A 57671-nucleotide genomic window follows, 5' to 3' on the forward strand; every position below is an offset into this window, starting at 1 on the left:
GCGTAATGTGTTCGGCCGACGGAGGTTTCGACTCGACGTGTCGCTGCGCTCCGCGTCGGCTCAACCATCGTGTGCTACGTGTCTTCTGGTGTTCGGTGATTGAGGCGGGACCGAGCCGGAATCTTTGTAGCGTGCGTCGGCTCGGTGTTTGTGTGGTTGATCCCGCCGACGGTGTGCAGGGCCTGTCCTTGCCGCAATTAATCTAACGACGTAAGATAAATTCTATTCAGAGCACCCGACCGACAGTGAGCACGGACCCCGCATGTTGCAGCAGATGACCGACCGCAGGATGATGCGGGTGATCGGCAAGGAATCAGTGGCCGACGGTGTCGTTGCGCTCACCCTCGCCGACACCGACGGGGGACAGGTGCCCCGGTGGGAGCCGGGGGCGCACATCGATCTCGTCCTCGACGACGACACCGTTCGGCAGTACTCGTTGTGTGGCGACGAGTCCGACCCGGACACCTTGCGTGTGGCGGTGCTCCGGGAGCAGGACGGGCGTGGTGGATCACGCCAGGTGCACGACCGGCTCGAAGAAGGCGATGTGCTGCCGGTTGCCGGACCGCGCAACAATTTTCCCCTCGTCGACGGATCTGAGTACCTGTTCATCGCCGGGGGGATCGGGATCACACCCCTGGTTCCGATGATGGCCCGTGCCGCTGCCGGCGGTGCGCGATGGTCACTGCTCTTCGGAGGCCGGACCCGTACGGCGATGGCCTTCGTCGACGAGCTCGAGGATCGGTATCCGGGGATGGTGGCCGCCCGGCCCCAGGACGTCCACGGACTCCTCGATCTCGATGCCGCACTCGATCGGGTATCGCCCGGTACCCACGTCTACTGCTGTGGTCCGGGCCCGTTGCTCCGCGCCGTCGAGGACCGGTGTCGCGACCGTGACGTGACACTCCACGTGGAACACTTCACGCCCAAACAGATCGACGATGCTCGGCCGGACGCCGCGTTCGAGGTGGTGCTCGATCGCAGCGGCACCGCCGTGGCCGTCGGCGCCGACGAGAGTGTGCTCGACGCGCTCGAGCGCAGCGGGGTCGACGTCGAGTTCTCGTGCCGGGAGGGCACGTGCGGGACATGCGAGACCGCGGTGCTCGACGGGACGCCAGAACATCGTGACTCGGTGCTCGACGACGACGAACGTGCCGCGAACGACTGCATGATGGTCTGCGTATCCCGCAGCCGCTCACCGCGACTGGTCCTGGACCTCTGATGGTCCGTTTCCACGGCGAACCGCATACCGAACCCGTCGTCGTGCTCGAACGCGACGCCGAGATCGCCGTCCTCCGGCTCGACCGCCCCGACCGGCTGAACGCCTGCACGGTCGAGATGATCGACACGCTGATCGGGCTGTTCGACACCTGCGACGCCGACGACACCATCCGGGCGGTGGTCGTGACCGGGACCGGCCGTGCCTTCTGCGCCGGCGCCGACCTCGAATCCGGTGGCGACACCTTCGCCGCGACGGCCGACGCCGACACCGGTGCGGTCCCACCCGACAGCGGTGGCCGGTTGGCCCTGCGTATCTTCCGGTCCACCAAGCCGGTGATCATGGCCATCAACGGTCCGGCGGCCGGTGTGGGGGTCACGATGACGCTGCCCGCTGACGTGCGGATCGCCTCGGACACAGCGAAGTTCGGCTTCGTCTTCACGAGGCGGGGATTGGTCCCCGAGGCCTGCTCGTCGTGGTTCCTACCCCGGGTCGTCGGGATCGCGACCGCGGTGGAGTGGACCATCGGCGCACGTATGGTCACCGCGGACGAGGCCCTCTCGGCCGGTCTCGTCCGAGAAGTGGTTCCGGCGGGCAGGGTTCGGGAGCGCGCGATCGCGATCGCGCGGGAGATGACCGCCGGTACGTCGGCGGTATCGGTCGCCCTCACCCGCGCGATGATGTGGCGGATGCTCGGTGCACCCGATCCGCAGACGGCCCATCATGCTGAATCCATCGCGATCTTCGACCGGGGTTCGTCCGCCGACGTCATCGAGGGCGTCGAGGCCTTCCTGGAGAAGCGCGAGCCGTCGTTCCCCGGCCAGGTGTCCGACGGGCTGCCCGAGATCTTCGGCTGACCGCCGCCGACCGGTCAGACGGCCATCGACGGTGTGGCGTCGAGGTCGTTGTCGGCGATGATCCCGTGCAGAAAGCTGCGGACCATGGCCTCGAACAACTGCTTCTGGGTCAGTTCGTTGGCGGCGAGGGCCGCGGCGAGCTGGGGCTGGGAATCCTCGGTGACGTTCGGGAAGATCGTCGATCGCGAGCTCGCCGGCCGGGTCGCCTCGATCAGCGCCGCCCCGAGCGCGATCTTCTCCATCCCGTCGAGGATCTGCACGTGCAGCCGACTCGGCACGCCGGAGTCGGTCAGGAATCGTGACGTCTCTTCGTAGGTCGAGGAGAACAATTCGCGCGGAAGATGTTCCAACAGAACGGGGGCGGCGTTGCGATGCCGCAGGATCGACTGACGGAAGTTCACCGCGAGGGTCACGAAGAACTCGGGCCAGTCGCGTCCGGGCCGACGACGCGGGCTGCGCACCGCGGTACCGCCGATGTGGCGGGCCACCTCGGTGAGGATCTCGTTCTTGTCGGCGAAGTGGTGATACAGCGACGGTGCACGAACACCGAGGTGCTTGGCCAGTCGGGGGAGGCTGAACGCCTCGAGTCCCTCGGAGTCGATGATCTCGATCGACGCCTCGACCGCCGCCGCACGACTGATCAGTGGTTTGGACGGGCGCGCCATCGATACACCTTTCCTGCGGCGACGGTTGATCTAACCAGGATAGGTTCTCGCCGCGCGGGGGGAGAACCGGACACACCCCGGCCGACATGGGAAAACGAGAGAGTGCATCATGGAACGATGGCTGTTCGCTCGACCGACGAGACCGCGGGTGCCCCGACACCACCCCGGGAGAACGTGATCCTGGTGCACTGGCACGATCTCGGACGTCACCTCGCCTGTTATGGCGCGACCGGCGTCGCGAGCCCGAATCTCGACGCGCTGGCCGCCGCCGGCATCCGTTTCGCCGACGCCCACGCCACTGCGCCGCTGTGTTCGCCGGCCCGCGGATCGCTGTTCACCGGGCAGTATCCGCACCACAACGGTCTGGTCGGCCTCGCCCATCACGGGTTCGCCTACCGGGCCGGTACCCGTACGCTGCCCGCGATCCTGTCCGACGCGGGGTATCGATCGGTGCTGTTCGGGATGCAGCACGAGAGCACCGACCCCACGAGTATCGGATTCGATGCGATCGACGTCTCCGACTCCCGGTGCGACCACGTCGTCGCCGAATCCCAGGAGTGGTTGCGGCGTCACGTCGCGGGCGGGTCGGGCCAACCGTTCCTGCTGACCGCCGGATTCTTCGAGACCCATCGGCCCTATCCGGCCGACGAGTACGATCCTGCCGATCCCCACACCGTCGACGTCCCGGAGTTCCTGCCCGACACCCCCGATGTTCGTGACGATCTGGCGGGCCTGCACGGCAGCATCACCAAGGCGGATGCCGCCGTCGGCCGGCTCCTCGACACCGTCGAGGCCCTGGGGCTGGTCGAGTCCACCTGGATCGTGTTCGTCACCGACCACGGACTCGCCTTCCCCCGCGCCAAGTCGACGCTGTACGCCGAGGGTACGGGCGTGGCCCTGATCATCCGCCCGCCCGCGGCCCGGGGGATCGCGCCGCGTGTCTACGACGACCTGTTCTCCGGCGTCGACCTCACCCCGACGATCCTCGACTGGCTCGGTGTCGCCGTCCCCGACGACGTCGACGGCGATTCCCACGCAGCGGAAATCGATGTGCCTCAGTCGGAGTCGCCGGTGCGTGCGGAAGTCTTCACCGAGAAGAACTACCACGACGCCTACGACCCGATCCGCGCCGTCCGGACCAGGGAACACAGCTACATCGAGAACTACGCGCACCGGCCGGAACTGCTGTTGCCGCTCGACATCGCCGACAGTCCGTCGGCCCGGTCGATCGACGCGTCGAGCACAACCCGCGAACGCGCGCACGTCGAGCTCTACGATCTGACTTCTGATCCTCGTGAGCGAAACAACCTGGCGGACGATCCGGCGTACGCCGCCGTCCGTGCCGATCTCGCCGATCGCCTCGCGCGGTGGCGGCGACGCACCGGGGACACCCTGCCCACCGAAGACGAGGGGACCGCGGTCGCGGAGCGGTTCATGGCGGTCTTCCATGCGAAATCGCAAGAGGCGCAACCGGATGAAGAGGCGTTGCCGTCCCGTCGTCCGCTCGGTGCGCGCCGCGAGCTCGACGGCGACATCACCACCGGTGACGGCGCGTCGGTGGGCACCTCGGTGGCGGGGTCCCCGCGGCGCTGACCGAACTGCACGTTCGGTTCGCGATGTCAATACTTGACCGCTCGCTGACCGTAAAAACCCAGGTTGCAGGTGGTTTCGGGCTGGCTACACTGTGCCGATGCCAACCAGTGAGAGCTATCTCGTCTGCGCGAGCCAGCGGAGTGGGAGCACCCTGCTCGTCGAGTCCCTCGCAGCGACCGGTGTGGCCGGGACCCCGGAGGAGTTCTTCCAATACTTCACCTCGTCGTCACAGGCGCCGCAACCACGGGAGTGGTTCGCCGGCATCGACGATCCGACCATCCTGAACCTGCTCGACGCCGTCGACCCGGGTGAGGTGGACACCCGTGATTTCGCGAGCTGGCGTACCGACATCCTCGCCGCCGGCCGGACCCCGAACGGTGTGTGGGGCGGAAAGCTGATGTGGAATCAGACGCCGTTGCTCGTCGCGCGCACCCGCACCGGTACCGGATCCTTGCGGACCGCGATCCGCGCGCTCCTCGGCGCCGACCCCCTCTACATTCACGTCTACCGTGAAGATGTTGTGCCCCAAGCGGTATCGATGTGGCGGGCCGTGCAGACCCGGGTGTGGCGGGACGGCCACGGCCCACACGCCGACGCCGACCGTGATGCCCGCGCCGAGTACAACGCGGACGGCATCGCGCACCTTGCCGGAATCCTCCTCGAACAGGAACGACAGTGGCGGCGGTGGTTCTCCGACGAGGGAATCGAACCGTTCGACGTCGAGTTCGGGCAGCTCGTCAAGGACCCGCAGGGCACCACCGCGCGGGTGCTGACCGCGTTGGGACTCGATCCCGTGCTCGCACCACCACCGCCGCTGAAACCGCAGTCCAATGCCCGCTCCAAGGAATGGGCCCAGCGCTATCGCCGCGATGCGGAAAGGAACGGATATCCCCAATGACCACCGAACTCACCGCGTCGACCGAGCCGGCCACCGCCGCCGACCGGTCGACCACCGACGGGCCCGCCGACGTCGACCACGTCGCGGCGCTGCGTATCCTCGAGGCCGAATCGGTGCACATCATCCGAGAGGTGGCCGCCGAACTCGAACGGCCGGTGCTGCTGTTCTCCGGAGGTAAGGACTCCATCGTCCTGCTCCGATTGGCGGAGAAGGCATTTCGACCCAGCCCACTGCCGTTCCCGATCCTGCATGTCGACACCGGCCACAACTTCGACGAGGTGATCGAGTTCCGTGATCGGCGCGTCGCGCCGACCGCCGACAACCCCGACGGGATCAAGCTGATCGTTGCATCGGTACCCGATGCCATCGAGGCCGGGCGGATCGCCGAGACCACCGATCCGTCCGGGTCGCGCAACAGGCTCCAGACACCGGTACTGCTGGAGGCCCTCGAGGCGGGCGGATTCGACGCCGCCTTCGGTGGTGCCCGGCGCGACGAGGACCGTGCCCGCGCCAAAGAACGCGTGTTCAGTTTCCGCGACGAGTTCGGCCAGTGGGATCCGCGTGCCCAGCGTCCCGAACCGTGGTCGCTGTACAACGGCCGGATACGCCGGGGTGAGTCGGTCCGTGTGTTCCCGCTGAGCAACTGGACCGAGCTCGACATCTGGCGCTACATCCAACTCGAGGACCTCGAACTCCCCTCGATCTACTATGCGGCGCAACGTGAGGTGTTCGACCGCGACGGGATTCTGCTTGCGGTGTCGGAGTATTCGCAACCGGACTCACCGTCGGAGGTGTCCACCGAGTGGGTGCGGTACCGGACCGTCGGCGACCTCACCATCACCGGTGCGGTCCGGTCGCAGGCCACCACCCTCGACGAGATCATCGGCGAGATCAGCGTGGCGACGGTCAGCGAACGGGGCGAGACGCGGGCCGACGACCGGACGTCGTCGGCCGCGATGGAGGATCGCAAGCGAGAGGGCTACTTCTGATGACACAGGAAACGATCTCACCGGCGACCGCACCGGCGGGCGCCGTGGCGCCGCGGCGTCAGATCCTGCGACTGGCGACGGCCGGCAGCGTCGACGACGGGAAGTCCACCCTGATCGGCCGTCTCCTCCACGACACCGGCAGCCTGCCCACCGATCACCTGGCCGGGGTGACCTCCGACGACGGCGACGTCGATCTCGCCGCCCTCTCCGACGGACTGCGTGCCGAGCGGGAGCAGGGCATCACCATCGACGTCGCCTACCGCTTCTTCGCCAGTGACACCCGCAACTACGTCCTCGCCGACACCCCGGGCCACGAGCGCTACACCCGCAACACCTTCACCGGGGCGTCCAACGCCCACGTCGCGGTGCTGCTGGTGGATGCGCGGAAAGGGCTGCAGCGCCAGACCCGTCGGCACGCCCGGATCGCCACCCTGGTGGGGGTGCCGCATGTGATCGCGGCGGTCAACAAGATCGACCTGGTGGACTTCTCCGCCGAGCGGTTCGCCGAGTTGCAGGCCGAGCTGAACGAACTGGCCGTCCAGCTGGGTATCGGGGACATCCTCGCCATCCCGGTCGCCGCGAAGCACGGCGACAACGTGGTGCACCGGTCGGCGAACACCCCGTGGTACGTCGGGCCGACGCTGCTGGAATACCTGGAATCGGTGGAACTGCAGGCACCCTCGCCGCAGGCCCGCGAACTGCGTCTACCGGTGCAGTGGGTGTCGCGGCCGGGACCGGACGGCAAACGCAACTACACCGGCCGGGTCGCCGCGGGCACGGTGCGTGTCGGCGATCCGGTGCAGGTGCTGCCGTCGGGGTCGCGCAGTGTGGTGACCGCCCTCGACGCGCTCGACGACACCCGGGACGTGGCGGTGGCCGGACTGTCGATCTCGGTGCAGCTGGCCGACGAGATCGACATCGGCCGCGGCGACGTGATCATCAGCGGCGCCGACGACGCACACCGGCCCGTCCCGGCCCGGGAACTGTCGGCGACGGTGTGCTGGCTGGCGCAGGCGCCGCTGCACGCGGGCGACCGGGTGGCGCTCAAGCAGGGGACACGCACGGTGCGGGCCACCGTGCAGTCCCTGGAACGCCGGCTCGATCCGGAGTCGCTGCTCGAGGTGGTCGGCCCGACGGAGTTGGGACTCAACGACATCGGCACCATCACGCTGCGGACATCGTCGGTCGTGGTGGCCGATCGCTATACCGAGAACCGGGACACCGGCGCGTTCATCCTGATCGACGAGTCCTCCAACGACACCGTCGGTGCGGGGACGATTCTCGAACCGCGCGAGGTGATCCCGGGCAAGGCCACGCGCAACGACATCAAGTGGCATCCGAGTTCGCTGAACCGCACCGAACGCTGGGCCAAGACCGGGCAGCGCGGTGCGACGGTGTGGCTCACCGGTCTTCCCGCCTCGGGTAAGTCGACGGTGGCCGTCGCCCTGGAACGAGAGCTGGTCAATCGGACTCGGGTGGCCTACCTGGTGGACGGGGACAACATCCGCCACGGCATCTCCGACGATCTCGGGTTCTCGCCGGGCGACCGGGCCGAGAACATCCGTCGTGTCGGCCATCTGGCGCGACTGTTCGCCGACGCCGGGGTGATCGCCATCGCCTCGATGGTGTCGCCGCTCCACTCCGACCGGGCGATCGCCCGCGAACTGCATGAGGCGGCCGACCTCGACTTCATCGAGGTCCACGTGTCCACCCCGGTCTCCGAGTGTGAACGTCGTGACCCCAAAGGCCTCTACGCGCGGGCGCGTCGCGGGGAGCTGAAGGGATTGACCGGGATCGACGCACCGTATGAGAAGCCCACGGCACCGGATCTCCGGTTCGACACCACCGGAGCCGACATCGGCGACCTGGCCGGGCGGGTGCTCGCGCTGCTGGCCGAACGGGGCATCATCGAGGGGTGAACTGTTGCCATCCGGAGCGTGATCCCGCGGGCGGTCCCGCCGCGGCCGATCGGTCCCGGGCCGGCACCCACGCCGGCTCGCACCCGATCGCCTCGGTGAGGATTCCCGCGGGACGGTTCCGCATGGGGGACGCCTTCGACGAGGGGTACCGCACCGACGGCGAGGTCCCTGTCCACGAGGTCACGGTGTCGGGTTTCGACATCGACGTCACGACGGTGACCAATGCCGCGTTCGCCGCATTCGTCGCCGCTACGGGCCACATCACCGACGCCGAGCGCTTCGGGTCGTCCGCGGTGTTCGCCGCCGCACTCGAGGCCGATCGCCCCGACGTGCAATCGATCCGCGTCCCGGGTACCCCGTGGTGGGCCGAGGTGCCCGGCGCACGATGGGATCGGCCGTTCGGGCCGGCGAGCGTACTCGACGGCCTCGACGATCACCCGGTCGTCCATGTCTCCCATCACGATGCGCAGGCCTACTGTGCGTGGGCGGGCCGGCGGCTGCCCACCGAGGCGGAATGGGAGTACGCGGCTCGCGGTGGGCTCGACGGTGCCCGCTACCCGTGGGGCGACGAGCACCCGAACGCAGCAGCCGATCCGCGGTGCAACATCTTTCGCGGGACCTTTCCGGACGCCCCGGACGATGTGGTGGGGACGCTGCCGGTGAGGTCGTTCACCCCCAACGGGTATGGCCTGTTCCAGGCGGTCGGCAACGTCTGGGAATGGTGCGCCGACCGGTTCGGCGTGCGCACGTACCGGACCGACTCCGAGGCCGGGCCGGTGGCGAATCCGATCGGTCCGCGGCGGGGTGGTGCGCGGGTGCTGCGCGGGGGCAGCCACCTGTGCCACGACTCCTACTGTTTCCGCTACCGGGTGGCCGCACGCTCCCACAACGGTCCGGATGCCTCGGCGGGCAACATCGGATTCCGCACGGCCGCAGCGATCTCCGGTCCGTGAGTGCTAGCCGGTGTTCCCCAGCATCGACTTGCCGTACCAGTCGCCGATCTTCGACAGCCCCGGGCCGATCGCCCACAGGGAGCTCGAGATCGGGGAGACGTACTCGTTCATCGCGTCCTGCGCGAGGTTGTTCTGGATTCGGACGAACTGTTCGTGCGCATTCTTCTGGTACGCCATGAAGAACAGGCCGGCCGCGAGAGTTCCGGTACGGGTGTCGATTCCGTCGGTGTAGTTGTAGCCGCGGCGCAGGATCTGGGCCCCGCCGTTGTTGTCGGGGTGTGCGAGCCGTACATGCGAGAACGGGTGGATGTCGGGTTCGCCATCGGTCCTGGCGCCGAAGTCGAGGGTGGCGAACTCGTCGCCCCCCGACAGCGGTGCGCCGGAATCCTTGACCCGGCCGAAGATCCGTTCCTGGTCGGTGATGTCGTCAGAGTCCCAGGCCTCGATGTGCATCCGGATCTTGCGGGTGACGAGGTAGCTGCCGCCCCGCATCCAGTCTTGGTCGGTCTCGTCGCCGACCCACACCCACTCGTCGGCGACGGCCGGCTCCTCGGCCTTGATGTTGGCGGTTCCGTCCTTGAATCCGAACAGGTTTCGCGGTGTGACCTGAGAGGTGCTGGTCGCCGAGGCGCGTCCGAATCCCTCCTGCATCCACCGAAGCGTCACCACGTTGCGGCCGATCCGGGCGAGGTTGCGAACCGCGTGGAAGGCGACCTGCGGATCCTCGGAGCAGGCCTGCACACACAGGTCGCCGCCGCTGATCGACGGGTCGATGGTGGTGTCGGTGGCCAGCTGTCCCAATGGCTGCAGGGCGGCGGGACGCTTGTCCTGCAGGCCGAGTCGGTCGTCGAAGAACGTCGGACCGAATCCGACGGTGACGGTGAGCCGGTGCGCGCCGAGATCGAAGGCCTCGCCGGTGTCGGCGGGCGGGGTCATCGGACGGCTCTCGACGGGACCGACCGGCTTGCCCTGTGTGAGGAGGCTGGCCGCCGCCGCCCACCGCGCGAGCATCGTCTGGACCGACTGCACGGTGGCCGAGTCCTTCAGGTCGAAGGAGGCGAACACCAGTGAATTCTGTTGGCGGGTGATGATTCCGGCCTGATGGTCGCCGTAGAACGGCTCCACCTCGGAGTCGGGGTCGGTGCCGCCGGAGGCTGCGGCATATCCGATCCCGGCCCCCGCGGCACCACCGACGGCCAGACCCGCCCCGGCGAGGCCGGCGCCGGTGAGGAACCGGCGACGATTGACCCGTGGGCCGTCCGGGTCGGGGTGGGTTTCGGGCGTGTCGGTGGTGCTCATGGGAGTTCTCTCGGCGAAGGGGTGTGTGTCGGTCAGCTCGCGGCCGCGATCTTGCCGCCGGCCTGCGAGAGCGGGTCCTTGACGGCGATGATGGCCGCGGCCATCTCACGCTTCTGTTCCGGCGACACCTGATCGAAGGTCTTGAATCCGCCGGGGCCGTTGGGATCCCGGAAGGAGTCGATGAGCTCGGTGACCTTGTCGAAGGCCTGCTGGATGGTGGTGGTCAGCTGCGGATCGATCTGGTTGAGCGCGGGCTTGACGATCGCGAACGCCTGCTGGCTGCCCTCGATGTTGGCGTACATGTCGACGAAGTCGATGTGCGAGTACGCCTCCTCCTCGCCGGTGAGCTTGCTGGTGGACACCTCGTCGAGGAGATCACCTGCACCGTTGATGATGTCGGCGGGCTTGACCTCGAAGGCCGGCTCGTTGACCAGCTGCTGCAGTTCCTTGACATTGGTCAGGACCTGCTCGGCGACCGGGGTCATCCCGTCCAGGTTGCCCGCCTCCCAGAGCTGCTTCTCGAGCACGTGGAAGCCGGTCCACTTGTCTGTGGGCCCGAGGGCGTCGGGGCGGGCGTCGAGCGCGACGTCGAGGTTGACGGCGTTGTTCTCCGAGCAGTCCTCGGCGCCGTTGGCGCAGAAGGCGCCGGCGATCGGCTCGATGCGCTCGTAGAACGGGCGGGTCTTGATGTAGGCGGCCTTGGCGGCCTCGACGTCGCCCGCCCTGACCGCGTCGACGAGCGTGGTGGTCGCGTCGGTCAGGCCGTTGACCTGGGTGATGACGTACTGCTTGTACTCCTCGGCCGCGGCGTTGAGCTGGTCTGCGACGGTGCCGGTGGCCTGAACGGCCTGGCCGGACACGGTGAACGTGGTCTTCTCGTTGGTCGCGCCGGGGCAGTAGATCTGGTATTCGCCACCGTCGAGCTTGTGGGAGAAGGAGGTGGCGGTCATGCCGGGGGCGATGTTCTCACGTTCGGCGAGGATCTTGCCGTCCTTGAGCAACTCCACTTCGCTGACGGCGGCGGCGTCGGTGTTGGAGATCTCGAAGGTGATGGCTCCGGCGTCGATCTTGTCCGGGGTCACCTTGCAGCCGTCGTTGGTCATCTCGACCTTGACGGTCTTGGTGTCGCCGGACGACGAGCTGTCGTCGTCACTGCCACACGCGGCGATACCTACGATGGCCACTGCGGTCGCCCCTACGGCGACAACTCGGCGTGCCCTCATCGGGTGTTCTCCTTCTTCTCCAACGGCCGTTCGGTGACGGCGGGTTCTGGTTCGGGGACCGGTGTCCCCGGATCGACCGGTACGTCCGGACGACGTCGCGGCCACAGCAGGATCGCTGCGGCCACAGCGAGCAGGGCGGCAAGCGCCAGGAGCGTGACCGGGATGGTCACGGTCCGGGAGTCGTGGGCCTGCTGTTGGTCTTTGGCATCCTCGACGGTTGCGAGGTCGGCGGCGGTGGCCTGATGTGCGGCGGTGAACGTGGCGACCTTGCCGAGCACGGCGGCCGCCCCGCTGGCCGGGGTGACCGTTGCGGTCACCGCATACGACACCTCGGTGGCCAGGGGGGTGGCGAAGTCCGGGTCCACCGACACGGTGACGGTGGCGGTGACCGCATAGTTCACCGGCGCGGTGTCGCCGAACTTGCGGGGATCGAGCCCCACCGGGATCCGGCCGCCGTTGGCGGCGGTGATCTGCGGCAGTGTCACGCGGTGGGGGGCCCCGGGGATGATCTGCCCGATCGGCAGGTCGGGGCTGACCACCTGCTGATAGGTGGGCGCGGCGATGTCGCCGACGGTGACGGTGGCACCACCGGTCATCGAGGGCAGCGCGGTGGTCGCGCCGTCGGTGGTCAGCGCCCCGGTCGCGGTGTTCGCGGTGGTCGAGTCGACGGTCACGGTCACGTCGCCGGGGGTGTGGACGGTCTGACCGGTGAGGATGCCGCTGGTCTGCGGGGCCGGGGTGATCGCCGCGTCGGCGGTCCGGCTGCCGGCGGTGGGGGCCGCGGGTGCGGTCAGGACGGTGATGAGGGCGGCGATCGCCGACAGCCCGGCCAGCGCGGCGGTGCCGAGACCCACCGCGCGTCGCGGAAACGTCCGGCTCGCAGGCCAGAGCACCACGGTGCCGACCACGACGAGGTAGACCGCCCACCCCAGGACCTCGATCAGGACGGGCTTGGTGGGAATGCCCAGGACACCGGTGATCAGCGATGCCTGCACGGTGCCGGGGCGGATCAGCCAGGTGAGGTCGACGACCTGCTGCTGGCCCACGTTGAGCCAACCCGCCTCGTGCGCGGTGCGCAACGCGGTCATCACGAGTCCGGCGGCGACCAGGGCGAGCAGCGCGCCGGTCACGGTGAAGAAGCGCGACAGGTTGATCCGTACGCCGCCGCGGTAGATGCCGTAGCCGAGGGCCACCGACACCGCGATGCCGAGGACCGCGCCCGCCGCCGAGGGCAGCGCGTTCTGCGACGAGTTGAAGGCGGCCACCAGGAACACCGAGGTCTCCAGGCCCTCGCGCAGGACCGCCAGGAACGCCATCACGGCGAACGCGATGGCGGACCCGTCATCCATCGCCTCCGACGCCGCGGATTCGAGTTCGCCCTTGAGATCGCGTGCGTGCCTGCGCATCCAGACGATCATGTACGTGACCATCGCGACGGCCACCACGCCTATCACCGTCTCCAGCATCTCCTGCTGGCGTTGGGGGAGGTCCTTGGACAGGACCTCGAGTCCGATCGCGACGGCGACACAGATCGTGATCGCGGCACCCACGCCGATCCACATCCAGCGCAGCGCGTCGGTGCGGTTCTGGCGGCGGAGGAAGGCGGCGATGATGCCGACGATCAGCGCGGCCTCGAGACCTTCGCGCAGTCCGATGATGAAGGTGGCCAGCATCAGGCGTTCACCGCTTCTCCTGCAGATGGGTGGCGGATCGGCGGCCAGGAGACGGCCTGTCCGAATTGACGGGAATTTCCGAATGGACCGGGGTGTGGAGCATCGCTGGTTCCGCGGTCTCGGTCGCGGACACCGGGGGCGTGACGCCCGTTTCGGCCGTGTCCATGTGCGCTCTCTCGGTTGTGGGCCTGCATCCACATCCGGCGCTGCGGCCGGTAAGTGTGGTGAGGCTAACCGATCACGATAGTCCCGCGCATCGGGAACCGTGAGGTGGGGTCGGGGAGTTGTCTGTGCGCCGAGCCGTGCGAAATGGGATCCGGCACCTCGGATGTGCGAAGGTATGTCGCTGTGCCGGTCCACGGACGGACCGGCGGATACTCCGAGGACGGGTGGCGCGTTCCGGGTGTCCGGGTCGCGGAGTGGAAAGGTGATACGGGGTGCGTTCGGGCAGGGGAGAGCGTCGGGTCCGACGGGTGGTCCTGGGAGTGGTGACCGCGGTGGTCGCATCGATCGCCCTGACCAGCTGCCTGGACCTGCCGTCCAACGACCGGCCCGCCATCCCCGACGGCATCCCACCCGCGATGGGTACCCCGCAGCCCTACATCGACATCAACGCCCCGGGCCGCACCTCGGAACTGATGCGGGCCTGGGCCGAACCGATCTCCGAGGGCACCGGCATTCCGCTGGTGTCCCTGGAGGCCTACGGCAACGCCGCCGAGATCCAACGCCAGCAGCACCCCGAATGTGGGATCGGCTGGACCACCCTCGCCGGGATCGCCGGGGTGGAGAGCAAACACGGGACATATCGCGGTGCCAAGGTCGCCGACAACGGTGACGTGGCGCCGTCGATCCGCGGCGTCCCCCTCGACGGGACCCGCGGCAACCTGGAGATCCCCGACACCGACCGCGGCAAGCTCGACGGGGACACCACCCATGACCGGGCGATGGGTCCATTCCAGTTCATTCCGGAGACCTGGCAGCGGTACGGCGTCGACGCCAACGGTGACGGCAGGGCCGATCCCGACAACATCGACGACGCCGCCCTCTCGGCGGCCCGCTACCTGTGCGTCTCCTCCGGCGGGGACATGACCACCGCGCAAGGGTGGGAGAAGGCCGTCATGGTCTACAACAACTCGATGTCCTACGTTCTCGACGTGCGTGATCACGCCAACGCATACTCGGTGAACGTCCGATTCTGAACTGCCCCGACGGCCGGTCGGCGCACCGGACGGCGTGTCGGCGGCGGGCGGTGACCATCGGGTCACATGCCGACGGGACCGTCGCGCCGTCATGCCCTAGGCTTTGACCCGTACCTGTCGGCGCGCAGATACGCCGACCCGTCCATCGAAGGGGCTTCATCGTGGCAATCATCGAACAGGTTGGCGCACGCGAGATCCTCGACTCGCGGGGCAACCCGACGGTCGAGGTGGAGGTCGTGCTCGACGACGGTACGTTCACCCGGGCCGCAGTGCCGTCGGGTGCCTCCACCGGTGAGCACGAGGCCGTGGAGCTGCGCGACGGTGGCGAGCGGTACCTCGGCAAGGGCGTCACCAACGCCGTCGAGGGTGTCCTCGGTGAGCTGGCTCCCGCGGTGATCGGTCTCGACGCCGAAGAGCAGCGACTCGTCGACCAGGCCCTGCTGGACTGCGACGGTACCTCGGACAAGAGCCGGATCGGCGCCAACGCCATCCTCGGCGTCTCCCTGGCCGTCGCCAAGGGTGCTGCGGAGGCGGCCAATCTCCCGCTGTTCCGCTACATCGGCGGACCCAATGCGCACATCCTGCCGGTGCCGATGATGAACATCATCAACGGTGGCGAGCACGCCGACAACGGGATCGACTTCCAGGAGTTCATGATCGCCCCGGTCGGCGCCCCCACCTTCAAGGAAGCCCTGCGCTGCGGCGCCGAGGTCTACCACAACCTGAAGTCCGTGCTGCACAAGCAGGGCCTGAACACCGCGCTGGGCGACGAGGGCGGCTTCGCCCCCGACCTGCCGCACACCGAAGCCGCCATCTCGGTGATCGGTGAGGCCGTCGAGAAGGCGGGCTACACCTTCGGCCGCGACGTCGTCATCGCGCTCGACGCCGCGTCCACCGAGTTCTTCTCCAACGGTGTCTACAAGCTCGAGGGCAAGGAGTTCAGCTCCGACGAGATGGTGCCGTTCTACGAGAAGCTGATCGCCGACTTCCCCATCGTCTCGATCGAGGACGGTCTGTCCGAGGACGACTGGGCCGGGTGGGCAAAGCTGACCGAAGCCATCGGAGACAAGGTGCAGCTCGTCGGCGACGACCTGTTCGTCACCAACCCGGAGCGGCTCGAAGAGGGCATCTCCAAGGGCATCGCCAATGCACTGCTGGTGAAGGTGAACCAGATCGGCACCCTCACCGAAACCCTGGACGCCGTGGCCCTGGCACACAACAACAGCTACAAGACGATGATGAGCCACCGGTCCGGCGAGACCGAGGACACCACCATCGCCGACCTGGCCGTCGCCTGTGGTTGCGGTCAGATCAAGACCGGTGCCCCCGCCCGCAGCGAGCGCGTCGCCAAGTACAACCAGCTGCTGCGCATCGAGGAAGGCCTCGGCGATGCGGCACGCTACGCCGGTGACCTCGCCTTCCCGCGCTTCTCGTTTGGTTCGTGATTAGCTAGAACCCATGGCACAACGCGAGGGGCGACGACGGGCAGGCGGGTCGGTTCGTGACACACGATCCACCGAGCGTGCCCGCCGCGCCCCTCGTCGTCATACCGAACCCGCCCGCCGCCCCACCGTCTCGGTGATCGAGACCGGCGAGCAGGAGATCCACGAGTCCGACCTCGACGTCGTCGACGGCATCGACCCGGACGAGGTCGTCGAACCGCGGCCGCCGCGGACACGCACCGCCGCATCGCGTGCCCGCCGCCGACGCCCCTCGCTGGTCGACCGGGTCCGCGGACTCGACAGCAAACGACCATTGGTCCTGGTCCTCGTCGTGACCGTCGTGGTGGTGGCCTTCGTCGCGGTCACCCTCGCGGTGCCGCTGCGCAATTACTATGCGGGCCACTCGGAGGCCGAGCAGCTCGCCGCGTCGAATGCGAAGCTGCGCGAGCAGGTCGCCCACTACCAGCAGAAGGTCAACGAGCAGGGCGATCCCGCCTACGTCGAGGCCCAGGCCCGCGAACGGCTGCAGTTCGTCCGGCCGGGGGAGACCCCGCTGGTGATGATGTACCCCGGCGATGCCGAGCGGGTGGCCGCGCAGAAGCGCGCCGAGGAGCATGCGCACAACCCCTGGTACACCAATCTGTGGGAGACCGTCGCCACCCCGCCCGAGTGAGGGGCGGACCGACGTGACCGCGATGACGGCACCGACTAGTGTTGTGCACCCGTGAGCATCTCCGACGACGATCTGGCAGTGGTGACCGCCCAGCTCGGGCGTGAGCCCCGCGGTGTGATCGAGGTCAGCTACCGCACCCCCGACGGGCTTCCCGCGGTCATCAAGACCCGCCCCCGGCTGCCGGACGGCACCCCGTTCCCCACGCTGTACTACCTCACCGACCCGCGGTTGACCGCCGAGGCGAGCCGGCAGGAATCCGCCGGGGTGATGAAGGAGATGACTGCGCGCCTGGCCGACAACCCGGAACTGGCCGCCGACTACCGCCGCGCGCACGAGGACTACCTCGCCGAGCGCAACGCGATCGAATCCCTGGACACCGACTTCACCGGTGGGGGCATGCCCGACCGGGTGAAGTGCCTGCACGTGCTGATCGCGCACTCGCTGGCCAAGGGGCCGGGACTCAACCCGTTCGGTGACGAGGCCGTCGCGCTGGCCGCGGCGTCGGGCCTGCGCGGCATCGCGGTGCCGGCCGACTGGCCAGACCGGCTCCCCCCGAGCGCCGATCAGGGCGGCCGGGACGTCACCGGCGAGGCCGGGCAGTGAGCGTGGTCGCCGCGGTCGACTGCGGCACCAACTCGATCCGGCTGCTCATCGCCCGTGGGATCGACGCTGAGCACGGACCGCTCGCCGAGATCCACCGCGAGATGCGGATCGTGCGGCTCGGACAGGGCGTCGACGCGACCGGGCGTTTCGCCGACGAGGCGATCGAGCGCACCCGCGCCGCCCTCGCCGACTATGTCGACGTGATGGTCGACGCCGGGGTGGAACGAGTCCGGATGGTCGCCACCTCGGCCACCCGCGATGCCTCCAACCGTGACGAGTTCTTCGAGATGACGGCGACCCTGCTCGGCAAGGTGGTGACCGGTGCCGTGGCCGAGGTGATCACCGGCGACGAGGAGGCGCGACTGTCGTTCCGTGGCGCCGTCGGTGAGCTCGACGCGGACGCCGGACCGTTCGTGGTGACCGACCTCGGCGGTGGCTCCACCGAGGTCGTCGTCGGAGATACGACGGGGGTGTCGGCGGCGTACTCCGCCGACGTCGGCTGTGTGCGGGTCACCGAACGTGCCCTGCCGTCCGACCCGCCCACCGATGCCGAGATCGCCGACGCGCAGGACTTCATCCGGGGACGGCTGGCGCAGGCGTTCGCGGTGGTGCCGGTGTCCGGGGCACGAACCTGGGTGGGGGTGGCGGGCACCCTGACCACGTTGTCGGCGCTGGCCGCAGGGCTCGACGAGTACCGCTCGGAGGTGATCCACCTGTCGCGGATCTCGCATTCCGATCTCGACGACATCGGGTGGCGTCTGGTGCGGATGACCCGCGCCGAGCGCGCCGGCCTCGGCCCGATGCACCCGGGCCGGGTGGACGTGATCGGCGGCGGATCGCTGGTCGCGATGGAACTGGCCCGGGAGTTCGCCGAGCGGTCGGGCATCACCGAACTCGTGGTCAGTGAGCACGACATCCTGGACGGGATCGCGCTGGGCCTGCTCGACTGACTCAGGCGGTGGGTGCGGGGCTGCGCAGCGAGATGTTGTTGCAGGCCTCACACACCGTGTCGGGGATGACGCCCCGGCGCTGCAGGAACCCGAAGATGGTGCAGCCCAGGCAGAATCCGAGCGCGAACTCGAGGGTTGCGGCGACGACGAGTACGCCGAGGACGATCTGCGCGGCCAGCCCGAAGCCGAGCACGCTGAGGACCAGCGCGGTGCTGGAGACCACCAGCCCGATGCCTTGTGCGAATCGCTTCGGCGGCCCGGGCACCAGCTTCGTCTTCCGCCAGATCCTCGGTGCGATCACCCGCACCGACAGCTGACCGAACGGCGAGAACCGGGGCCCGGCCAGGACGCGCAGCAGAAACCCGATCGCAACCAGGGCGTACAGCGCCCAGTGGTTCACCACGATGGTGACGATCGCCAACGCCACGACCAGGCCTGCCGTCGAACGGGCGGCGTAGTCGTTCACGGGATTGGGAAAGGTGAACAGTGAGTTCGCCGACACGTGAGTCCTCCTGCAGTCGTGTCCAGATCAGGACGAACCTACGCGCCGATCCTGGGTACGGCAAAGATTGGGCTCACCGCGGGTGAAAGTCTGGCTACGCCGCGTGCCCGGTGCGCACCGTCCCCCAGGTCACTCGGTGTCGGCGGGCGTGACCGGGGCCTCCATCATGGCCTCGAGGTTGATCTCCGAGAGCGCCTCGGCCTCGGTGTCGGCGAGCTCGTCGAGGTCGGGTTCATCGACCTCCGGCTCGATCTCGTCGACGTCGTCGGGCACCAGTTCGGCGTCGATCACGGTGGGGGTGTCGGCACCGGCGCGTCGGGCCGCCTCACGCATCTCGAAACCGTCGGTGATGATCTCACCGATCTCGCGGGCGACGTCGCCGACCGCCGTCGTGATGATCGAGGCGATCTGACCCACGTGGGTGGCCGTCGACTCCACGAGCTCCTGGATGATGTCCTTGTTGCGTTCGATGCGATCGACCATGTCCGATCAGCTTCCTTGTCCTGCGAGAAGGGGACAGTGCGGGCGGTACCCAGGATAGGGCCTCGGCCCGGGTGGTGTCGGTTGGCGGTACTTGCGGACATTCTCGCTGTGCTGGGTCTCGACTCGGGTCCTCGCGGTGCTCGGTCTCGGCTCGACCGTCGATGGTGGATGGGGCGCTGTACGTGAACGGCGACTGCGGCATGGTGGTTGAGCCGTGGAGGAGCGGCGAGGCGTGTCGAAACCTCTGTCGGCCGAGTTCGTCGACGTGACCACCTCAGAGGTGATTGCCACTCGATGTTGGTTGCGGAGATTTCGACTCGGGTCCTCGCTTCGCTCGGTCCCGGCTCAATCAGCGTTCGGGGGGTCCTCGCTTCGCTCGGTCCCGGCTCAATCAGCGTTCGGGGGTCCTCGCGGTGCTCGGTCTCGGCTCGACCATCGGTGGTGGATGGGGCGCTGTACGTGAACGGCGCCTGCGGCATGGTGGTTGAGCCGTGGAGGAGCGGAGCGACGAGGCGTGTCGAAACCTCTGTCGGCCGAGGTCGGGTGGTGACCACATCGGAGGTGGTTGCCTTCCGACGTAACCCGACGAAGGCTTCGACACCCCTCGCGCGGTCATCGGTTCACGCCGTGCGGGCCGACGGGCTGCGTTCGACGATGACGGTGAGGTCGTCGTCGTCGCGGGTCATCGAATTGGGTAGGGAGAGTTTGGCGATCTTGGTCCAGGTGGAGGCCAGCTGGGTGTGCAGCGGCCCGGTGTTGTAAGGCAGTCCGTAGCGGTCGCACACCTGCCGGACCTCCTCGGCCATCTCGGGATAGCGGGCGGCCGGGATGTCGGGGAACAGGTGGTGTTCGATCTGGTGTGACAGGTTGCCGCTCATGATGTGGAACAAGCGGCTGCCGGTGATGTTGGCCGAACCCAGCATCTGCCGCAGGTACCACTGGCCGCGGGTTTCGTCGGCACATTCCTCGGACGTGAATGTCTGTGCACCGGTGGGGAAGTGGCCGCAGAAGATGATCGAGTACGCCCACACGTTGCGGACCAGGTTGGCGGTGGCGTTGCCCAGCAGGGTGGGCAGGAACATCGGTCCGCTCAGCGCGGGGAAGACGATGTAGTCCTTGAGGACCTGCCGACTGGCCTTGCGCCACATGCCCTTCACGAGTCCCTTGATGTCGGTCCAGCGTCGCTTGCCGGCGACGATGTTCTCGGCCTCCAGGTCGTGCAGCATCACACCCCACTCGAACAGCAGCATCAGACCGGTCGCATAGGCGAGGTTCCCGAGGTAGTAGGGGTTCCATTTCTGGTCGCGGGCCATGCGCAGGATGCCGTAGCCGATGTCGCGGTCTTCGCCGATGATGTTGGTGAAGGTGTGGTGGAGATAGTTGTGGGAGTGCTTCCACTGATCGGCGGGACAGACCGTGTCCCACTCGAATTCGCGCGAGTTGTAGGTGTCCTCGCGCATCCAGTCGTACTGGCCGTGCATGACGTTGTGGCCGATCTCCATGTTGTCGAGGATCTTCGACACCGACAGCGCGCCGACACCGGCGAGCCATGCGGGCGGGAAGAACCCGACGAACAGCAGCGCGCGGCCGGCCACCTCGAGTCCGCGCTGGGCGCGGATCACCGAATAGAGGTATTCGCGGTCGCGGGTGCCGAGATCGGCGACGACGCGCGCCCGGATCTCGTCGAGGTCGCGGCCGAGCTGTTCGACCTGCTCGTAGGAGAGGACGACGGTGTTGGGATCGGCGTTGTCGGTGCCCGACGTCAGCGCGGCCGGGGTCAGGGGGCTCAGGGTCTTCGTGGTCATGTCATACCTCGATGTCGATGTCGCCGACCGGTGCGTTGATGCACAACTGGATTCGGCAGTCGGGTTCGGAATGGGTCTCGCCGGTCAGGATGTTGCGGGTGATACCGGACTTCTTGACGGCGGTGCAGGAGAAGCAGATCCCCATGCGGCAGCCCGATTCCGGGTGCAGCCCGGCCGACTCGGCCTGGTCGAGGATCGTGCGGCCGTCGTTGGCGACGGTGCGCCCGGACCGGGTGAACGCCATCTCGCCGGACACCGGCAGGTCGGGATCGATCGGTGCCGCGGTGGCGAGGGTGAACGCCTCGGTGTGGATGCGGGCCTGCGGACGGGTGGATTCGATGTGGGCGCCGATGGCGTCCATCAGTGTCTGCGGTCCGCAGATGAACACGTCCGCGTCGGCGGCGGCGGTGATGCCGTCGAGGTGCTCGGGGGTGAAGTGCCCGCCGATGGTGGACGCCCCTCCGATCCCACGGGCGGTGCTGCGGGTGTAGTGGATCCGTAGGTCGATTCCCGGGTTCCTCGCGGCGAGGTCGGTCAGTTCGGCCCGATAGGCCACGTCGGCGGGCGTCCGTGCGTAGTGGATGAATGTGATCGGCTCGCCGTACCGACTCGATACAAGTGTTCTCACCATTGCCAGTGCAGGTGTGATCCCACTACCGCCGCTGACGAACACGGGGGTACGGACACCGTCGTCGGGCAGGACGAACTCGCCGGTGGCCTGGGACAGTCCGTAGACGTCGCCGACCCGGGCATGGTTGCGCAGGTGGTCGGACACCCCGCCGCCCTGATTGGCGGTGACGGTGAGTTCGATGGTGCCGTCGGCGCCGGCGGTCGCGTTGGCGGGAGAGAAGCAGCGGGTCTGACGAACTCCGTCGACCACGATGCTGAGCTGCACGAATTGTCCGGCCTCGTGACCGCGCCACCGTCGGGTGGGGGTCAGGGTGAGGCGGATGGTGCGGGGGGTGGGGTGTTCGACGCGGGTGACGGTGGCACGCAGTTCGCGCCAGGTGAGCCGCGGGTCGATCAGCTCGAGGTAGCGGTCGACCGGATGCGGCGACATGGTCGCCTCGACCAAGGACGTCACGACGTCCGGCAGGCGGATGCTCATGGGCTGGCTCCGTTCGTTGGGCGTGATTCGGTGTACAGGTGTACTCCGACAGTGTGCCACGGGGTCGTGGACTGCTGTCAAGGGTGCGGACGACGCCAGGCGTGTCACGCAGGAGGTCGGGTGTGAGGGGGGCCACGTTGAGATCGGGGTCGCCGCCGGGCTCGGTATGGAGCTGAACTCATGTTCAAGTTCGTGTGTAAGGTGGCTCACGAATACGGCCCGGCCGTGACGCGAGATGGGCGTTGCGGATCTGTGGGAACCGAAAGGGATGGGAGCAGATGACAACCGACGCGGCGCTGCAGCGACTCGAGGACGCACTGGTGGAGGTCCGTGAGGTGCAGCAACGGAACTGGCCGTCTCAGGTGCCGAAGGACGTGCAGTACCCGATCGAGACGATGGGCCTGGTCGATCACCTGCGGCACTGGGCCGCACTCGCGGCCGATCGCACCGCGATCGCCTTCTACGGGCGCGAGATCAGCTATGCGGAGTTCGACGAGTACTCCGACCGTTTCGCCGGGTGGTTGCAGGACAACGGTGTCGGCGCGGGTGACCGGGTGGGTGTCCATCTCGGCAACTGCCCGCAGTTCTCCATCGCCATGCTCGGCATCCTGAAGGTCGGTGCCGTCCACGTCCCGGTGAATCCGATGCTGCGCGAACACGAGCTGATCCACGAACTCACCGATGGCGACGTCACCGTGATCCTCACGATGCCCGCGCTCGCACCGCTCATCTCGGCGGTGCGCGAGCGCACGCCGCTGCGGGTGGTGGCCACCACCGACATGTCCGACATGCTCGCCCCGGATGCGGCCGGCGCGCCGTTCCCGATCGCCGATCCGACGGCCAGTGACTGGCACACCATCCTGTCCGCGCCGCGCGCGGCTGCCGTGGTGACCGATCCCGACGCACTCGCCGCGCTGAACTACACCGGTGGCACCACGGGAATGCCCAAGGGGTGCGAGCACACCCAGCGCCACATGGTCTACACCGCCGCCACCGCCACCGTCGCGATGGGCCACCAGGTGGGCCAGGACCCGCTCACGGTCCTGGTGTTCCTGCCGGTGTTCTGGATCGCCGGCGAGGACTTCGGGATCCTGATCCCGCTGATCAACGGGGGCACCGCAGTGCTGCTGACCCGCTGGGACGCCGACGTGGTGCTCGATGCGGTGCCCCGGCATCGGGTCGGCGCCATGATCGGCACCGTCGACAACTACGTCGAACTGATGGACCGCGACGACTTCGCCGACCATGATCTCGGTTCGCTCACCTCGCCGTTGGCCGTGTCCTTCGTCCTCAAGCTGGACAAGGGGATTCGCGCACGATGGCGAGAGGCGACCGGCGCGACGCTGCGCGAGGGCGCCTACGGCATGACCGAGACGCACACCGCCGACACCATCACCCTCGGCTTCGCCGACGACGACCGCGACCTCGACAAGGAACCCGTCTTCTGCGGACTGCCCGTCCCCGGCACCGACATCCTCGTCGTCGACGCCGACGGTGCGCCGGTCCCGCTGGGTGAGGAGGGCGAGATCATCCTGCGCAGCCCGTCGGTGATGACCGGATATCACCGCAATCCCGAGGCGACCGCCGAGACCCTCCGTGGCGGATGGCTGTACACCGGTGACGTGGGGAAGTTCAGCGAGGAGGGGGCGGTGCACTACCTCGCGCGCAACAAGGAGATGATCAAGACCAACGGCATGAGCGTGTTCCCGTCCGAGGTCGAGGCGCTGCTGATGCTGCACCCGGCGGTGGAGCGGGCCGCGGTGGTGCCGAAGCCCGATCCCGGCCGCGGCCAGGTGGCCTTCGCCTTCGTCGAACTGACCGCCGACTCGGCCGCCACCGCCGACGAGATCGTCGCATGGGCACGGGACAACATGGCCGGCTACAAGGTCCCCGAGATCGAGATCCTGGACACGCTGCCGATGACGGCGACCGGCAAGGTCCGCAAGGGTGACCTGTTCGGCAAGGTCGACGCCCCGGCGGCAACGGCGGAGGTGTGACAGTGACGACCCAGCAGACCGTTCTGGTGGCCAACCGTGGCGAGATCGCGCTCCGGATCATCCGCACCGCAACCGAACTCGGCCACCGTACGGTCGCCGTCCACGCCACCGACGACGCCGACGCGCCGCATGTGTCCGCGGCCACCACCGCGGTGGCACTCGGGTCGGCCGGGGCCGGTGCCTATCTCGATCGAGGCGCGATCGTCGCCGCCGCCCTCGATGCGGGGGCCACGCTCGTCCATCCCGGATACGGATTCCTCAGTGAGGACCCACAGTTCGCCCGGGCATGCGCCGACGCCGGATTACGCTTCGTCGGGCCGACGGCCGGGGTCCTCGAGACCTTCGGCGACAAGGCCGCGGCACGCAAGGCCGCCGAGTCGTCCGGGGTGCCGGTACTGGCCGCGACCGCGGGTGGGATCGACGCGACGGCGGCCGGACGGTTCCTGGATGCGCATCCGTCGGGCATCATGCTCAAGGCCGTCGCCGGCGGTGGCGGACGCGGGATGCGCGTGGTCCGCGCCGGTGACGACCTCGCCGAGGCATTCCGGGCGTGTACGTCGGAAGCCGAACTGGGCTTCGGCAATCCGGCGTTGTTCGCCGAGCAGCTGTGTGCCGGGGCCCGCCACATCGAGGTGCAGGTGGTCGCCGCCGACGACGAGGGCAGTACCCGTTCCGTGGCCCTCGGTGATCGTGACTGCAGTGTGCAACGGCGACACCAGAAGATGATCGAGATCGCTCCCGCACCGCATCTCGACGACGCCACGCGGACCGCGCTGCATCGGGCAGCCGTCACCCTGATCGCCGACCAGCCCTACCGTGGCCTGGCCACGGTGGAGTTCCTGGTGGCCGACGGCGGGTTCTTCTTCCTCGAGGTCAATCCACGGATCCAGGTGGAGCACACCATCACCGAGGAGGTGACCGGCGTGGACCTGGTGGCCGTCGGGCTGGCGGTGGCCTGCGGCGCGCGGTGTGCCGAACTCGGCCTCCCGCGGGGGGTCAGCGCCCACGCCGGGATCACCGACGGTATCCCCGTCCGCGCCGACGGCGTCGCCATCGAGGCGCGGGTCAACACCGAATCCGTCACCGCTGACGGTCAGACCGTCCCGGATTCCGGTGTGCTGTCGGTGTTCTCGGCACCGACCGGGCCGGGTATCAGGGTGGACACCCACGGTCGTCCCGGTCTGACGATCAGTCCCCGTTACGATTCGCTCCTCGCCAAGGTGATCGGACACACCCGTGGCGGGGACCTCGCCGTGGCCGCGGCGAAGACCGCTGCGGCGCTCGGCGAGTTCGTCGTCGAGGGTGTGTCGACCAACATCGGGCTGCTGCGCGCGATCCTCACCGACGGCGACTTCGTGGGGGGAGCGGTCACCACCGACTACCTCACCACCCGGATCGGCGAGTTGTCGGTTGCGGCAGTGGAACCCGGTCGACCGTCCGTCGCGGACCGGTCCGCGGACATCGCCGGTGCCGGACCCGGGAGCGTCGCGGTGGCCGACGGTGAGCAGCTCGTGACGGCGCCGATGGCCGGTGTGGTGGTCCAGGTCGCCGACGCCGGAACCGAACTCGGCGCCGACCGAGGACTCGCCGTGCTCGAGGCCATGAAGATGGAACACGTGGTGCCCGCACCGTTCTCGTGTCGGGTGATGCGGGTACTCGTCGAGGGCGGTCAGGCCGTCGCCGCGGGGACGCCGCTGGCGGTGATCGCGTCCGCGGAGACCGCCGACCGCGGCTCGGAGGACTCCGTCATCGATCCCGACCACATCCGTGCGGATCTCGCCGAGGTGTTCGCCCGGCATGACGTCACCCTCGACGCCGCCCGGCCGGACGCGGTGGCCAAGCGGCATCGGATCGGCCGGCGCACCGCCCGGGAGAACATCGAGGACCTGATCGACCCGGGCAGTCTCACCGAGTACGGCGGGCTCGCGCTCGCCGCGCAACGCACCCGGCGCAGCGAAGCGGACCTGATCGCCAACACCCCCGCCGACGGGCTCGTCATGGGCCTGGCCACCGTCGGTGCCGACCGTTTCGGTGCCGCCGCGGCGGAGGTCGCGGTGGTGTCCTATGACTACACCGTGCTCGCCGGTACCCAGGGCATGCGCAACCACGTCAAGACCGACCGGATCATGGAAGTGGCTCGGCGCAAACGGGTTCCGTTCATCCTGTTCGCCGAGGGCGGCGGTGGTCGTCCCGGCGACACCGATGCGCTGGGCGCGTCGGGGCTCGAACTGGGCACCTTCCGCGCGATGGCGGCGCTGCGGGGCGTGGTTCCGACCGTCGCGGTGGTCTCGGGTCGGTGCTTCGCCGGCAACGCGGCCCTCGCGGGCGCCTGCGACGTCCTGATCGCGACGCCGGACGCCAGCATCGGGATGGGCGGCCCGGCGATGGTCGAGGGCGGCGGACTCGGGGTGTTCCGGCCCGAACAGATCGGGCCGATCGACGTCCAGGAACGCAACGGGGTGGTCCACGTGACCGCCCGCGACGAGGCAGACGCGGTGGACACCGCACGGCGTTTCCTCGCGTACTTCCAGGGCGACGTCGACGACTGGGAGGCGCCCGACGAGCGGATGGCCCGGCACGTCGTCCCGGAGAACCGGCTGCGTGCCTACGACGTCCGGGCTGCCGTCGAGAGCATCGCCGATGTCGACTCGGTCCTCGAACTGCAGCCCCGATACGGGGCAGGGATCGTCACCGCACTCATCCGGGTCGAGGGCGTCGCCTACGGCGTGATCGCCAATTCGAGTGCCCATCTCGGTGGTGCGATCGATGCCGAGGCGGCCGACAAGGCCACCGAGTTCCTGACACTGTGCCAGGCGCATGGTCTTCCGGTGGTCAGTCTCTGCGATACCCCCGGGTTCATGGTCGGCCCGGATTCGGAGACCGAGGCGACGGTGCGTCGGTTCGGGCGGTTCTTCGTCGCCGGGGCTCGGCTCACGGTGCCGTTCGGAACGATCATCCTGCGTAAGGGATACGGCCTGGGTGCGATGGCGATGGCCGGTGGCTCGTTCCACGCCCCCGAGTTCACCGTCGCCTGGCCGACCGGCGAGATCGGTCCGATGGGTCTCGAGGGATCGGTGCGGCTGGGTTTCCGCAAGGAGCTGGAGGCCCAGACCGATCCGGCGGCCCGCGAGGCACTGTTCACCGACCTCGTGGCCAAGGCCTATGAGCAGGGTCGTGCACTGCGTGCGGCCACCACGTTCGAACTCGACGACGTGATCGACCCGGCGACGTCACGATCCTGGATCCGGCGGTTGGCACGGCGACGATCTTGAACATGACGCCGGATTCAACTAGAAATACCCGGAGACCTGAATCACGTACCGGACACACCGTCCGACGAAAGGTGGAAACCCATGGCAGCTCCCGACCTGGCCGGTAAGACCGCCATCGTCACCGGTGCCTCCCGCGGAATCGGCCTCGCCGCCGCGCAGGCCCTGGCCGACGCCGGTGCCACCGTGGTGGTGACCTCCCGCAAGCAGGAGGCCGCCGATGCCGCGGCCGCCCAGATCGGCGAGCGGGCCCTGGGGATCGCCGCGCATGCCGCCGAGGAGGACCAGGCCCGCGCCTGCGTCGAGCAGACCGTGGAGCGGTTCGGCGGCATCGACATCCTGGTCAACAACGCCGGGACCAACCCGGCCTTCGGTCCGCTGATCACCCAGGACCACGCCCGGTTCGCCAAGGTGATGGACGTCAACCTGTGGGCGCCGCTGATGTGGACCTCGCTCGCCGTCGAGGCCGGCCTCGGGGCGAACGGCGGGGGATCGGTGATCAACACCGCCTCGATCGGCGGACTCGCACACGAGGCCAACATCGGCCTCTACAACGCGTCCAAGGCCGCCCTGATCTACCTGACCGGACAGCTCGCGCTGGAACTGTCGCCACAGGTGCGGGTCAACGCCGTCGCCCCGGGCGTGGTGCGGACCAAGCTCGCCGAGGCGCTCTGGCGTGAGCACGAGGAACTCGTCGCCGGGACGACCGCACTCGGCCGGATCGGTGAGCCTTCCGACATCGCCTCGGCGATCACCTTCCTCGCCTCCGACCAGTCGTCCTGGATGACCGGAGAGGTCATGGTGATCGACGGCGGCATGCATCTCGGGGACGCCCGCGGCTACCGCCCCGGGAACTGACGCGCTCCGCGAACCGACGGCATCACCCACCCATCGCATCGAAGGAGCATCAGATGAAGGCATGGCGCGTCCACGAACTCGGACAGCCCCGGGAGGCCCTGCGCTACGAGGAGGTCGCCGACCCCACCCCCGGCGACAATCAGGTCCTCGTGAAAGTGCTTGCCGCACCGGCCAACTTCCCCGACGTCCTGCTGTGTCGCGGGGAGTACCAGGTCAAGCCGCCGCTACCGTTCACCCCCGGAGTCGAACTGTGCGGCGAGGTCGAGGCGGTCGGCTCCGCGGTCACCCGGGCCGCGGTCGGTGACCGCGTCGTCGGTACCCCGACCCTGCCGGGCGGCGCCTTCGCCGAGTACGCGCTGATGGAGCAGCAGGCGGTCTTCGCCGCTCCGCCGGCACTCGACGACGCCGAGGCCGCGGCCCTGACGATCGGTTACCAGACGGCGTGGTTCGCGCTGCATCGGCGCACGCAGATCACCGCAGGCGACGTGCTGTTGGTGCACGCCGCAGCAGGCGGTGTCGGCAGTGCGGCGGTGCAGCTCGGCAAGGCGGCCGGAGCGACGGTGATCGGCGTCGTCGGTGGGCCCGACAAGGTGCGGTACGCCACCGAACTCGGTGCCGATCTCGTCGTCGACCGGTACACCGACGACTTCGTCGCCGCGGTCAAGGAGTTCACCGGTGGCCACGGCGCCGACATCGTCTTCGACCCGGTGGGTGGCGACGCCTACGCCGGATCGACCAAGTGCATCGCCTTCGAGGGGCGCATCGTGGTGATCGGCTTCGCCGGCGGCACCATCCCGCAGCCGGCGCTCAACCACGCGCTGATCAAGAACTACTCGATCGTCGGATTGCACTGGGGTCTCTACCAGCTCAAGAACCCGGCGGTCATCGACGAGTGCCACACCGCGCTCACCGAACTCGCCGAGGAGGGCCGCCTGCGGCCGCTGATCTCCGAGCGGCTCGCGCTGACCGACGTCGCCGACGGCGTGGCCCGCCTCGGCGAGGGCAGCACCGTCGGCCGTGTGGTGTTCGTGCCCTGATCGGCGGCACATCGGCCCGCGATAGACTCGAACGGTGACCCGGACCCGCCGCCCCGCCTCGCGTACCGCGGGGGCGGCGGAGCCGGAATCGCGGGCCGACAAGAAGAACCGCACCCGGCAGGCGCTGCTCGACACCACCCTGGAGCTGGTGGGTGACCGCAGTTTCGCGAGCATCTCCCTACGCGAGGTCGCCCGCGGTGCGGGCATCGTGCCCACTGCGTTCTACCGGCATTTCGCCTCGATGGAAGACCTCGGCGTCACCCTGGTCGAGGACTCGATGCGCATCCTGCGCCGCACGCTGCGCGACGGCCGGCGCGACCTCGCGGCCCGCCAGGCCCTTCCCACCGCCAAGGCATCGCTGGACATCCTGCTGACCCACGTCGACGAGCATCGCGCCGCCTTCCGGTTCCTGGTCCGCGAGCAGCACGGCGGTGTCGCCGAGATCCGGCGGGCCATCGACACCGAACTGCGGCTGTTCTCCCGTGAGCTCGCCATCGATCTGTCGCGGCTGCCGGCACTCGCGGACTGGCGTGCCGAGGATCTCGAACTCGCCGCCGACCTGATCGTGACGATCATGCTGACCGCCGTGGCCGACCTGCTCGACGGTGAGTACCGCGGCCGACAAGCCGAGCAGGAGATCGTCGAGCGCACGCAGCGGCAGCTGGTGATGCTCTTCCTCGGCATGGGTCGGTGGCGCCCGTCCGGCGACTGACCCTCCGCTCGTCGTGCGGGGTTTGCCTCACTCCGATTTCAAGGGTGGGCCGCACGCGCTTCCCGGGTGACACTGACCCGCGTTGTCGCGTCGTCGATCGCCCACGTGGGCACCGACGTGACGGACCGAGCAGTTCACCGATGTCAGGAGTCCCGTGTCCACCGAGAAGATCGCCGATCAGATCAAGTTCGCCTACTGGGTGCCCAACGTGTCGGGTGGCCTGGTCACCAGTGACATCGAGCAGCGCACCAGCTGGGACTACGAGTACAACGTCAAGCTCGCGCAGACCGCCGAGAACAACGGATTCGAGTACGCGCTTTCCCAGGTTCGGTACGAGGCCAGCTACGGCGCCGAATTCCAGCATGAATCAACGAGTTTCAGCCTCGCGCTGCTTCTGGCCACACAGAAGCTGAAGCTGATCGCGGCGGTGCACCCGGGGCTGTGGCATCCGGCCGTGCTCGCCAAGTTCGGCGCCACCGCCGACATCCTGTCCGGCGGACGGTTCAGCATCAACGTGGTGAGCGGCTGGTTCAAGGACGAGTTCATCCACCTCGGAGAGCAGTGGCTCGAACACGACGAACGGTACCGGCGCAGTGGCGAGTTCCTCGAGGTGATCCGCAAGATCTGGACCGAGGACAACGTCGACTACCGCGGCGACTTCTACCGCATCCACGACTTCACCCTCAAGCCCAAGCCCTTGAACACCCCCGACCGCCCCAATCCGGAACTGTTCCAGGGCGGCAACTCGACAGCGGCCCGCAGCAACGGTGGCCGCTTCGCCGACTGGTACTTCTCCAACGGCAAGGACTTCGACGGCGTCACCGAGCAGCTCGACGATCTGCGGTCGGTGGCCCGGGCCCACGAGCGCGAGGTCAAGTTCGGGCTCAACGGGTTCATCATCGCCCGCGACACCGAGGCCGAGGCCCGCGACACCCTCCGCGAGATCATCGAGAAGGCCAATCGTCCTGCGGTGGAGGGATTCCGTGGCGCGGTGCAGCAGGCGGGCAGTGCCACCGGTGACAAGAAGGGGATGTGGGCGGACTCCAGCTTCGAGGACCTGGTGCAGTACAACGACGGATTCCGCACCCAGCTGATCGGCACCCCCGAACAGGTGGCCGAGCGGATCGTCGCCTACAAACGACTCGGCGTCGACCTCGTCCTCGGTGGCTTCCTGCACTTCCAGGAGGAGATCGAGTACTTCGGTGAGAAGGTGCTGCCGCTGGTCCGTGAACTCGAGGCCGCCGAGCAGGTCGCCGCGGTCTAGTCTGATGAGCGTGACCTCCACACCCGAGAACAGTTCGAGACCGACTGCGGCACAGATCGAGTCGGCTGCCCAGGCGCGTCTGGTCGCGCAGGGGCTGGCCGAGCGGTTCGCGGCCGAGGCTGCCGCCCGTGACCTCGACCGGCGACTGCCGTTCGCCGAGATCGATGCGCTGTCGGCCAGTGGCCTGCTGGCGATCTCGGTGCCGGGGTCGTTCGGCGGTGCCGATCTGGCCCCCAGCGTGATCGCGGACGTCATCGCGATCCTCGCCGCAGCCGACCCGAACATCGCCCAGATCCCGCACAGTCACTTCGTGTACCTCAACCTGCTGCGACTTGCCGCTCCGGAAGAGCTGGCGCGCAAGCAGTTCGAGGCCGTCCTCGCCGGTGGGCGGGTTGCCAACGCGCAATCCGAGCGGGGTGGTGCCACCATCGCCGACATCTCCACCACCCTGACCACGGTGGGACCGGGGCGGTTCCGGATCGACGGCGAGAAGTTCTATGCCACCGGGTCGTTGTACGCCGACACCCTCGCGATCCTGGCCCGCCACGCCGGTGACGACGAGCTCGCCGCGGGCGAGTACATCGCGTTCATTGCCGCCGACACCCCCGGCGTGGAGGTGATCGACGACTGGGATGCGTTGGGGCAGCGGACAACCGGCTCGGGAACGGTGAAGCTGACCGGCGCCTCGGTGCTGATCGGCGATCTCGTCGAGCGTGCGGCGGCGGTGTCGCAGCCGACCGGCTACGGCGCGTTCGCGCAGTTGCTGCATGTGGCGATCGACGTGGGTATCGCACGGGGTGCCCTCGACGCCGCGGTCGAGTTCGTCCGCACCAGGTCGCGGGCCTGGTTCGAGGCCGGGGTGAGCCGCGCCGTCGACGACGAGCTGCTGGTGCAGCGGTTCGGTGAACTCGGGGTGGAACTGGTCACCGCCGAGGCCACCCTCGATGCCGCCGGGCGGGCCGTCGACCGGGCGACCGGATACGGTGGCGCCCCCGCCGACACCGTGCAGGCGGCCGTGGCGGAGGCATCGCTGGCGGTGGCCGCGGCGAAGGTCGTGGCCGATCGGGTGGCCAACTCGATCACCGCGGCGGTGTTCGAGGTCGGCGGTACGCGCAGTGCCGCCGCGGGCACGGGTCTCGACCGGTTCTGGCGCAACGCCCGTACGCACACCCTGCACGATCCGGTGCGGTGGAAGGTGCAGCACATCGGCCGCCACGTGCTGCGCGGTGAGAACCCGCCGATCCACGGCGTCATCTGACACCCGGTGCGGTGACGTGACGTCGGTCGCGGTGTCATCCGAACCGATGAACGACGCAGGCCGCGTCGGTTCCCCGGACGACCGCACCCGGACATCGCGGCCGGGGAGGTCCGGTGCGCCGGTTATGCTCCCAGCATGTCGGGAAGCCGGGTGAACACACGATTCGGGCCATACCGCCTGGACGAGTTGTTGGGTCGCGGTGGAATGGGCGAGGTCTATCGCGCCTATGACACGGTCAAGGACCGGGTGGTCGCGGTCAAGCTCCTCCACCCGGGCCTGGCCGGCGATGCGACATATCAGGAACGGTTCAGACGCGAGTCGCATGCGGCGGCGCGCCTCGGCGAACCCCATGTCATCCCGATCCACGACTGGGGCGAGATCGACGGCGTGCTGTTCATCGACATGCGGCTCGTCGACGGCGAGGATCTCCGCGCGCTGCTGCGTCGTGAGCGGTCGCTGGAAGCCGGTCGCGCTGTGGCCATCATCGCGCAGGTGGCGGCCGCACTCGACGCCGCGCACGCCGACGGGTTGGTGCATCGCGACATCAAGCCCGAGAACATCCTGATCGGGCAGAACGACTTCGCCTACCTGGTGGACTTCGGTATCGCGCACGGCGCCGACGACACCCATCTCACCCAGGCCGGCTCGGCGATCGGATCGATCGCCTACATGGCGCCGGAACTGTTCGACGCGATCCCGGTGAGCACGTCCAGCGACATCTACGCGCTGGCGTGTGTGCTGTTCGAATGCCTCACCGGGCGCGTGCCGCATCCGGCCGACACGATCAGTTCCGCGATCAAGGCCGCGGTGATGTCCGCTCCGCCGGCGCCGAGCGCGGTCAACACCGCGGTGCCGTCGGCGATGGATTCGGTGATCGCCCGGGGACTCGATCCCGACCCCGACCGCCGCTATGCCACGGCCACGGAGCTCGCCGCTGCGGCCCGTGCGGCGTTGCACGGCGAGGCCGAGCCGGACGCCGGGCCCGCGGCACCGCCCACGGTGACCCCGGGCGGACCGGTGCGGATCGACCTGATCAAGTCCGAGGGCGCCGAGTCGCCGGCACCCCCGACGGTGATCGGCTCGCCGCCCGGTGATGAGGCCGCCCGCGCCACCCAACTGCGGCCGGTCGGCGATTCGGGACCGCAATATCCTTCTGGGCCCCAGTATCCTTCTGGTCCCCAGTACCATTCGGGCCCGCAGCAGTATCCGGGGACACCCGCCTACGGTGCCGCGGCCTACCCGGCCCCGGGATATCAGCCGCCGCCCGAGCGTGACCGTTCGGTGGCCTACGTCCTGATCGGTGTGATCGCGGTCGCGGTGCTCGGACTGCTGGCCGTCGGTGCGTACTGGTTGTTCAGCAAGGACTCCGGCGGTACCACGGCGTCGCCGACGACGACGGTGACCCAGGCACCCCCGATCACCGAACGGACCACCGAGACCGTGACGCCGGCGTTCCCGGCCGGCGCGGTGCCCTGTGACGCGACCTCGGCAATCGGGACCACGGTGACGAGTTGTCCTTTCGCGCAGGCGGTTCGGGACGCCTACCGGGGATCCGGCACCTATGGTGAGGCGCGTACGGTCCAGGCGTACAGTCCGGTCACCGGGTTGCCCTATCAGATGGCCTGTACGCCTGAGGGGTCGGCGGTGACGTGTCGCGGGGGCAACGACGCCGTCGTCTACGTTCTGCCGTGAGAAGGGGAGTGGCACACGTGCGTAGGTTCTGGGCTGCCGGTGTGACGACGATCGTGGCGGCCACGATGGGGTTGTCCGGTTGTGCGAGTGGGGATTCCGCGTCTGGTCCCACGTCCACGGTGACCGTGTACGCCTCGCTGTCGAGTTCCTCGCCGTCGGGATCGCCGTCCGCTCCGCCGGGATCCGGTGCCGTGGTGTCGTCGGCGACGACACCGAGTCCGGCATTGGCGGCGAGCTTCCAGAAGGTGGCGTCCGCGACAGGCCTACGAGTCGGGATCGCGGTGGCGCCGGTCGGGGAGAAGGCGACGGCCACCCTGATGTTCGGTGATCGTGACCCGGGTGTCGCCTGGTCGACGATCAAGGTGCCCCTCGCGGTGGCCGCCGAACGCGAGAACGGTCGGTCGGCGGCCGAGACCGCTGCGATCATCGACTCCGACAATGCTTCCGCCGAAGAGTTGTGGGCCTCGCTCGGGACCTCCCAGGAGGCCTCGGCCAAAGTGACCGCGGTGCTGCGTGAGGGCGGCAATCCGGACGTGAGGGTGCCGTCGCAGCAGTTGCGGGCAGGCTTCACCGTCTTCGGGCAGACCGTGTGGTCGTTGCCGGATGCGGCGACGTTCACCGGTCACCTGCCCTGCATGCCGGGAACCGGGCACGTGGTGTCGCTGATGGGTCAGGTCGCCGGAAATCAGCAGTGGGGGGTCGAGATCATGCGGCTGCCCAGGTCGACTGCGGTCAAGGGCGGATGGGGTCCCGGGGCGGCCGGCGACTACCTGGTCCGGCAGATCGGTCTGATCACCTACCGCGACGGTGCTCGGAGCGCGGTGGCGATGAGCGCGGTCGGCGGATCGATGTCCGGTGGGATCGCCGCGCTCAACGCAATGGCCAACTGGCTCAACCAGAACATCACCGGATTGCCTCGCGGTACCTGCGGATAGCGGCATTCCGGGCACACGATCACGACTCGTGCACGGCCAGGTCTCGGTTGTATGGCCGAACGACTGTCGGTTCGCGGTCACCGCAGAGGCCCACCTAAGGTTCTCCTGGTACGGACGTGATCCAGGAGGCGTGTGTGACCAATGTGAAGCGGCTGATGGTGGGGATGGTGCTCGCTCTCGTGGTCATGGTTGTCACACCGACGGCACTGGCGTCGGCGGGGCCCACCCTGCCACCCCTCCCCGAACCACTGCGTACGTGGCTCACGCCCCCGGAGCCCCCGCAGAAGGTGCTGGCGAAGTCGTTCGAGCCGTTCCAGAAGTCGCTGTCCACGACCCATCCGGGGTCGGTCGGCATCGCGATCGTCCCGGTGGGTTCGGACTCCGCGATCACCCTCGGCAAGGTGTCGACCGGACGTGCCTGGTCGACGTTGAAGGTGCCGGTGTCGCTGGCCGCCGAACGGCGTCTCGGTTCCGCCGTCGTCTCGCGTGAGGTCGAGGCGATCACCTTCTCCGACAACGATGCCGCCGAGGACCTCTGGGCGTCGCTGGGCAGCACCCGACAGTCGGTGGATGCGGTCACCGCGGTCCTACGTGAGGGCCACGACGTGAAGACCCGGGTCAGTTCGGAACTCGACACACCGTCGTCGTTCCCCGGATACAGCATGTGGTCGCTGGCCGATCAGGCGAGGTTCGGCGCACACCTGCCGTGTATGCCGGGTTCGGCCCGGGTGCTCGACCTGATGGGGGCGGTGGGCCCCAACCAGCGGTGGGGTGTCGCCGATCTCGCCCGCTCCAGCCGGACGGTGACGGGTACGGCCGTCAAGGGCGGCTGGGGACCCGGGACCGGCCTGTCGTCGGCGTTCTTCGTCCGCCAGATCGGCGTGATCAGCACGCCGCGGGGCCAGTTCGCCGTGTCACTGGCCGCCGTTCCCGCGAGCAACAGCTTCGCCGACGGCGCCGCCATGCTGACCGCGATGGGAGAGTGGTTGGGCCGCAACATCACCAGAGTGCCGGTCGGCCGCTGCTCATGGTGAGGGGGAGTCCGGCATCGAATGACGGCCGGTGCGCGGCTGCGGTCGTGCCTGCGGCTGCGGTTGCTCATGTCGGGTCTCCGCGCGCGCACCCGATGGGCGCGCGAGCGAGGCCGCGATGGCGGTGGTGAGCGGCACCGACAGACAGATCGCGATGCCGCCGACGAACGACCGCGCCAACTCCACGGCGACGGTGTCGCTGGTGAGCAGCGCTCCGAGTGGCTGCTGGGCCACCGAGAACAACAGCAGCAGCGGAAGGGCGCTGCCCGCGTAGGCGAAGACGAGGGTGTAGACGGTGCTGGCGATGTGGTCTCGGCCGACGCGCATCGCCGCCCGGAACGTGGCCAGCCGGGTCGGCTCCCCGGCGGCGGCGAGCTCGAACGCCGCCGACGCCTGGGTGATGGTCACGTCGTTGAGCACACCCAGGGTGCCGATGATGAACCCGGCGAGCAGCAGACCACCGACGGAGATGGTGCCCTGATAGACCTGCAGGCTCGTCGTCTGATCGCCGGAAAGGCCGGTCAGATTCATCGTCTCGATCGCCAGCCAGCTCAGCAGTCCCGCCGCGAGCAGCGAGGTGAGCGTGCCGAGTAGCGCCGAGCTGGTGCGCATGCTGACCCCATGCGCCAGATACAACACGACGAACAGGATGGCCGCCGAACTCACCACGGCGACGGCCACCGGGGACTTGCCGTCGAGGATGGCAGGCAGGGTGAACACGGCGAGGACGACGAACGCGAAGACGAGGCCGATGAGCGAGCGCAGACCGCGCCAGGCCGCGACGAGGATGACCGCGGCGGCGAACAGGATCGCCCACACGAGGGTCGACGTGGACCGACCGAAGTCGAAGAACGCATAGCGCGGCGCACCGTCGGGTCCCGGACTGGTGCTCATCCGGATGCTGTCACCGACGTGCAGCGTGGGCTGGCCCGGTTGCGGATCGTCGGGTGCGCCGAGGGTCTGCGCCGACGAGTCCGGGCCCGTGCCCGACTGCGCCCGGTTGGTCGGGATCTCGAGCAACGTGTACTTGCCCTCGTGCTCGCCGGAGGTGATGCGCACCGTGTTCTCGATGCACGGTCCCGATCCGGCGCCGGAGATCGGGATGTCGGCGGTGTCCTGCACGGCGCCGACCAGCTGGTTCAGGCATTCCGCGCGGGTCTGTGCGACGATCTCGCCGTCGACCGCGTGGATCGCACCGCCGTCGGCACCGCGGAACTGCGCGGGGATCGGATGGTCGCCTCCCGACGGCCACAGCAGCACTGCGCCGACGATCACCGCCAGCCCGGCGATCGTCAGGGTCGCGATGACGATCCGCCGGGCCAGCGGGGGCAGATCCACGCTGATCTGCGACAGCGAATGCGAATGGCCGTGGGGATGTTCGGGGCCGTGTCCGGTGCCGGTGTTGCTCACCCCGCCACCCTATGCGGAGCTGCGGTCAGGAGGTCAGCACCGCGGTGCGAGACCGATCCCGCACCGAGTCGTCGATGGTCGATCCGCTGCCACCGGGACGGAAGCTCGCGCCCCGATGGCTGTCCGGCAGCAGATCACCGTGGCCGAACAGCTTGTGGCGCAGAGTCCCCGGGACATAGGTGCGGTCGTAGAGTCCGCGTCGTTCCAGGGCCGGCACCACATGGGTGATGACATCGGCGAAGGATCCGGGCGTCACCGCGTAGGCGAGGTTGAACCCGTCGACGTCGGTCTCGTCGACCCAGCCCTGCAGCGCGTCGGCGACCTCGTCGCCCGACCCGATCAGCACCGGCCCCATACCGCCGATCCCGCCCCAGGCCGCGATGTCGCGGACACGCCATTCCTCGCCGGACTCGGCGGCCTGCTGGAAGGCGGCCACCGCGGACTGGATCGCGTTGCTCTCCACGTTGCCGATCGGCTCGTCGATGTCGTAGGTGGACAGGTCCAGACCCATCCATCCGGACATGAACACCAGCGACCCCTCCTCGCTGGCGTATCGCTGGTACTCGGCGGCCTTGGCCCGGGCGGCGTCGGAGGTCTCGTCGGTGATGATCGTGAGCAGGGTGTAGATGCGGGCGTCGTAGGGGTCGCGCCCGGCCGCGACGAGTTCGTCGCGGATCTTCGACACCGTGTCGCGCAGAATGGCTTTCGTCGGAGCGCCGACGAAGATCGCCTCCGCGTTTGCGGCGGCGAACCGTCGCCCGCGCGGTGAGGCCCCGGCCTGGTAGATCACCGGTGAACCCTGCGGTGACGGCTCCGACAGATGGATGCCGGGAACGCTGAAATGCTGTCCGTGGTGCCCGATGTGATGCACCTTCTCCGGATCGGCGAAGACACCGGCGGCCCGGTCCCGGTGCACCGCATCCCGCTCCCAGGAGCCCTCCCACAGCTTGTACAGCACGGTGAGGTACTCGTCGGCGTGGTCGTAGCGGCTGTCGTGTTCGAGCTGGTCGTCGCTGCCCATGTTGCGCGCCGCCGACGGCAGGTACCCGGTGACGACGTTCCAGCCGATCCGCCCCTTGGTGAGGTGATCGAGCGTCGACAGGCGTCGGGCGAACGGATAGGGATGCTCGAACCCCGTGCCGGTGGTGATGCCGAAGCCGAGATGTTCGGTGGCATGGGCCATCGCCGACACCAGCAGCAACGGATCGTTGACCGGGATCTGTGCACCCTGCCGGATTGCGGCCTCGTCGGTCCCGCCGTACACGTCGTAGGTGCCGAGGACGTCGGCGATGAACAGCCCGTCGAATCCTCCGGTCTCCAGCAGCTTCGCCAGATCCACCCAGTAGTCGAGGGTGTTGTAGTCCCACGAACGGTCTTCGGGATGGCGCCACAGGCCAGGCGACTGGTGGGCGACACAGTTCATGTCGAAGGCGTTGAAGCGGATCCGACGGCGGGCGGGTGCGGAGTGCGAGTGGGACACCAGGCCCATCCTGGGCGGTCGGTATGGGATCGGCCAGACTTCTGCGCGCGGCGAGATAAAGGCGTAGGGAAGTAGGCATGCGAAGCATCGATGTGCTCGCCGACGGACTGAGTCGGGTGCAGGAGAATGTCCACGCCGTCCTCGACGGCATCGACGAGGAACGCCTGGTCTGGCAGCCGGCGCCGGGCGCCAACAGCATCGCGTGGCTGGTGTGGCACGTGGCGCGGGTGCAGGATGCGCAGGTCGCCGACGTCGCCGGCACCGACCAGGTGTGGCGCACCGGTGGCTGGTACGACCGATTCGCCCTGCCGTTCGCCGCCGACGCCACCGGCTACGGCCACCATCCCGACGAGGTCATCCGGGTGGTGGGCCCACCGGAGTTGCTGCTCGGCTACTACGACGAGACGCATGCGGCCACCCTCGACTACCTCGGTGGGCTGTCCGACGACGATCTCGACCGGGTCGTCGACACCCGGTGGGATCCGCCGGTCACGCTCGGGGTGCGGCTGGTCAGTGTCGTCGACGACGACGCGCAACACATCGGGCAGGCGGCCTATCTGCGCGGACTGCACCGCTAGGGTCCGCGCTGCCGGCCGGTGCAGCGGTCAGATCCACCCGCGTTCGCGTGCGACCCACGCCGCCTCGGCGCGGGTGGACGCGTTGGTCTTACCGATCGCCGACGACAGATGATTGCGGACCGTGCCCGCCGACAGATGGACCTGCGCGGCGATCGCCGCGACCGTCGCGCCCGACAGCGCCGCCCGCAACACCTCCGATTCCCTTGGGGTGAGCGGATTGTCGCCGCTGGTGAGGCTCTCGGTGGCCAGCGTCGGATCGATCACCCGCAGCCCGGCGTGCACCCGTCGTACGGCGTCGGCCAGTTCGTCGGCCGGGGTGTCCTTGACCACGAAACCCGATGCGCCGGCGTCGATTGCACGCCGCAGGTAGCCGGGGCGGCCGAAAGTGGTGACGATCAGCGACCGCACACCGGGTAGTTCGCGGTGGAGTGCCGCGGCGGCCTCGATCCCGTCCGCGCCCGGAATCTCGATGTCGAGAAGGCATACCTGGGTATCGGATTCGCGTGCGGCAGCGACCACTTCGTCACCGCGCCCCACCTGGGCCACCACCTCGAGATCGGGTTCGAGGTCGAGGAGCGCGGCCAGTGCCCCACGGACGAGGGCCTGGTCGTCGGCGAGCAGCAGTCGGATGGTGGCGGTCATCGTGTGTCGTCCGATCTGGTCTGTGCGGTGCGCCCGATCCGTGCGACGAGCGTGGTGCCGTGGGGGTCCGAGTCGATGTGCAGCGTTCCGCCGCCGGCCTCCACCCGCTCGGCCAGTCCGCGCAGACCGTTGCCGAGGAAGGCCGGGTCCATGCCGGTGCCGTTGTCGTGCACCGTGATCGAGTCCTCGCCGAGGATGACCTCGCAGCGGGTGGCGCCGGAGTGGCGCACCACGTTGGTGACGGCCTCGCGGAGGACCCAGGCGAACAGCGTGCCGTGGTCGGTGTCGCGATGCGGGTCGGGCAGGGATGCCTCGATGCCGGCCGCGCGCAACGCGCTCTCCGCGCCGGCGCGGGCGGCCTGGCGGGGAGACATGCCGAAGACGGTCATCTCCCCGGAATCGGGTCGGCTCAGACCGAGCATCATGTCGAGGGTGGTCGTCTTGCCCGCCCCGTTGGGGCCGAGGACGGCGACGACCTCGCCGGGCGCGATCGTCAGATCCAGGTGGTCGACGGCTCTGACCACGGTCCCGTCGGTGCCTCGGAACGTCTTGAGCAGGCTCTGGGCTCGGATGGCAGGTGCGATGTCCATGGTTCTCATCCTGTCGGTGGGGCCGCGGGTACCCAGAGCGGATGTCATCGATCGGCCATGACGTTTGTCATCGGGTGCCGGCGTGGTGCGATCGGATGACCGCATCGCGCCGTGCGTGCCGATCGCCGGACTCGGGCCGATCGGCACACTTGCCCGGACCTTGCCCACATGCAGATCGGACATTGCGGATATTACTGGCGCACAAGATATTTCGGCGACGTCGCGGTTTGGTCTGTGGGGTGTTGATCGACGTCTGCCGGTCACGTTCGGTACACCCGTTTGTCGCCGTCGGCCCCCTACGCTCGCGTGGTCGCCGATCCCAGCGACGTCGAACTCTCCTGAGGGGAACACATGAGCACCAACACGTCCCGGCTCCGCCCGACCGCCGTACGGGCGGGTCTCGCGGGCGCCGCGGCGATCGGCGTCGCACTCGCGGTCGCCGCTCCGGCGCATGCCGACGCCGTCGTCAAGCTTCCCGCCGGTTCCGCACATGGCGACGGACTGACCCTGACGCGCACCGCCGAGTCCGCGCAGATCTCGCCGTCCCTCGCCGCCAACGGACTCGGCCGTACCGCTTGGGTCAGCGCACATATCGTGCTGAAGGCGCAGGGGCTCAAGGCATCTCCGGCTGGTCCCAACAACGGACCGTCCGGCGAGTCGGCCGCGCCCGGTACCAACGGCACCTCCACCGACGGCGCCGCGGCCACCCTGTCCGTCGGCTACATCGTCGGCTGCCAGGTGAACATCGGCAGTGCCTCGGCAGGCTTCACCGGCAGCGTCAACGCGATCACCTCGGCGCCGACCGGCACCGGCACCGTCAGCATCCCGGTCACCCCGGGTCAGGTGACCTTCGCGCAGATCGACTACAAGGACATCGAGAAGTCGGGCACCTACTACTTCGACTACGACCGTGTGCAACTGCAGGTGCAGAACTGTGCCGGCTACGCCCAGGCCCGATCGTTCGTGACCGTCGAGACCACCGGTGGCGACCACCAGAAGGTCAACCTCTACGGCAAGCCGTTCTCCATCGGCTGACCCGGATCCACCATTGCCGACCGGAAACATCCGGTGCGAAACCATTTTTCGAGGGAGACCATGAAATCCACATTCCAGCGGGCCGCACTCATCGGCGGTCCGATCGCCGCCGCGGCCGCAGCGATCCTGTCGGTGGCCGGCGTCGCGGCGGCCGATGTCCACGTCAACCTGCCGTCGCAGACCGACCAGCAGCGGATGGGTGACGGTACCGTCGTCTCGGTGACCCGCTCCGGGGAATCGGCCACGATCAGCCCGTCGCTCGGCGGTACCCCACTTCACCGCAATGCCTGGGTGTCGGGCAAGTATGCGGTGCACACCAGCACCAAGGCCAAGAAGATCAAGGTTCAGGCGGGCTACATCGTCGGCTGCCAGGTCAACATCTCGGGCGGGTCGGGTACCGGTGGCGGCAGCGGTACCGTCAACAGCAGCGGGACGCCCACCGCGGCCACGGTCAACGGTGGCGGCTCGATCTCGATCGGCCCCGGTCAGGCGGTCAACTACTACATCAACGACGTCGAGTCCGCCGACGACTTCGGTGCCGACAAGCACTCCTCCAAGGTGACCTACAAGGGCGTCGACTCGGCTCGGCTCGGCTACGTGAACGAGACCATCCAGATCAACGGCTGTGCCGGATACGCCCAGGCGCGGTCGTTCGCCAACGTGACCGTGGTGACCTCGAATGCCGAGCAGGTCATGACGTTCTACGGAAAGCCGTTCAGCCTCGGGTGACCCTCTCACACCCGCGTCTGGACCCTGACGGCGCGCGGCACCTCCTCGCCGGAGGTGTCGCGTTGCCGCTCTCGGCGTCCTGTGCGGGCGCCGCGACGTGTCCGCAACTGTGAGACGATCGCCGGGTGCGTCCGGACGAACAGAAGAAGCAGCCGAACGGCGGGTCTGCGTCGTCGTTGACGGTCGTTCTGGCCTTCGCGATGAACATCCTTGTGGCGGTGGCCAAATCGGTGGCGGCGGTGATCACCGGTTCGGCATCGATGGTGGCCGAGGCAGTGCACTCGTGGGCCGACGCCGGCAACGAGGTGTTCCTGCTGATCGCCGAACGCCGGGGTGCGATCGGGCGCGACCGGGCGCATCCCTTCGGTCATGGCCGCGAGACCTACATCTGGTCGATGTTCGCGGCCTTCGGCCTGTTCGCGGTGGGGGCGGCGGTGTCGGTGATGCACGGCATCACCTCGCTGACCGCGCCGGAAGCGGAGGCCGACTATCTCGTCGGCTACATCGTGCTCGCGGTGTCGGCTGTGCTGGAGGGGATCTCGTTCCTGCAGTCGGTGCGCCAGGCGAACGCCGGCGGCCGGCGTTTGTCGATGCACCCCCTGCGATTCATCAGCCGCACCTCGGACTCGACGCTGCGTGCGGTGTTCTTCGAGGACGCCGCGGCACTCGTCGGTCTGGTGATCGCGGCGGCCGGTATGGCGTCACATCAGATCACCGGAGAGCCGGTGTACGACGCGATCGGTTCGATTCTCGTCGGTGTGTTGCTCGGGGTGATCGCGATCTTCCTGATCCAGCGCAACAGTGAGTTCCTGCTCGGCCGGCGGGCGATGCCGTCCACCCGGTCGGCGCTGTTGCGTCGACTGCTCGACCATCCGGACATCGACCGCGTGACCTACCTGCATGTCGAGTACGTCGGGCCCACGCAGTTCTACCTGGTGGCCGCGGTCGATGTGCGCGGCGATCTCCGCGAATCCGATGTGGCAGTGCTCCTGCGGCAGATCGAGGCGCAGCTCGAAGGCCATGACGCGATCGTCGAGGCGGTGCTCACCCTGTCCACCGCCGATGAACCCTCGTTGGTGCCCTGAGGGCCTGGTGGCGCGAGGGTCGGAAACCGCGAGGTCAGGCGAATCCGCGTGCCATCTCCCAGAACAGGATCTCCGCGTCGGTGATCGCGGTCAGTCGCAACTGCCCCTGATCGGTGGTGCGTGCGGCATCCCCTTCGGTCAGTGCGCCGCTGCCCGCGAGGTCGACGGTGCCGCGCACCACGTAGAGGTGTCCGAATCGGGCTGCGGGCAACGTCAGCGTCGTCCCGGCCGCCGGGCGGGCAGCATGCAGCGCGACATGGGGGTTCGCGATGTCCAGGGCGTCGGTGTCGCGATGACGGGCCAGCCCGGAGATCACCGGGACCAGCTCGCCGGCGGCGAGGGGGCCGGTCACATCGCGTTCGGCGTAACCCGGCTCGCGCCCGGCGTATTCGGTGGCCAACCACATCTGGACCACCCGGAGGCGATGGGCATCGGCGCGTGAGGACGCATTGCGTTCGGAGTGCGTGATGCCGGTGCCCGCCGTCATCCGCTGGACCACCCCCGGGGTCAGGACCCCGGTGTTGCCGCGCGAGTCACGATGCGCCAGCGCACCGTCGACCACCCACGTGACGATCTCGACGTCCACGTGCTCATGGGTGTCGAACCCCTCGGCCGGATCGACGACGTCGTCGTTGTTCACCATCAGCAGTCCATGCGCGTTGGCGCGCAGGTCGAAACTGCCGGTGGCCGGAAACGACTGCCGCGAGGTGAGCCAGGAGTCGTCCCATCGGTGCCGGTCGTCCGAGCGGATCACCCGGATGCCGGGTGTCGTGGGGCCTGTCGAGGTGGTCATGATCTCTCCCCGAGGGGGTCGGGACCGTCCCTGTCAAGACGGTCGAGATGTGTTGTGAGCGTGCGCATCACCCGGGACAGCGCCGCGGCGTCGTCGGCGTCCACGGCGGTGGAGAACAAGCGGTCGACCACGGCGCCGTGGTCGCGGGCCGCAGCGGCGAAGGTCGCGCGGCCGTCACCGGTGAGCGCCGCGTAGCTGCCGCGGCGGTCCTCGGCGACGCTCTCCCGTCGCAGCCAGCCCTTCTTGACCATGACGTCGATCTGATAGGAGAGACGCGAGGTGGAGAACACCATGCGCCGCGACAACTCCCGCATCCGGGCCCGGCCGTCGGGGCATTCGTGCAGGATCAGCAGAACGTGGTAGTCGGACAACGACATGCCGCAGTGCTTGCGCAGATCCTCGTCGAGTCGGGTGTGGACGCGAGTGCTGGTCTCGATGAACAGCCGCCACGCCGAGCCCACCGGGTCGGCGTCGATCACCGGTTGCGGGTGTGCGGCATGATCGCGTCGGCCGGGACGGTGCCGAGCCGTCCGGCCTGGAAGTCCTCGACGGCCTCCACGAGCTGCTGGCGGGTGTTCATCACGAACGGACCGTACTGGACGACCGGTTCACGGATCGGTCGGCCACCCAACAGCAGCACCTCCATCGCGGGGTGATTGCTGTCGGCCCCGGTCTGCGCGGCCACGGTCAGGCGTTCCCCGGCGCCGAGTACCGCGAGCTGTCCGGATTCGATCGGACGGGCCTCGGTGCCCACGGTGCCGCGCCCGGACAGGACGTAGACCAGGGCGTTGAAGTCCTCGCGCCACGGCACCGACACCGATGCGCCCGGAGCGATCGTCGCGTGGGCCACGGTGATCGGGGTGTGGGTGGCGCCGGGGCCGGCGTGGCCGTCGAGCTCACCGGCGATGATCCGGATCAGCGCCCCGCCGTCGGGGGAGGCGACGAGGGCGACCTGGCCACCCTCCAGATTCTGATATCGCGGTGCCAGGAACTTGTCGGCGGCGGGCAGGTTCACCCACAGCTGGATGCCGTGGAACAGTCCGCCCGACTCGACCAGCTCGGCCGGCGGGGTCTCGATGTGCAGGATTCCCGCCCCCGCGGTCATCCACTGGGTGGCGCCGTTCTCGATCATGCCGCCGCCACCGGCGGAATCCTGGTGCTGGAACCTGCCGTCGATGATGTAGGTGACGGTCTCGAACCCGCGGTGCGGGTGCCAGTCGGTGCCGCGCGGTTCGCCGGGCTCGTAGTCGACCTCACCCATCTGGTCCATGTGGATGAACGGGTCGAGGGCGGCCGACGACACCCCGGCGAAGGCACGGACCACGGGGAAGCCCTCGCCCTCGTGGCCGCGCGGGCCTCGCGTGACCGAACGGACGGTGCGTTCGGTGGCCTCCAAGGGTGCCGGCGTCAGCCGGGGCAGGGTGGTGGTGTCGGCGGTGACGGCGGGCATGGGTGCCTCCTCGGTCGGACGGTCTCGTTCGGGCCAGTTAGCTCAAATTTGAGCTACATGGACTGTAACCGAGGGTCGTCGGAGGTTATTCCGCTGCCCGATACGACTCGGGTCCGGTGCCGTCGCACACCAGGAAGCCGAGCCGGACCAGGTGTTCCAGATGGGCTCTGACCTCGAGGATCGCGGTCATCGCGTGCACCGTCCCGAGCTCTGCAAGGCGTCGTTCATGGCGCGTCCAGGTCATCGCCGCGGCGATCGTGGCGGCGTCGTGGTGGCCGTCGGCGACCAGCTGCCGAATCTCGCCGAGGCGCCGCTCGTGATGGTCGAGCAGTTCCCGGGCGCGGACGTCGGCTCGATGGGACGCCTCACCGTGTGCGGGCAGCATGCGCATCCCGGTGCGGTCGGCGAAGCGCGTGAGCGAGCCGAGATAGGACGTCAGGGGTGAGTCCTCGGGTGTGTGTTCGAAGCCGAGCGACGGTGTGATCCGGGGGAGCAGATGGTCGCCGGTGAACAGCAGTCCCGCCTCGGGCAGTTCGAAGACGGTGTGGCCGCGGGTGTGCCCCGGGGTCCAGTGGGCGTGGAGTGTCTGCGCGCCGAGCCCGAAGGTCTCGCCGTCGGTGACCCACTGCGACGGTGGACCGAACGGCTGGTCCCGCTCGAAGTCCTCGAGGTCGAGGGCGTCGACGGCGTCGGCGAGGTCGGGCGCACCGGCGCGCCGCAGCAGGCGGGCCTGCTGCGGATACGGCCCGCCTGTGAGGTCGAATCCGTCGATCGTGTGCCGCTCCTCGATGCCGAGGTGGACCGGGATGCCATGGCGTTGCTGCCAATCCAGTGCCCGCGTGTAGTGGTCCCAGTGCGCGTGGGTGACGAACAGGGCCGTCACGTCCGTGGGAGCGGCCCCGAGGTCGGCGAGCGCGGCGCCGAGGACGGCCTCGCTCGCAGCATCATGCCAGCCGGGGTCGATCAGCGTGATACCCGAATCATCGACAATCGCATAGCAATTGACCTCGCGCAGATCGCGCAGGGGAATCGGGAGCGGAATCCGGATGACCCGATGGCCGATCCGTTCGGTGGTCACCGTCGTGGTGCGTGTCATGGTGCATCCCCCTGGCCGAGGCGTCGAGGTGCGGTGTGGACGACACCGCGGTCGTGTGTTTAATCTGAGTTTGATTTTAATCGTACGTAGAGAAGAGCGGAGATGGCAGTGGGTGGAGTGGACAACCGGGTGGTCATCGTCACCGGCGCGGGTGGTGGACTGGGCCGCGAGTATGCGAAGTTCCTTGCAGCACAAGGGGCGAAGGTGGTGGTCAACGATCTCGGTGGGACGCGGGACGGTTCCGGTGGGGGCTCGGCGATGGCCGACGGGGTGGTCGCCGAGATCGTCGACGCCGGAGGCCGGGCGGTCGCCAACTACGATTCGGTGGCCACCGCAGAGGGTGCCGCGTCGATCGTGCAGACGGCGCTCGAGACCTTCGGCGGCGTGCACGGACTGGTCAGCAACGCCGGCATCCTGCGCGACACCACCTTTGCGAAGATGGCCGACGACCAGTGGGATGCCGTGCTGCAGGTCCACCTCCACGGTGGGTACCACATGACCCGCGCGGTCTGGCCGCACATGCGGGAACAGGGTTTCGGCCGCATCGTCGTGGCCACCTCCACCAGCGGCCTGTACGGGAACTTCGGGCAGGCCAACTACGGTGCGGCCAAGCTCGGGCTGGTCGGATTGATCAACACCCTCGCCATCGAGGGTGCCAAGCACGACATCACCGCCAACGCGGTCGCCCCGATGGCCGCCACCCGGATGACCGAGGACATCGCACCCGCCGACGTCCTGGCCACCCTGCCGGCCGCCTTCGTCGCGCCGGTCGTCGGACACCTGCTGACGCCCGAGTGCACCGACACCGCGTCGGTCTTCGTCGTCGGCGGTGGCACCGTGCAGCGGGTCCAGCAGTTCGCCAACACCCCGGTCCGGTTCGACGGCGCCCCGGATGCCGCCGAACTCGCGGCGCGGTGGTCGGAGATCATCGACATGACGGCGGCGGTACCGGGCCGCAATCCGCTGGGCTGATCGCCGATCGCGGCCCGGTGCGGGCGCCGCTCAGATCGGTGAGATCGAGCGGCGCTTGCCCGGCACCCGTTCGCCCCGCCGTCGACGACACCGATCGAGGGTGACCCCCAACAACTCCCGCGTCTGCGACGGCAGGATGACATCGTCGATGCCGAAGCCCGACGCCGCCCGCAACGGGTCCACCTCGCTGCGCAGCCGCGTGATCAGCTCATCGCGATGGGACAGCGGGTCGGTGGCGGCCTCGATGTGGCGGCGATAGGCGATGTCGACGGCGCTCTCGATCGGCATTGCACAGATCTCGGCGGTGTGCCAGGCGACGACGAGATCGGCGTCGATGCTGCGGCCGCCGCCCATCGCGACATAGGCCGCACCGTAGGCCTTGCGCATCACCACCACCATCCGCGGCACCGTGGCCCGCGCGAGCTCGTACATCAGCCGGCCGCTGCGTCGCCCGAGCTGTGACGATTCGGCCGCCGACCCGATCAGGAAGCCGGGGATGTCGACGAGGATCACCAGCGGGAGACCGAAGGCATCACACACCGCGACGAAGTGCGCGGCCTTCTCGCACGCACCGCTGTCCAGTGCACCGCCGAGATGTCGCGGTGCATTGGCCACCACCCCGACCGCACGCCCGTCGACCCGGGCGAGGCAGGTCACCAGATTGGGTGCGGCGGCGGCACGGAGCTCGAACACCGAGTCGTCGTCGGCGATCCCGGTGATCACCTCCACGACGTCGTAGGCGGTGCGCGTCGACTCCGGCATGAGACCGTCGACGTCGATCTCGGGTGCACGCCCACTACCGGTCGGGATCGGCCCGTCGGCGGTCGGCGGGAAGTAGCTGAGATAGAGCCGAACCGCGTCGATCGCCTCCTGCTCGTCATCGGCGGCGAGGTCGGCGATCCCGTTGCGGGCCTGGGTGTCGGCGCCGCCGATCTGCTCGTTGGTGAGGTCCTCGCCGGTGCCGGCCTTGACGAACGGCGCCGCCGACATCCCGAGCGTCGAGGTCCCGCGGACCATCACCACGAAGTCGCACAGCGCGGCGAGATTGGTGGCCAGACCGAATCCCGGGCCCATCATCACCGCCACCGTGGGGACCAGACCGGACAGATCCACCAGGCGTGCCAGCATCGGTGAGCCCTGGGCCGCGAGCCGCGAGTCCAGTCCCTCCTGGATGCGGTGTCCGCCGCCGTCGCACAGCAGGATCAACGGAATCCGGTCGTGCAGGGCGATCTGTGTGCAGCGCTCGATCTTGGCCATGCCGACCGCGCCGTTGCTGCCGCCCAGGACGGTGAAGTCGAACGACGCGATGGCGGCGGGGCGGCCGTCGATGTGACCGACCCCGGTGACCACACCGTCCCCGGTCGGTTGGCGGTCCCCGTCGAGTGTCGTCGTCGCCGCATCGGGGGTGACGAGGGCGCCGAACTCGACGAACCGTCCGCCGCCGACGAGCATCGAGATCCGCTCGCGGGCAGTGGCCTTGCCGCGCTCGTGTTGTCGGCGGATGTCGGCCCGCCGGGCCTCGTCGGAGGTGGCGTCATGGGCGCGGCGCACCCGGTCTGCGATGGTGTGGGTCACCTCGGCTCCTCTACCGACGGTTGGCGATGTCACGGCCGATGATCTCCTTCATCACCTCGGTGGTGCCGCCGTAGATCGTCTGGATTCGGGTGTCCACGTATGCCTTTCCGACTGCGTACTCCCGCATGAATCCGTATCCGCCGTGCAACTGCAGGCATCGGTCGATGACCCGCTTCTGCAGTTCGCTGACGTACCACTTGCCCTTCGCGGCGTCCACCGGCGAGAGCCGACCGGTGTTGTAGGCGAGGACGCTGCGGTCCACGTAGGCCTCGGCGATGTCGATCTCCGTCTCGAGTTCGGCGAGTTCGAACCGGGTGTTCTGGAAATCGATCAGCCCCTGCCCGAACATCTTCCGCTCCTTGCAGTAGTCCACGGTCTGATCGAAGATGGCGCGTGTGGTGGCCATCGCCTTGGCCGACACCCCGAGGCGCTCTCGGGGGAGATGACTCATCAGGTACTGCAGACCACGCCCCTGCTCACCGAGCAGGTTCGCGGCGGGAACGCGGGCGTCCTCGAAGAACAGCTCGGCGGTGTCCTGCGCCGGAAGGCCGATCTTGTCGAGTTTGCGGCCCCGCTCGAATCCCGGGGTGTCGCGCTCGACGACGATCAGGCTGAAACCCCGTGACCCGGCGTCGGGATCGGTGCACACCGCCACCACGATCACATCGGCCATGATGCCGCTGGAGATGAAGGTCTTCTGGCCGTTGAGAATCCAGTGATCACCCTCGAGGACCGCGGTGGTCCGGATACCGCGGAGATCGCTGCCCGCGCCCGGTTCGGTCATCGCGAGGGCGCCGATGATCTCACCGGCTGCGAACCCCGGCAGCCACCGGCGTCGCTGCTCGTCGTTCGTCAGGTCCAGGAGATAGTGCAGGACCAGGTCGTCCTGCAGACTCACGGTGGTGGCGAACGAGATCGCGTTGATCCGGGCGACCTCCTCGCACACCACCATCCGGTAGCGGTAGTCGGTCTCCCCGGACCCGCCGTACTCCTCCGGGATCTGGAGGCCGTAGAGCCCGGTCTTGGCGGCCCGGGCGAACACCGACCGGTCGATCCACTTGTCGTCGTCCCACTGGTCCTTGAACGGCACCACCTCGCGGGCCAGGAACTCCCGGACCGACTCGCGGTACATCTCGTGGTCGGCGTCATACAGGTTGCGGTCCATGCTGATTCAGAGCCTCTCGATGATGGTGACGTTGGCCTGTCCGCCGCCCTCGCACATGGTCTGCAGGCCGTAGCGCCCGCCGGTGCGTTCGAGCTCGTGCAGCAGCGAGGTCATCAGCCGGGCGCCGGTGGCCCCGATCGGATGACCGAGTGCGATGGCACCGCCGTTGATGTTGACCTTGGCCGGATCGGCCCCGGTCTCGGTGAGCCAGGACAGCACGACCGGGGCGAAGGCCTCGTTGATCTCCACCGCGTCGATGTCGTCGATGGACATCCCGGCTCGTTTGAGTGCGTGCTGTGTGGCCGGGATGGGTGCCGACAGCATCATCACCGGGTCGGCGCCGCGCACCGAGATGTGGTGTACCCGGGCGCGCGGGGTGAGGCCGTGGCGCGCGACGGCATCCTCGGAGGCGATCAGCAGGGCCGCGGCGCCATCGGAGATCTGGCTGGCCACACCGGCGGTCAGGACGCCGCCGGGAGTGAGGGGCTTGAGTGCGGCCATCTTCTCCGGACTGGTGTCCGCGCGGGGGCCCTCGTCGGTGCTGACGCCGGCGAATTCGGTGATCTCGCGGTCGAAGCGGCCGTCGGCGATCGCATGCAGGGCCCGCTGATGGCTCTCGTACGCGAAACGCTCGTTGTCCTCGCGGGAGAGCTTCCACTGCTCGGCGATCATCTCCGCGCCCCGGAACTGGGAGATCTCCTGGGTGCCGTACCGGGCCTCCCAGCCGCGGCAGTCGGTCCAGGGATCGGTGGCACCGAACGGTGCCCCGGCCCCGAACGCCGACAGGATCGGGTACTGGCTCATCTTCTGGACGCCGCCGGCCACGATCAGATCCGACGTGCCGCTCATCACCGCCTGTGCGGCGAAGGACACGGCCTGCTGCGAGGACCCGCACTGACGGTCGATGGTCACCCCCGGCACGCTCTCGGGGAGACCGGCTGCCAGGGCGGCGGTCCGGGCGATGTCGCCGGCCTGCGAGCCGATGTTGTCGAGGCAGCCGAGGATCACGTCGTCGATCTCGGCGGGATCGAACCCGTGCCTGCCGACGACGGTCGAGATGACATGGGCCGCCATGTCGGCGGGATGGCTGTCGGCGAATCCGCCGTTGCGTCGGCCGACGGCGGTCCGGACCGCGTCGACGATATAGGCCTCGGGCATGGGTTACTCCTCGGGTCGGTGGATGGAATCGAAGGGGAAATCAGAAGGTGGACAGGGTCTGTGGGCGTATGGGAATCGTGGTACCGGACTACGTGACGGGGCCGGTGAGCCCGGCCGAGATCATCGAACACGCCGTCCGTACCAGGTCGTCGATCGGCTGTCCGGGGGTCCACCACTCCGCGGCCCAGTTCAGCGCGCCGATCACCAGCATGCGGGCGATCGACAGGTCGAGGGCTGCGCTGATGTGGCCGTCGTCGCGGCCCTCGGCCAGCAGCCGGCGCCACACATCGTGGTAGGCCTCGCTCTCGGCGTGCATCTGCTCCCGGATCGGCGGCGGGACGTGACCGGCATTGCGGCTGACCGCCTTCGCGAAATCCGACAACTCCAGCTGGATGCTCAGATGTGCGGTGACCGCGGCGGTCAGTCGCTGCGGCCAGGCGAGCGCCGGATCGTCGATCGCGGTGCCGACGTGCTCCCGCACGCGTTGCTGGCCCACCATCAGGGTGGCGGCGACGAGGTCGTCGCGGGAGGCGAAGTGGTAGTACACCGCCGGACTGCGCACCCCGGCCAGCTCGGCGATGTCGTCGAGCCGGGCCTGTCCGTAACCGTTGGTCGCCAGCACCGCGGCAGCGCTACGGAGTAGACGTTCCCGGGTGTCGCGGGTCCGGCGGGTGGGAGCGGGGGAGGTACCGGTGGGGGAGGTTCCGGTGGTGGACATCATGGCATCGTGTATCCGCCGCTCACCGAGATCAGCTGCCCGGTGACCTGCCGGGCCGCCGCGGAGGCGAACCACACCACCGCATCGGCGACGTCGGAGGCCAGGGTGAGTCGCCTCAGGGGCGTGTCCTTGAGCAGGTAGTCGATCTGGTTGTCGTCGAACACGGCATCGGTGCCGCCCGACCACAGACTGGCGGTGCCCACCGCCTCGGGCCCGGCGGGCATCACCAGGCCCGGGCAGACCACGTTGGAGCGGATGCCGTGGCGGCCGTGTTCACGGGCGGTGGTCCGGGCCAGCGCGACCACGGCGGCCTTCGTGGCGCCGTACACGCCCTGCCTGATCTGGCCGAATGCGGCCTCGCTGGCGATGAAGACGATCGATCCGCCGTCGGTGGTGTCGTCGGCGCGCATGGCCTCGACGGCGGCCCGGGTGGTCTCGATGGTGGCGAACAGGTTGATGTCGACGAGCTTGCGCCACCGTGCGCGGTCGTCGTCGCGGGCGAGGAACTCGCCGATGCTCCACCCGGCGTTGTTCACCAACACGTCGAGTCCGCCGAACGCCGCCACCGCCGTGGCGATCGCAGCCTCTCCGGCCCCCTCGGTCGCGAGGTCGCCCGCGATCACCTCGACCTGTGCGGCACCGCGTTCGATCGCCTCGAGGCGCACCTTCTCCGCCTGTTCGGCGTCGATGTCGCAGAGGGCGATCCGGGCTCCCTCGGTGGCGAACGCGTGGACGATCCCGCGGCCGATGTTGGAGGCGCCGCCGGTGATCACCACCCGGGCGTTCTCGAGTTCGAGGTCCATCTTCATCCCCATCCGTTGACCAATCAGTTTCTTTAATCTAGCTTCGATTCAGAAAGTCGTCCAGTGTCTGGAGCAGCCCATGAACCAGGTCGAAGCGCGGGTACGCGACGGAGTCGGGACCATACAGCTCAATCGTCCCGAGCAGATGAACGCCATCACCGTCGAACTCGGCACCGCTCTCGAACGCGCCATCGCCGATCTCGGTGCCGACCCGGCGGTCACCGTGATCGCCATCCGGGGGAGCGGCGGGAACTTCTGCGCCGGAGGTGATTTCGGTGAGGTGGAGCAACTCCGGGCCGATGGTCCGGCGGGATTGCGCGCGTTGTTCGAGAACTTCTCGCGGGCCTGTCGCGCCATCGCGGTATGCCCGGTGCCGGTGGTCGCCGTCGTCGAGGGGGTCGCGATGGCGGGCGGGTTCGAACTGATGCAGGCAGCCGATCTGTGCCTGGTCCGCGACGACGCCCGCATCGCCGACAACCACATCCGCTTCGGTCAGATCCCCGGCGGGGGCAGCAGCCAGCGCCTGCCCCGGCTGGTCGGACGTCAGCAGGCCCTCGGGCTGTTGCTGAGCGGGCGGCGGCTGTCCGGACTCGACGCGGTGGACCTCGGCCTCGCCTACGCGAGCTGGCCGGAGGAGACATTCGACGCCGAGGTGGGCAGCTTTCTGGCCACCCTGGCGGGCCGCCGCCGCGACGCGGTGGTCGGCATCAAACGACTTGTCCAGCAAGGATTGTCCACCGGCCTCGATCGTGGTCTCGACCTCGAGATCGACGCCGTGGTCGACCACATCGGCGGCGTCGCCGGAGCAGACGGCGTCGACGCATTCAGCGCACGGAGGTAGGTACGACGATGACACCGACAGCAGCATCCCCGACGACGACGACAGCACCGACGACGACAGCACCGACGACAGGCGATCCCGACGCGTCGTCGGCGCCGGTCCTCTGCGACATCACCGACGGCATCGGCCGCATCCGTCTCAACCGGCCGCAGGCCGCGAACGGGATGGACGTCGAATTGCTCCGAGCGCTCAACGACGCCGTCCTCGCCTGCCACGGCTCACCCGAGGTCCGCGTCGTGGTGCTCACCGGTGAGGGCAAGAACTTCTGTGCCGGCGGCGACGTCAAGACCTTCGCCGCCAAGGGCGAGGCCCTGCCCGACTACCTGCGAGAGGCCACTGCGTGGCTGCAGATCGCGACCGCGTCGCTGCTACGGCTCAAAGTGCCCGTGGTGGCCGGTATCCACGGCTTCGCCGCAGGTGGGGGCGGACTCGGGCTGGTGTGCGCCGCCGACATCGTCATCGCGGCGGCATCCACCCGCATCTTCTCCGGCGCCGTTCGCGTCGGCATGGCCCCGGACGGGGGTGCGACCGTCACGCTGACCCAGCTGGTCGGACTGCGCAAGGCGCTCGAGATCCTGCTGCTCAATCCCACGCTCACCGCCGCCGACGCGCTCACCGCGGGCCTGATCAGCGAGGTGGTCGACGACGAGAAGCTCGGCGCGCGCGTCGACGAGGTGGCCGCACAGCTCGCCTCGATGGCACCGCTGGCCCTCTCGGCCACCAAGCGGCTCGTCTGGGACGGCGTCGGCGCGTCCATCGAATCGCGGCTGGGGGAGGAGGCCCGGGTGGTCTCGGCACTGTCGGGGACCGCCGACTCCCGCGAAGGACTCGCCGCAGTCCTCGAACGCCGCATACCGGGGTTCACCGGATCATGACCACTGCCGACAGCGTCACCCCCGACAGCGTCACCCCCGACAGCGTCACCCCCGACAGCGATTCTCCCGACGCCGTCGCCGCCCCCGACACGGTGCTCCGCCACGACGACGGGGCGGTCCGGGTGATCACCCTCAACCGCCCCGATCGCCGCAACGCGATCGACATCCCGTTGCGGATCGCCCTGGCCGAGGTCCTCGAGGAGGCGGCCGCCGATCCCGTGGTCCGGTCGATCGTCCTGTCTGGTGCAGGCCGTGTGTTCTGTGCCGGCGGTGACGTCTCCACCATGCGCCGTATGTCACCCGCTGAGTCGCGTCCGCGGGCGGAGGCTGCCCAGCGCGTCATCCGGGCACTGTGGGACACACCGAAACCGGTGGTTGCCGCAGTCGAGGGCGCGGCGTACGGGGCCGGTGCCTCCCTGGCACTGGCGTGCGACCGCGTGATCGCCGGCGACACCACCAGGATGTCGATGGCCTTCACCGGCGTCGGTCTGGCCGGCGACATGGGCATCTTCGCGAGTCTCCCGGCCCGGGTGGGTCCCGCGCGTGCCCGCCAGCTGCTGATGCTGCCCCGCGTGCTCGACGCCGACGAGGCGCTGGAGCTCGGGCTCGTCGACCAGGTGGTTCCCGCCGGGGACGCCCTGCACACCGCGCTGGCCGACGCCACCGTCCTGGCCGCCGGTCCGGCACAGGCGTACGGCGTCATCAAATCGATGCTCGCCGACCCCGCGCCGACCACCCCACGCGTCCTCGACCTCGAGATCGAGCACCAGGTGCGGCTGTTCGACACCGACGACTTCGCCGAGGGGGTGGCCGCCTTCGCCGAGAGACGCCGACCGCGATTCGGTCGGACCCCCTGACCTGACCACCGGGTGACCTCGACCCGGACACCGATCCCGCCCCGCCGAGCTCCGTCCCCGTCCCCGATCGAAGGACCCGCGCCATGGCCACCACCCCACTCGCCGAAACATCCTCCGCAACAACATCACTGACCGAATCGTATCGTCCCGCCGACACCTCCGTTCCGCTCGTCGAGTCCACGGTCGGGGCGCTGCTGACCCGTCGGGCCGGCGAATTCGGCGACCGTCTGGCCCTCATCGGCACCCGGCACGGCACCGGAGAACCTGCCCGCCTGACCTACACCGACCTGCTCGACGAGGCATCCCGCGTGGCCACCGGCCTCGCCCGCCTGGCACGGCCCGGTGACTTCGTGGCGCTCTGGGCGCCGAACGTCGTGGAATGGCCGATCATCGAGTACGGTGCGGCGCTGGCCGGGGTGACCCTGGTGGCGCTCAACCCGGTGCTCCGTCTCGACGAACTCGACTATGCCATCGGTCATTCCGGGAGCACGGTGCTGTTGCACGCCGATCGGAGCGGCGAGTACGACCTCGCCGATGTGGTGCGCCGGTTGTCGCAGACGCGGCCGGGCCTGATCACGGTCAGCCTGTCCGAGCGGGACCGCTGGTTCCCCGATGTCGCCGACCCGGACGTGATCGCCGCGGCGCCTACCGATCCCGATGCGCCGGTCATGCTGCAGTACACCTCCGGCACCACCGGGAGTCCGAAAGGTGTTCTGCTGCGCCACCGGTCGCTGGTCAATGTCGCCAAGCTCACGATGGAGGCCGTCGATGCCGAGTCCGGCGCCGTCGCGGTCAACCCGCTGCCGATGTTCCACACCGCGGCGTGCGTGATCGGCACCCTCGGCCCACTCTGGTTGGGCGGCACCGAGATCCTGATCGAACGGTTCAGCCCCGCACCCGTGCTCGACATCCTGCGGGCCGAACATGCGACGATCCTGTTCTACGTCCCCGCGATCCTCGGGGCCCTCTTGTCGGTGCAGGAGGGCTCCGACGCCCTCGCGCCCAACCTGGACATCGTGATGGGCGGTGCGTCCAACGTGCCCGCGAGCATGATCGAGAGTGCCGAGCAGACCTTCGGTGCCACCGTCATCAATCTGTTCGGTCAGACCGAGCTGGCGCCGGTACTCAGCGCCACCCGACCCGACGACTCCCGGGCCGACCAGTTGCACACCGTGGGGCGGCCACTGCCGCAGGTCGACTGCAAGGTCACCGACCCGCTGACCGGTCAGGTGGTGCCCGTCGGCGAGATCGGCGAGATCTGCGCGCGCGGGTACCAGCAGTTCGTGGAGTACCTCCACAATCCCGAGGCCACCGCGGCGGCCGTCGACGGTGACGGGTTCGTGCACACCGGTGATCTGGGCAGCATGGATGCCCGTGGCCACCTCACCGTCACCGGCCGGCTCAAGGAGATGATCATCCGTGGCGGCGAGAACATCTCGCCGGTCGCGGTGGAGACCGCACTCGCCGAGCACCCCACGGTGGCCGGGGTGACCGTGATCGGCCTGCCCGACGATCGGCTCGGCGAGATCGTCGCAGCGGTGCTCCTGGTCGGCGACGATGCTCCCGACGACCTCGCAGACACACTGAGAGTGTTTGCACGGGAGAGGATCTCACCGCACATGGTGCCCTCCAGGTGGTTTGTCGCCGATGTCTTCCCGACCACCCCGACCGGAAAGATCCGGAAGTTCGCGGTCCGTGACCAGATCGGGTCGGCCC

At 68.8% G+C, this 57671-nt stretch carries 52 protein-coding genes (1 of these 52 running past the window's edge); 31 read left to right on the forward strand and 21 right to left on the reverse strand.

Features of this window, described 5'->3' with window-relative positions:
- The first annotated feature begins 262 nt into the window (after positions 1 to 262).
- The gene (locus tag ACWDUA_RS09355) at positions 263 to 1219 is read left to right on the forward strand and encodes a PDR/VanB family oxidoreductase (RefSeq protein ID WP_449750741.1); all 957 of its coding nucleotides are present in this window, start codon (positions 263 to 265) and stop codon (positions 1217 to 1219) included.
- Entirely contained in the window at positions 1219 to 2073 is an 855-nt protein-coding gene (locus tag ACWDUA_RS09360) for an enoyl-CoA hydratase-related protein (protein ID WP_449750742.1), read from the forward strand. Before ACWDUA_RS09355 ends, ACWDUA_RS09360 begins: the two co-directional genes overlap by 1 nt.
- 14 nt (positions 2074 to 2087) lie before the next feature.
- On the opposite strand, the gene ACWDUA_RS09365 is transcribed toward ACWDUA_RS09360, so the two are convergent.
- Positions 2088 to 2738: a TetR family transcriptional regulator gene (locus ACWDUA_RS09365; protein WP_449750743.1), complete on the reverse strand. Its 651-nt coding sequence runs from the start codon at positions 2736 to 2738 to the stop codon at positions 2088 to 2090.
- A gap of 117 nt (positions 2739 to 2855) precedes the next feature.
- Between ACWDUA_RS09365 and ACWDUA_RS09370 the strand changes: the two genes are divergently transcribed.
- The 5 genes from ACWDUA_RS09370 to ACWDUA_RS09390 all read left to right on the forward strand — a co-directional run bounded on the left by ACWDUA_RS09370 (position 2856) and on the right by ACWDUA_RS09390 (position 9090).
- Positions 2856 to 4331 (forward strand): sulfatase family protein, encoded by a 1476-nt coding sequence (locus tag ACWDUA_RS09370; RefSeq protein ID WP_449750744.1) that lies wholly within the window; start codon positions 2856 to 2858, stop codon positions 4329 to 4331.
- A gap of 97 nt (positions 4332 to 4428) precedes the next feature.
- Positions 4429 to 5229, forward strand: coding sequence for a trehalose 2-sulfotransferase (gene stf0, locus ACWDUA_RS09375; RefSeq protein WP_449750745.1), 801 nt, complete (start codon positions 4429 to 4431; stop codon positions 5227 to 5229).
- A complete protein-coding gene (gene cysD / locus ACWDUA_RS09380) occupies positions 5226 to 6218 on the forward strand; it encodes a sulfate adenylyltransferase subunit CysD (protein WP_449750746.1) in 993 nt (330 codons plus the stop codon). The genes stf0 and cysD overlap by 4 nt, the downstream gene beginning before the upstream one ends.
- Positions 6218 to 8137, forward strand: coding sequence for an adenylyl-sulfate kinase (cysC, locus tag ACWDUA_RS09385; protein WP_449750747.1), 1920 nt, complete (start codon positions 6218 to 6220; stop codon positions 8135 to 8137). The genes cysD and cysC overlap by 1 nt, the downstream gene beginning before the upstream one ends.
- Entirely contained in the window at positions 8134 to 9090 is a 957-nt protein-coding gene (locus ACWDUA_RS09390) for a formylglycine-generating enzyme family protein (RefSeq protein WP_449750748.1), read from the forward strand. Before cysC ends, ACWDUA_RS09390 begins: the two co-directional genes overlap by 4 nt.
- 3 nt (positions 9091 to 9093) lie before the next feature.
- On the opposite strand, the gene efeB is transcribed toward ACWDUA_RS09390, so the two are convergent.
- Genes efeB through efeU form a run of 3 tightly spaced genes read right to left on the reverse strand, consistent with a single transcriptional unit; the run spans position 9094 to position 13285 of the window.
- On the reverse strand, positions 9094 to 10389 hold the full coding sequence (gene efeB, locus ACWDUA_RS09395) for an iron uptake transporter deferrochelatase/peroxidase subunit (RefSeq protein ID WP_449750749.1): 1296 nt from the start codon (positions 10387 to 10389) through the stop codon (positions 9094 to 9096).
- 32 nt (positions 10390 to 10421) lie between these two features.
- Positions 10422 to 11612: an iron uptake system protein EfeO gene (gene efeO, locus ACWDUA_RS09400; protein WP_449750750.1), complete on the reverse strand. Its 1191-nt coding sequence runs from the start codon at positions 11610 to 11612 to the stop codon at positions 10422 to 10424.
- Entirely contained in the window at positions 11609 to 13285 is a 1677-nt protein-coding gene (gene efeU / locus ACWDUA_RS09405; RefSeq protein ID WP_449750751.1) for an iron uptake transporter permease EfeU, read from the reverse strand. The genes efeO and efeU overlap by 4 nt, the downstream gene beginning before the upstream one ends.
- A 479-nt stretch (positions 13286 to 13764) precedes the next feature.
- On the opposite strand from efeU, the gene ACWDUA_RS09410 reads away from it, so the two are divergent.
- The 5 genes from ACWDUA_RS09410 (at position 13765) to ACWDUA_RS09430 (ending at position 18152) form a co-directional block, all read left to right on the forward strand.
- On the forward strand, positions 13765 to 14484 hold the full coding sequence (locus ACWDUA_RS09410) for a lytic transglycosylase domain-containing protein (protein WP_449750914.1): 720 nt from the start codon (positions 13765 to 13767) through the stop codon (positions 14482 to 14484).
- 161 nt (positions 14485 to 14645) lie between these two features.
- Positions 14646 to 15929, forward strand: a complete 1284-nt coding sequence (gene eno, locus ACWDUA_RS09415; protein WP_449750752.1) for a phosphopyruvate hydratase — start codon at positions 14646 to 14648, stop codon at positions 15927 to 15929.
- Positions 15930 to 15942: 13 nt separating this feature from the next.
- Positions 15943 to 16599 carry an FtsB family cell division protein gene (locus tag ACWDUA_RS09420; protein WP_449750753.1) on the forward strand — a complete coding sequence of 219 codons (657 nt, stop codon included), beginning with the start codon at positions 15943 to 15945 and terminating at the stop codon, positions 16597 to 16599.
- Positions 16600 to 16650: 51 nt separating this feature from the next.
- A complete protein-coding gene (locus ACWDUA_RS09425; RefSeq protein ID WP_449750754.1) occupies positions 16651 to 17202 on the forward strand; it encodes a DUF501 domain-containing protein in 552 nt (183 codons plus the stop codon).
- Entirely contained in the window at positions 17199 to 18152 is a 954-nt protein-coding gene (locus ACWDUA_RS09430) for a Ppx/GppA phosphatase family protein (protein WP_449750755.1), read from the forward strand. The genes ACWDUA_RS09425 and ACWDUA_RS09430 overlap by 4 nt, the downstream gene beginning before the upstream one ends.
- A gap of 1 nt (position 18153) precedes the next feature.
- On the opposite strand, the gene ACWDUA_RS09435 is transcribed toward ACWDUA_RS09430, so the two are convergent.
- The 4 genes from ACWDUA_RS09435 to ACWDUA_RS09450 all read right to left on the reverse strand — a co-directional run bounded on the left by ACWDUA_RS09435 (position 18154) and on the right by ACWDUA_RS09450 (position 22050).
- Positions 18154 to 18654 carry a DUF4395 domain-containing protein gene (locus tag ACWDUA_RS09435; RefSeq protein WP_449750756.1) on the reverse strand — a complete coding sequence of 167 codons (501 nt, stop codon included), beginning with the start codon at positions 18652 to 18654 and terminating at the stop codon, positions 18154 to 18156.
- A 129-nt stretch (positions 18655 to 18783) separates the two neighbouring features.
- Positions 18784 to 19137: a hypothetical protein gene (locus ACWDUA_RS09440; protein WP_449750757.1), complete on the reverse strand. Its 354-nt coding sequence runs from the start codon at positions 19135 to 19137 to the stop codon at positions 18784 to 18786.
- Positions 19138 to 19757: 620 nt separating this feature from the next.
- Entirely contained in the window at positions 19758 to 20942 is a 1185-nt protein-coding gene (locus ACWDUA_RS09445; RefSeq protein ID WP_449750758.1) for a fatty acid desaturase family protein, read from the reverse strand.
- A gap of 1 nt (position 20943) precedes the next feature.
- Positions 20944 to 22050 (reverse strand): ferredoxin reductase, encoded by a 1107-nt coding sequence (locus tag ACWDUA_RS09450; RefSeq protein ID WP_449750759.1) that lies wholly within the window; start codon positions 22048 to 22050, stop codon positions 20944 to 20946.
- Positions 22051 to 22328: 278 nt separating this feature from the next.
- Between ACWDUA_RS09450 and ACWDUA_RS09455 the strand changes: the two genes are divergently transcribed.
- The 10 genes from ACWDUA_RS09455 to ACWDUA_RS09500 all read left to right on the forward strand — a co-directional run bounded on the left by ACWDUA_RS09455 (position 22329) and on the right by ACWDUA_RS09500 (position 36106).
- Positions 22329 to 24047 carry an AMP-binding protein gene (locus ACWDUA_RS09455; RefSeq protein WP_449750760.1) on the forward strand — a complete coding sequence of 573 codons (1719 nt, stop codon included), beginning with the start codon at positions 22329 to 22331 and terminating at the stop codon, positions 24045 to 24047.
- A 2-nt stretch (positions 24048 to 24049) separates the two neighbouring features.
- Positions 24050 to 27319, forward strand: a complete 3270-nt coding sequence (locus ACWDUA_RS09460) for a carboxyl transferase domain-containing protein (protein ID WP_449750761.1) — start codon at positions 24050 to 24052, stop codon at positions 27317 to 27319.
- Between the two features lie 81 nt (positions 27320 to 27400).
- Positions 27401 to 28174 carry an SDR family oxidoreductase gene (locus ACWDUA_RS09465; protein WP_449750762.1) on the forward strand — a complete coding sequence of 258 codons (774 nt, stop codon included), beginning with the start codon at positions 27401 to 27403 and terminating at the stop codon, positions 28172 to 28174.
- Positions 28175 to 28227: 53 nt separating this feature from the next.
- Positions 28228 to 29211 carry an NADPH:quinone oxidoreductase family protein gene (locus ACWDUA_RS09470; RefSeq protein ID WP_449750763.1) on the forward strand — a complete coding sequence of 328 codons (984 nt, stop codon included), beginning with the start codon at positions 28228 to 28230 and terminating at the stop codon, positions 29209 to 29211.
- 34 nt (positions 29212 to 29245) lie between these two features.
- Positions 29246 to 29923, forward strand: coding sequence for a TetR family transcriptional regulator (locus tag ACWDUA_RS09475; protein ID WP_449750764.1), 678 nt, complete (start codon positions 29246 to 29248; stop codon positions 29921 to 29923).
- 154 nt (positions 29924 to 30077) lie between these two features.
- Entirely contained in the window at positions 30078 to 31187 is a 1110-nt protein-coding gene (sfnG, locus tag ACWDUA_RS09480; protein WP_449750765.1) for a dimethylsulfone monooxygenase SfnG, read from the forward strand.
- Positions 31188 to 31191: 4 nt separating this feature from the next.
- Positions 31192 to 32445 (forward strand): SfnB family sulfur acquisition oxidoreductase, encoded by a 1254-nt coding sequence (locus tag ACWDUA_RS09485; protein ID WP_449750766.1) that lies wholly within the window; start codon positions 31192 to 31194, stop codon positions 32443 to 32445.
- A 135-nt stretch (positions 32446 to 32580) separates the two neighbouring features.
- Complete coding sequence (locus ACWDUA_RS09490) at positions 32581 to 34137, forward strand: protein kinase domain-containing protein (protein ID WP_449750767.1); 1557 nt, start codon at positions 32581 to 32583, stop codon at positions 34135 to 34137.
- Positions 34138 to 34202: 65 nt separating this feature from the next.
- On the forward strand, positions 34203 to 35072 hold the full coding sequence (locus tag ACWDUA_RS09495; protein WP_449750915.1) for a hypothetical protein: 870 nt from the start codon (positions 34203 to 34205) through the stop codon (positions 35070 to 35072).
- A 155-nt stretch (positions 35073 to 35227) separates the two neighbouring features.
- Positions 35228 to 36106: a hypothetical protein gene (locus tag ACWDUA_RS09500; protein ID WP_449750916.1), complete on the forward strand. Its 879-nt coding sequence runs from the start codon at positions 35228 to 35230 to the stop codon at positions 36104 to 36106.
- On the opposite strand, the gene ACWDUA_RS09505 is transcribed toward ACWDUA_RS09500, so the two are convergent.
- Positions 36098 to 37513, reverse strand: coding sequence for a YibE/F family protein (locus ACWDUA_RS09505; protein ID WP_449750768.1), 1416 nt, complete (start codon positions 37511 to 37513; stop codon positions 36098 to 36100). The two genes, ACWDUA_RS09500 and ACWDUA_RS09505, sit on opposite strands and share 9 nt — an antisense overlap.
- A gap of 25 nt (positions 37514 to 37538) precedes the next feature.
- Positions 37539 to 39002 carry an LLM class flavin-dependent oxidoreductase gene (locus tag ACWDUA_RS09510; RefSeq protein WP_449750769.1) on the reverse strand — a complete coding sequence of 488 codons (1464 nt, stop codon included), beginning with the start codon at positions 39000 to 39002 and terminating at the stop codon, positions 37539 to 37541.
- Between the two features lie 68 nt (positions 39003 to 39070).
- On the opposite strand from ACWDUA_RS09510, the gene ACWDUA_RS09515 reads away from it, so the two are divergent.
- Positions 39071 to 39571, forward strand: coding sequence for a mycothiol transferase (locus ACWDUA_RS09515; protein WP_449750770.1), 501 nt, complete (start codon positions 39071 to 39073; stop codon positions 39569 to 39571).
- Between the two features lie 27 nt (positions 39572 to 39598).
- Here the strand turns inward: ACWDUA_RS09515 and ACWDUA_RS09520 are convergent, their stop codons facing one another.
- Positions 39599 to 40213, reverse strand: coding sequence for a response regulator (locus ACWDUA_RS09520; RefSeq protein WP_449750771.1), 615 nt, complete (start codon positions 40211 to 40213; stop codon positions 39599 to 39601).
- Positions 40210 to 40803 (reverse strand): ATP-binding cassette domain-containing protein, encoded by a 594-nt coding sequence (locus tag ACWDUA_RS09525; RefSeq protein ID WP_449750772.1) that lies wholly within the window; start codon positions 40801 to 40803, stop codon positions 40210 to 40212. Before ACWDUA_RS09525 ends, ACWDUA_RS09520 begins: the two co-directional genes overlap by 4 nt.
- Positions 40804 to 41154: 351 nt before the next feature.
- Here ACWDUA_RS09525 and ACWDUA_RS09530 point away from each other — a divergent pair, with 351 nt between their 5' ends.
- From ACWDUA_RS09530 to ACWDUA_RS09540, 3 genes are all read left to right on the forward strand, one after another.
- A complete protein-coding gene (locus tag ACWDUA_RS09530; protein WP_449750773.1) occupies positions 41155 to 41838 on the forward strand; it encodes an MspA family porin in 684 nt (227 codons plus the stop codon).
- A 60-nt stretch (positions 41839 to 41898) separates the two neighbouring features.
- A complete protein-coding gene (locus ACWDUA_RS09535) occupies positions 41899 to 42567 on the forward strand; it encodes an MspA family porin (RefSeq protein ID WP_449750774.1) in 669 nt (222 codons plus the stop codon).
- 125 nt (positions 42568 to 42692) lie between these two features.
- A complete protein-coding gene (locus ACWDUA_RS09540; protein ID WP_449750775.1) occupies positions 42693 to 43652 on the forward strand; it encodes a cation diffusion facilitator family transporter in 960 nt (319 codons plus the stop codon).
- A gap of 34 nt (positions 43653 to 43686) precedes the next feature.
- Here the strand turns inward: ACWDUA_RS09540 and ACWDUA_RS09545 are convergent, their stop codons facing one another.
- From ACWDUA_RS09545 to ACWDUA_RS09560, 4 genes are all read right to left on the reverse strand, one after another.
- On the reverse strand, positions 43687 to 44445 hold the full coding sequence (locus ACWDUA_RS09545; RefSeq protein ID WP_449750776.1) for a pirin family protein: 759 nt from the start codon (positions 44443 to 44445) through the stop codon (positions 43687 to 43689).
- Positions 44442 to 44924, reverse strand: a complete 483-nt coding sequence (locus ACWDUA_RS09550) for a MarR family winged helix-turn-helix transcriptional regulator (protein ID WP_449750777.1) — start codon at positions 44922 to 44924, stop codon at positions 44442 to 44444. Before ACWDUA_RS09550 ends, ACWDUA_RS09545 begins: the two co-directional genes overlap by 4 nt.
- Complete coding sequence (locus ACWDUA_RS09555) at positions 44921 to 45895, reverse strand: pirin family protein (protein WP_449750778.1); 975 nt, start codon at positions 45893 to 45895, stop codon at positions 44921 to 44923. The genes ACWDUA_RS09550 and ACWDUA_RS09555 overlap by 4 nt, the downstream gene beginning before the upstream one ends.
- A gap of 85 nt (positions 45896 to 45980) precedes the next feature.
- Entirely contained in the window at positions 45981 to 46991 is a 1011-nt protein-coding gene (locus tag ACWDUA_RS09560) for an MBL fold metallo-hydrolase (protein WP_449750779.1), read from the reverse strand.
- 108 nt (positions 46992 to 47099) lie between these two features.
- Here ACWDUA_RS09560 and ACWDUA_RS09565 point away from each other — a divergent pair, with 108 nt between their 5' ends.
- Positions 47100 to 47963, forward strand: a complete 864-nt coding sequence (locus tag ACWDUA_RS09565) for an SDR family NAD(P)-dependent oxidoreductase (protein ID WP_449750917.1) — start codon at positions 47100 to 47102, stop codon at positions 47961 to 47963.
- A 30-nt stretch (positions 47964 to 47993) separates the two neighbouring features.
- On the opposite strand, the gene ACWDUA_RS09570 is transcribed toward ACWDUA_RS09565, so the two are convergent.
- The 5 genes from ACWDUA_RS09570 to ACWDUA_RS09590 form a co-directional block, all read right to left on the reverse strand.
- Positions 47994 to 49538 carry an acyl-CoA carboxylase subunit beta gene (locus ACWDUA_RS09570; protein WP_449750780.1) on the reverse strand — a complete coding sequence of 515 codons (1545 nt, stop codon included), beginning with the start codon at positions 49536 to 49538 and terminating at the stop codon, positions 47994 to 47996.
- Positions 49539 to 49548: 10 nt separating this feature from the next.
- Entirely contained in the window at positions 49549 to 50703 is a 1155-nt protein-coding gene (locus ACWDUA_RS09575; RefSeq protein WP_449750781.1) for an acyl-CoA dehydrogenase family protein, read from the reverse strand.
- Between the two features lie 6 nt (positions 50704 to 50709).
- Positions 50710 to 51861: an acetyl-CoA C-acetyltransferase gene (locus ACWDUA_RS09580; protein WP_449750782.1), complete on the reverse strand. Its 1152-nt coding sequence runs from the start codon at positions 51859 to 51861 to the stop codon at positions 50710 to 50712.
- 88 nt (positions 51862 to 51949) lie between these two features.
- Positions 51950 to 52579 (reverse strand): TetR/AcrR family transcriptional regulator, encoded by a 630-nt coding sequence (locus ACWDUA_RS09585; protein WP_449750783.1) that lies wholly within the window; start codon positions 52577 to 52579, stop codon positions 51950 to 51952.
- Complete coding sequence (locus ACWDUA_RS09590) at positions 52579 to 53382, reverse strand: SDR family NAD(P)-dependent oxidoreductase (protein WP_449750918.1); 804 nt, start codon at positions 53380 to 53382, stop codon at positions 52579 to 52581. Before ACWDUA_RS09590 ends, ACWDUA_RS09585 begins: the two co-directional genes overlap by 1 nt.
- 79 nt (positions 53383 to 53461) lie before the next feature.
- On the opposite strand from ACWDUA_RS09590, the gene ACWDUA_RS09595 reads away from it, so the two are divergent.
- The 4 genes from ACWDUA_RS09595 to ACWDUA_RS09610 form a co-directional block, all read left to right on the forward strand.
- Positions 53462 to 54223, forward strand: a complete 762-nt coding sequence (locus tag ACWDUA_RS09595; protein WP_449750784.1) for an enoyl-CoA hydratase/isomerase family protein — start codon at positions 53462 to 53464, stop codon at positions 54221 to 54223.
- An 8-nt stretch (positions 54224 to 54231) separates the two neighbouring features.
- Complete coding sequence (locus ACWDUA_RS09600; protein ID WP_449750785.1) at positions 54232 to 55098, forward strand: enoyl-CoA hydratase/isomerase family protein; 867 nt, start codon at positions 54232 to 54234, stop codon at positions 55096 to 55098.
- Positions 55095 to 55955, forward strand: coding sequence for an enoyl-CoA hydratase/isomerase family protein (locus ACWDUA_RS09605; protein ID WP_449750786.1), 861 nt, complete (start codon positions 55095 to 55097; stop codon positions 55953 to 55955). The genes ACWDUA_RS09600 and ACWDUA_RS09605 overlap by 4 nt, the downstream gene beginning before the upstream one ends.
- Positions 55956 to 56038: 83 nt before the next feature.
- Positions 56039 to 57671 carry the 5' portion of a class I adenylate-forming enzyme family protein gene (locus ACWDUA_RS09610; RefSeq protein WP_449750787.1) on the forward strand. It continues 32 nt past the right edge of the window, so the window shows 1633 of its 1665 coding nt (coding positions 1–1633); it begins with the start codon at positions 56039 to 56041; the stop codon falls past the right edge of the window.

The sequence above is a fragment of the Gordonia sp. NPDC003376 genome (genome assembly GCF_053589235.1).

Excerpts from the sequence above, each read along its gene's own strand:
- efeB (WP_449750749.1), bottom strand. The coding sequence starts at position 10,389 with ATGAGCACCACCGACACGCCCGAAACCCACCCCGACCCGGACGGCCCA.
- efeU (WP_449750751.1), bottom strand. The coding sequence starts at position 13,285 with ATGCTGGCCACCTTCATCATCGGACTGCGCGAAGGTCTCGAGGCCGCG.
- ACWDUA_RS09500 (WP_449750916.1), top strand. The coding sequence starts at position 35,228 with ATGGTGGGGATGGTGCTCGCTCTCGTGGTCATGGTTGTCACACCGACG.
- ACWDUA_RS09600 (WP_449750785.1), top strand. The coding sequence starts at position 54,232 with ATGACACCGACAGCAGCATCCCCGACGACGACGACAGCACCGACGACG.
- ACWDUA_RS09420 (WP_449750753.1), top strand. The coding sequence starts at position 15,943 with ATGGCACAACGCGAGGGGCGACGACGGGCAGGCGGGTCGGTTCGTGAC.
- ACWDUA_RS09445 (WP_449750758.1), bottom strand. The coding sequence starts at position 20,942 with ATGACCACGAAGACCCTGAGCCCCCTGACCCCGGCCGCGCTGACGTCG.
- cysD (WP_449750746.1), top strand. The coding sequence starts at position 5,226 with ATGACCACCGAACTCACCGCGTCGACCGAGCCGGCCACCGCCGCCGAC.
- ACWDUA_RS09365 (WP_449750743.1), bottom strand. The coding sequence starts at position 2,738 with ATGGCGCGCCCGTCCAAACCACTGATCAGTCGTGCGGCGGCGGTCGAG.
- ACWDUA_RS09370 (WP_449750744.1), top strand. The coding sequence starts at position 2,856 with ATGGCTGTTCGCTCGACCGACGAGACCGCGGGTGCCCCGACACCACCC.
- ACWDUA_RS09530 (WP_449750773.1), top strand. The coding sequence starts at position 41,155 with ATGAGCACCAACACGTCCCGGCTCCGCCCGACCGCCGTACGGGCGGGT.
- ACWDUA_RS09515 (WP_449750770.1), top strand. The coding sequence starts at position 39,071 with ATGCGAAGCATCGATGTGCTCGCCGACGGACTGAGTCGGGTGCAGGAG.
- ACWDUA_RS09455 (WP_449750760.1), top strand. The coding sequence starts at position 22,329 with ATGACAACCGACGCGGCGCTGCAGCGACTCGAGGACGCACTGGTGGAG.
- cysC (WP_449750747.1), top strand. The coding sequence starts at position 6,218 with ATGACACAGGAAACGATCTCACCGGCGACCGCACCGGCGGGCGCCGTG.
- ACWDUA_RS09470 (WP_449750763.1), top strand. The coding sequence starts at position 28,228 with ATGAAGGCATGGCGCGTCCACGAACTCGGACAGCCCCGGGAGGCCCTG.
- ACWDUA_RS09545 (WP_449750776.1), bottom strand. The coding sequence starts at position 44,445 with ATGACCACCTCGACAGGCCCCACGACACCCGGCATCCGGGTGATCCGC.
- ACWDUA_RS09450 (WP_449750759.1), bottom strand. The coding sequence starts at position 22,050 with ATGAGCATCCGCCTGCCGGACGTCGTGACGTCCTTGGTCGAGGCGACC.
- ACWDUA_RS09575 (WP_449750781.1), bottom strand. The coding sequence starts at position 50,703 with ATGGACCGCAACCTGTATGACGCCGACCACGAGATGTACCGCGAGTCG.
- ACWDUA_RS09580 (WP_449750782.1), bottom strand. The coding sequence starts at position 51,861 with ATGCCCGAGGCCTATATCGTCGACGCGGTCCGGACCGCCGTCGGCCGA.
- ACWDUA_RS09535 (WP_449750774.1), top strand. The coding sequence starts at position 41,899 with ATGAAATCCACATTCCAGCGGGCCGCACTCATCGGCGGTCCGATCGCC.
- ACWDUA_RS09560 (WP_449750779.1), bottom strand. The coding sequence starts at position 46,991 with ATGACACGCACCACGACGGTGACCACCGAACGGATCGGCCATCGGGTC.
- ACWDUA_RS09525 (WP_449750772.1), bottom strand. The coding sequence starts at position 40,803 with ATGGACATCGCACCTGCCATCCGAGCCCAGAGCCTGCTCAAGACGTTC.
- ACWDUA_RS09355 (WP_449750741.1), top strand. The coding sequence starts at position 263 with ATGTTGCAGCAGATGACCGACCGCAGGATGATGCGGGTGATCGGCAAG.
- ACWDUA_RS09595 (WP_449750784.1), top strand. The coding sequence starts at position 53,462 with ATGAACCAGGTCGAAGCGCGGGTACGCGACGGAGTCGGGACCATACAG.
- ACWDUA_RS09555 (WP_449750778.1), bottom strand. The coding sequence starts at position 45,895 with ATGCCCGCCGTCACCGCCGACACCACCACCCTGCCCCGGCTGACGCCG.
- ACWDUA_RS09360 (WP_449750742.1), top strand. The coding sequence starts at position 1,219 with ATGGTCCGTTTCCACGGCGAACCGCATACCGAACCCGTCGTCGTGCTC.
- ACWDUA_RS09605 (WP_449750786.1), top strand. The coding sequence starts at position 55,095 with ATGACCACTGCCGACAGCGTCACCCCCGACAGCGTCACCCCCGACAGC.
- stf0 (WP_449750745.1), top strand. The coding sequence starts at position 4,429 with ATGCCAACCAGTGAGAGCTATCTCGTCTGCGCGAGCCAGCGGAGTGGG.
- ACWDUA_RS09510 (WP_449750769.1), bottom strand. The coding sequence starts at position 39,002 with ATGGGCCTGGTGTCCCACTCGCACTCCGCACCCGCCCGCCGTCGGATC.
- ACWDUA_RS09520 (WP_449750771.1), bottom strand. The coding sequence starts at position 40,213 with ATGACCGCCACCATCCGACTGCTGCTCGCCGACGACCAGGCCCTCGTC.
- ACWDUA_RS09495 (WP_449750915.1), top strand. The coding sequence starts at position 34,203 with ATGGGGTTGTCCGGTTGTGCGAGTGGGGATTCCGCGTCTGGTCCCACG.
- ACWDUA_RS09585 (WP_449750783.1), bottom strand. The coding sequence starts at position 52,579 with ATGTCCACCACCGGAACCTCCCCCACCGGTACCTCCCCCGCTCCCACC.
- ACWDUA_RS09440 (WP_449750757.1), bottom strand. The coding sequence starts at position 19,137 with ATGGTCGATCGCATCGAACGCAACAAGGACATCATCCAGGAGCTCGTG.
- efeO (WP_449750750.1), bottom strand. The coding sequence starts at position 11,612 with ATGAGGGCACGCCGAGTTGTCGCCGTAGGGGCGACCGCAGTGGCCATC.
- ACWDUA_RS09465 (WP_449750762.1), top strand. The coding sequence starts at position 27,401 with ATGGCAGCTCCCGACCTGGCCGGTAAGACCGCCATCGTCACCGGTGCC.
- ACWDUA_RS09590 (WP_449750918.1), bottom strand. The coding sequence starts at position 53,382 with ATGGACCTCGAACTCGAGAACGCCCGGGTGGTGATCACCGGCGGCGCC.
- ACWDUA_RS09485 (WP_449750766.1), top strand. The coding sequence starts at position 31,192 with ATGAGCGTGACCTCCACACCCGAGAACAGTTCGAGACCGACTGCGGCA.
- ACWDUA_RS09490 (WP_449750767.1), top strand. The coding sequence starts at position 32,581 with ATGTCGGGAAGCCGGGTGAACACACGATTCGGGCCATACCGCCTGGAC.